Annotated in this window: 23 protein-coding genes (1 of these 23 cut by a window edge); 21 read left to right on the top strand and 2 right to left on the bottom strand. The window is 55.9% G+C overall.

The window, feature by feature from the left end; genetic code table 11:
* Positions 1-293 precede the first annotated feature (293 nt).
* The 10 genes from QEH57_RS21740 to QEH57_RS21695 all read left to right on the top strand — a co-directional run bounded on the left by QEH57_RS21740 (position 294) and on the right by QEH57_RS21695 (position 22368).
* Positions 294-2738, top strand: a complete 2445-nt coding sequence (locus tag QEH57_RS21740; protein ID WP_309008900.1) for a glycoside hydrolase N-terminal domain-containing protein — start codon at positions 294-296, stop codon at positions 2736-2738.
* 569 nt (positions 2739-3307) lie between these two features.
* Positions 3308-6958 carry a hypothetical protein gene (locus QEH57_RS21735; protein WP_309008899.1) on the top strand — a complete coding sequence of 1217 codons (3651 nt, stop codon included), beginning with the start codon at positions 3308-3310 and terminating at the stop codon, positions 6956-6958.
* 231 nt (positions 6959-7189) lie between these two features.
* Positions 7190-8020: a DUF1080 domain-containing protein gene (locus QEH57_RS21730; protein ID WP_309008898.1), complete on the top strand. Its 831-nt coding sequence runs from the start codon at positions 7190-7192 to the stop codon at positions 8018-8020.
* Positions 8021-8132: 112 nt separating this feature from the next.
* Positions 8133-8255, top strand: coding sequence for a hypothetical protein (locus tag QEH57_RS21725; protein ID WP_309008897.1), 123 nt, complete (start codon positions 8133-8135; stop codon positions 8253-8255).
* Positions 8256-8812: 557 nt separating this feature from the next.
* Positions 8813-12460, top strand: a complete 3648-nt coding sequence (locus QEH57_RS21720; protein WP_309008896.1) for a hypothetical protein — start codon at positions 8813-8815, stop codon at positions 12458-12460.
* Positions 12461-12797: 337 nt separating this feature from the next.
* The gene (locus tag QEH57_RS21715; protein ID WP_309008895.1) at positions 12798-14342 is read left to right on the top strand and encodes a sulfatase-like hydrolase/transferase; all 1545 of its coding nucleotides are present in this window, start codon (positions 12798-12800) and stop codon (positions 14340-14342) included.
* Between the two features lie 20 nt (positions 14343-14362).
* A complete protein-coding gene (locus QEH57_RS21710; RefSeq protein WP_309008894.1) occupies positions 14363-16768 on the top strand; it encodes a hypothetical protein in 2406 nt (801 codons plus the stop codon).
* A 111-nt stretch (positions 16769-16879) separates the two neighbouring features.
* Entirely contained in the window at positions 16880-18769 is a 1890-nt protein-coding gene (locus QEH57_RS21705) for a sulfatase (protein WP_309008893.1), read from the top strand.
* A gap of 136 nt (positions 18770-18905) precedes the next feature.
* Positions 18906-20387 carry a glycosyl hydrolase family 28 protein gene (locus QEH57_RS21700; RefSeq protein WP_309008892.1) on the top strand — a complete coding sequence of 494 codons (1482 nt, stop codon included), beginning with the start codon at positions 18906-18908 and terminating at the stop codon, positions 20385-20387.
* A 10-nt stretch (positions 20388-20397) separates the two neighbouring features.
* Positions 20398-22368: a polysaccharide lyase family 8 super-sandwich domain-containing protein gene (locus QEH57_RS21695; RefSeq protein WP_309008891.1), complete on the top strand. Its 1971-nt coding sequence runs from the start codon at positions 20398-20400 to the stop codon at positions 22366-22368.
* Between the two features lie 49 nt (positions 22369-22417).
* Here QEH57_RS21695 and QEH57_RS21690 read toward each other — a convergent pair whose 3' ends face one another.
* A complete protein-coding gene (locus tag QEH57_RS21690; RefSeq protein WP_309008890.1) occupies positions 22418-23080 on the bottom strand; it encodes a response regulator transcription factor in 663 nt (220 codons plus the stop codon).
* 5 nt (positions 23081-23085) lie between these two features.
* Positions 23086-25149: a hypothetical protein gene (locus tag QEH57_RS21685; RefSeq protein WP_309008889.1), complete on the bottom strand. Its 2064-nt coding sequence runs from the start codon at positions 25147-25149 to the stop codon at positions 23086-23088.
* A gap of 279 nt (positions 25150-25428) precedes the next feature.
* Here QEH57_RS21685 and QEH57_RS21680 point away from each other — a divergent pair, with 279 nt between their 5' ends.
* From QEH57_RS21680 to QEH57_RS21630, 11 genes are all read left to right on the top strand, one after another.
* Entirely contained in the window at positions 25429-26946 is a 1518-nt protein-coding gene (locus QEH57_RS21680; RefSeq protein WP_309008888.1) for a glycoside hydrolase family 28 protein, read from the top strand.
* A gap of 70 nt (positions 26947-27016) precedes the next feature.
* On the top strand, positions 27017-29803 hold the full coding sequence (locus QEH57_RS21675) for a GH116 family glycosyl-hydrolase (RefSeq protein WP_309008887.1): 2787 nt from the start codon (positions 27017-27019) through the stop codon (positions 29801-29803).
* 202 nt (positions 29804-30005) lie between these two features.
* A complete protein-coding gene (locus QEH57_RS21670; RefSeq protein ID WP_309008886.1) occupies positions 30006-30860 on the top strand; it encodes an alpha/beta hydrolase in 855 nt (284 codons plus the stop codon).
* Between the two features lie 71 nt (positions 30861-30931).
* Entirely contained in the window at positions 30932-32182 is a 1251-nt protein-coding gene (locus tag QEH57_RS21665) for a sulfatase-like hydrolase/transferase (protein ID WP_309008885.1), read from the top strand.
* A gap of 49 nt (positions 32183-32231) precedes the next feature.
* Entirely contained in the window at positions 32232-33770 is a 1539-nt protein-coding gene (locus tag QEH57_RS21660) for an arylsulfatase (protein WP_309008884.1), read from the top strand.
* A 318-nt stretch (positions 33771-34088) separates the two neighbouring features.
* Positions 34089-36557, top strand: a complete 2469-nt coding sequence (locus QEH57_RS21655) for a sialate O-acetylesterase (RefSeq protein WP_309008883.1) — start codon at positions 34089-34091, stop codon at positions 36555-36557.
* Positions 36547-38025 (top strand): alkaline phosphatase D family protein, encoded by a 1479-nt coding sequence (locus QEH57_RS21650; RefSeq protein WP_309008882.1) that lies wholly within the window; start codon positions 36547-36549, stop codon positions 38023-38025. The genes QEH57_RS21655 and QEH57_RS21650 overlap by 11 nt, the downstream gene beginning before the upstream one ends.
* Before the next feature lie 197 nt (positions 38026-38222).
* Positions 38223-40187 carry an alpha-L-fucosidase gene (locus QEH57_RS21645; RefSeq protein ID WP_309008881.1) on the top strand — a complete coding sequence of 655 codons (1965 nt, stop codon included), beginning with the start codon at positions 38223-38225 and terminating at the stop codon, positions 40185-40187.
* A gap of 6 nt (positions 40188-40193) precedes the next feature.
* Positions 40194-41069 carry a c-type cytochrome gene (locus QEH57_RS21640; protein WP_309008880.1) on the top strand — a complete coding sequence of 292 codons (876 nt, stop codon included), beginning with the start codon at positions 40194-40196 and terminating at the stop codon, positions 41067-41069.
* Position 41070: 1 nt separating this feature from the next.
* On the top strand, positions 41071-42615 hold the full coding sequence (locus QEH57_RS21635; protein WP_309008879.1) for a hypothetical protein: 1545 nt from the start codon (positions 41071-41073) through the stop codon (positions 42613-42615).
* 133 nt (positions 42616-42748) lie between these two features.
* Positions 42749-43440, top strand: the 5' portion of a protein-coding gene (locus QEH57_RS21630; RefSeq protein WP_309008878.1) for a glycosyl hydrolase family 28 protein. 691 nt of this gene lie beyond the right edge of the window; 692 of the gene's 1383 nt are visible here — the first part of the coding sequence; it begins with the start codon at positions 42749-42751; the stop codon falls past the right edge of the window.

Raw genomic sequence — 43440 nt, 5'->3', positions numbered from 1 at the left:
TTTTTCGTTTAGTTAGTCGTACTGTGTGATGAGGGAAACGCGGCGTGCCCGGCGGTCCCGCCCTACCTTATGCGAATGATCAAACGAAAAATGCTATAGTCGCTTTTATAGGGGAGGCGTAGCGACTGCTGCGCCTTCCGTCTATACCGTGTAAACGTATGATGGGCGCCGGAAAGGGCTTGTGGTACTTTGGCGTTCCTATGTTGCGTTCCCCGATTTATATACTCCGTATCGTGTGTTTCGCTTCGGCCTGCTTTTCTTTGGGAAGTTCGGCTGTCGCTTATGAGAGAGGCATGACCATGGTCACGCCGGCCGCCCAGTGGCGGGAGGGCTTGCCGTCTGGAAACGGCGAGGTGGGGGCCTTGGTTTACGGGTCCATTGCCAAGGAGCGGATCCTCTTCAACCACAACAAGCTTTGGTATGGGGGGAAGACTGCGGACATCCCCGACATGAGCGAGGAGCTCGCCGTGGTGCGTCGCTACATGCTGGAAGGGGACTACTTGAAGGCGAACTCCCATTATCGCGAAACGCTTCGGGAAAAGGGCTTCGAGGCGCGGAACGCGGTATATCATCCGGCTTTCGATTTGCTGTTGTCTATGGATAGCGAGCGAATGTTTGCCGACTACGAGCGCAGGCTCGATTTCGAGACGGGAGAAGTTGCCGTGGTTTGGCGGGACGGGGATACGCGTTACCTGCGGCGCCTGTTCGTTTCGGCCGCTGACGACGTGGCTGTATACAGTATTGCCGCGGATCGCTCCGGAGCAGTGAGCGGCGAAATCGCTTTGGATATCCACGACCTGGAGGACGCTATTTTGCAAAACGGGGAGTCCTTCGATCCGGGCTTCCGTTTCAAGACGGCGGCGGAGGGATCGTTTCTGGAGTTTCGAGCAACGGGATCCGACGGGGGCGAGTTTGGCGGGGTGGCTCGCGTGCTGGTGCGCGGCGGCGAGGTCAAGGCGGAGAATCGCCCGCTGCGCGGAGCCGAGCTCTCCTATGCTAATTTGGAAAAGCAGGGCGGACGCATTCGTTTTGAAGATGCCGATTCCGTATTGGTCGTGCTTGGCTTTTTTGCGAACGAGGACGCGGAGGGAGCCATTCCTCGTCTTAAGCGAAGTCTTTTGGAGAAGGGAGAGTCGTACGAGCGACTCCTGTCGGCGCACGTGCGGATTCACCGGGAGAAGTTCAATTCGGTACGGGTCGATCTGAATCGGTCAGGAAAAATGGATACGCCCAATGAGTACTTGTTGCTCGACGCGTACCGCGGGGAAGCTTCCGCGGAGTTGATGCAGAAGTTGTTCGACTATGGGCGTTACCTCTTGGTTTCGAGCAGTCGGGACGGGGGGAATCCTGCCAACTTGCAAGGCATCTGGAATGGCGACTACCGTCCGCCCTGGAGTTCCCTGTATGGAATCAACGAGAACCTGCAGATGAGTTATTGGCAGGCCTTGCCGGGGGATCTGAAAGACTCGATGATGGCGTTCTTCGATTTCTTCGACGCGCACCTGGATGAGTTTCGCTACAATGCGCGGCAGCTGTACGGATGCGACGGGATCTATATTCCGCCCTTTATGTCGCCGGATAGCGGTATCATGCGGCACACCGCTCCGCACGTCATCTACTGGACGGATGCGGCGGGGTGGCTGGCGTCGTTCTATTACGACTACTACTTGTTTACGGGAGACGAAGCGTTCCTGCGCGATCGGGCGGTTCCCTTCATGAAGGAAGTGGCTGCTTTCTACGAGGATTTCATCGTGAAGGACGAGCGCGGGGTGAACCTGTTCTTCCCGTCCCAGTCGCCGGAAAACCAGCCTGCGGACAAGGTGCTTCGGGATCCGCGTACGGGGCGCGAGACCAAGATTAAGGTTCAGATCAATTCGACCATTGCGGTTGCGATTTCGAAGGAGGTCTTGGGGAACTTGATTGCCGCTTGCCAGCATCTGGGGATCGAGGAGCAGGCAGTGCCGCGTTGGAAGACCTTGCTGGCGTCGATGCCGGCTTACGACGTGAACGAGGACGGCGCTTTGAAGGAGTGGCTGCATCCAGATTTCAAGGACAACTACGAGCACCGTCACCAGTCGCATATCTATCCGTTGTTTCCGGGGCAGGAATTATCGCGGGAGGCCACGCCTGAGCTCTATGAAGCGAGCAAGGTTGCGATCGAGAAGCGTTTACGCATCGGGCTCAAGTCGCAGACCGGCTGGTCCTTGGCCCATATGGCTAACGTCTACGCCCGCTTGAGCGATGGAGAGAAGGCCTTCGAGGCGCTGGATATTCTGGCGCGGAGTTGCTTGGGCCAAAATCTGTTTACCTACCACAACGATTGGAGGGATATGGGCGTTACGCTGCCGGTGACTTGGGGGCGCACGGCCCCGTTCCAGATGGATGCAAATTTCGGTATTCCGGCGGCGATTTTGGAAATGCTCTGCGGTGGGAGCGCTAAAATGCTTCGCCTGTTGCCAGCCTTGCCGGAGGCATGGCCGGAAGGGGAGTTTCGCGATGTCCTGACGCGAGCGGGAATTCGAACGTCGGCCCGCTGGGATTGGGAGCGGAGGAGCGTGGAGGTCAGGCTCGTGGCGGAGCGGGATAGCGCGTTCACGCTCAGTTTCCCTGCCGCGGTGGACGAGCTGGTAAGCGAGGCTTCGGACCGCTTCGAGAAATCGAGCTACGGGGAGGCTTACCGCGAGCTGCGGATGGGCAAGGGAGAAGAGCTGAGCTTCAAGGTGATCTTGAGCCGTTAGTCTCCTCGCCGCGTATCACTGGAGCGATCAGCCCTCCGGCGGCGACTCCTTCGGCCGCTTTCGCCTGCAGCATTCCTAGGAGGCGGTGTTTCCCTTCAGTGATTCCCAGCGTCGAAAGAGAGCGATGTTAGGGTAATTGTCTTATTTTGCGGGAAAAAGCGGCAGAGTCATTCAAACGCATGATTGGAGGAAGTCGTGATCTGAGGCAGTATGCGTTCTCGGCAGTTTTTGTTTTTGGGTTTAGACCTTTGGTCGGCCTAGGAAAGCATTGAACTGCTTTCTCTTTAACGACAAATACCCCAACCCTATTCTTCTTACCGCCTACGATATTGCCCCTGCTGTTCGCTTGCATCCTGTATTGGAAAAGGAATGGCCTAGCTGGAAAATTCGAAAGAGTTTCAGCTTTCATCCTTTTATTGCAGCTTGTGTACCCTTGCTATTCCATTGTTTGAAATGCGTTCACTAGCCTGGTTCGGGAGAGGCGAGAGGAGTGGTATCGAACGATTGTGTGAGGATCGGGCGGGTTTTGTTCATAAGTCTATATTACTTATCTTACGAAACGACTAACAATGATACCCATAACAAACTACAAAAAAGGGCTAAACGCCTTATGCGCATCTGCATTTGCAGGTGCTGCTCTAGCAGGCAGCAGCGTCGGCTATTCGCAAGACGACGATGTCGAAGAGGAGGTCTTCGAACTGTCTCCTTTTACGGTGGACGGCAGCCGTGACAACGGATATTACTCGAACGAGACTTTGGCTGGAGGTCGAATGAACTCGAAGTTGTCGGATCTTGCAACGTCGGTTCAAGCTATTACTTCCGACTTCCTGAACGACGTTGGAGCAAACAGTCTCGACGAAGTTCTTATTTATACGACGGGAACCGATGCTATTGGTTCTGGGAGTGACTACCTCGGCGTGACGGAGGGGACGAGCGGTTCTTTGGGATCTGGAGAGACCAGGACGAATCCTAGTTCTATTACGAATGTTCGAGCGCTGGGGCACGCCACTCGCACTGTAGATTACTATCAGAGTGAAATTCCGTTTGATTCGTATATTTCGGGTCGTGTTGACATTAATCGCGGCGCGAATTCTTTTCTTTTCGGCTTAGGGTCACCTGCTGGAATAGTTAATTCGACCACTACTCAGGCGAGCTTCACCGATTCTACGGATATTCGTTTCGAGCTATCGACTGAGAACTTCGAGAACAACGAGTCATGGCGGACCTCTCTGAACGCGAACCGAGTCCTTATTGAAGACAAGTTAGCTATACGCGTAGCCACTCTCTTTGAGGAGGAAGAGTATATCCAGCGCCCTGCTGGAAAGGATACTCAGCGGAATTTTGTAGCTTTTAACTACAAGCCCTTCGCTGAAAAGAACCTAAATGTTCGAGCCAATTTCGAGAAAGGGAATATTGATGCGACGCCGGTGGATCGCCTGGGGCCTGCTGAAAACTTGTCTACTTTCCTGAATGACCCAATCGGGAACGTTTGGCAAAAAACATCGGAGAATCCAACTGGGCGGATGTGGGTCGACGCCTTCCAGGCGATAAGAGACGATGCCCCTAACATGTTGGGGTACAGTGAGGATGGTACAGAGATTCCTTACATTAATAATCCGACGGGCGCTCCGGTGGGGACTGGATGGAACCTTGTTTTTGACGATTCGGTTTCCCCTGAAGGGTATCCAACCTGGGCCTATCAGACCAATATAGCGGGGCAGTATTACACGGGGAATCCGTACCTAGATCCGGATGGAGACGGGAATGGTGGAACTCGCGTGAATAGTACGGTGGCGGTTTACGGTCCGATAAGCTACGGGAATATATTGTCGGAGTACCCGCGATATGCCGATCAAGGTTTGTTGGACTATTCTCTTTTCGATTTTCGAAAGAACTTGATAAGTGGTAATATGGATTACTACGGGCATGATTTCGAAAAGGAGAACTTAGAAATCGAGTTTCTGTCCGATAGTGGTAAATATGGAGTTGTTTTAGGATATAATCATCAAGATTGGGAGAATAACAATTTCATTGGCGCCGGGCGGCCTCGAATCACCTTGGATGTGAATGAAACTCTGCCTGTTGATGGATCTGTGAATCCCAACTTTGGACGCGTGTATATTTACACGTCTACGCCTGAGAAGCGGATCGAAACCATAGAACGGGAGAGCTTTCGCGCTACCGCATTCGCAAAATTCGATTTCGAAGAACGCTTCGATAATGGGCCTCTGCGTTGGCTGGGGCGGCATACGGCGACGGCCATGTTGGATGAGAACGAGATGGACCGGAAGCGACTTGGTTGGGTGATGGGATCTTACGGAGGCGATGTTGAATTTCATACGGATACGCAAACCGATGCCATCGGTAACAGTCGCCGCACCAAAGCCTTCATCTATCTTGGTGAAGCGAACATGGAAGCCTGGACGAACCCAGATTTTCAGCTCTCCGATTTCGATATCGGACGGGTTCCCTCTCATTACAATTTGACGCATTTGCCAGACGGCTACGAAACGACAGTGCGTTATTGGAATGTGGGCGACCCTGCTGTCGAGGCTTCGCGAGACGACCTGACAGGTGGTCAGGAGATACTTGACGACAATGGGGATGTCATCGGGACGGTGGAGCACGAGCATCCTGATACGACCCGTTACACGACTCCGTTTATTCCTCAGAGTGGGCAATTGGAGAATCGAGACGCATCCTCGCGAGCGATCAACTTGCAGAGTTTCTTTCTCGACGAACATTTCGTCGCCAATCTTGGCTATCGCGAGGATGAAGTGTATCGGTTGTGGAACACTTCAGTCCCGAAGTCGGAGGACGGTTCCGCGATTCACGATCCTGCTGTATTCAACTTCGACAATACCGAAAAGGAGCTGATGACAGCCGAAAACTTTGCCTACGGTCTGGTCCTGAAGGTGCCGCAGCGTTGGACTCCTGAAGGCACCTCTGTTTCCTTTCACTATGGAGAGTCGGACAATTTCGAACCTAGCCCTGCTGGATACAATCATTACGGCGAGCTTTTGAACAGTTCATCTGGTAGTTCTCGGGACATTGGAGTGACTGTTAACGTCGGAAGTCGGTTCAATGCCCGTATCAACTATTATGAGGGGTCGGTGAGCGATGCGTATTACGGGCCTGTCGTAGGAGGCTATCGTGTCGCGACATCTCAGACGATGCTGAACTGGTACCGCAACTCTTGGGATGAAATGGAAACCTACGATGCGAATCGGGACTATGTCTTTGACGATATCACGCGAGACGACGGAGTTGACAATTCCGGCAATCCGCAGGGAATCGCTAACAACGGAAAGGATGATCGTACTGAACACATCTATGGTACGGAAAACGTGATCAGCCTCGAGCAGATGCATCAAATCGAGATCGTCGGTCAGGAGTTCGTTACCCCATGGGTTCTAGAGACAACTAAACCGGTTCTCAATACGCGAGAGGATAATAATGGTGGAAATCCTAGCACTTCTGCTGGGCCGGAGTTGTATTCAGTTCTCACTGACACAGCGGATCTCGCAGCGAAAGGATGGGAACTAGAGATGACCTACAACGTAAGCGATAGCCTACGGCTTTCGTTTAATGCTTCTAAGCAGTCTACCGTTCGCTCGAATCTAGCTCCGAACACGACTAAATACTTCGAGGAATATTTAGCGATTTTCGACGAGCATCCTTGGATGGCTAATGTTCGGAATTTTGGCAGGCTCACTACTCCGATCTACGAAGATAAGTGGCATCCGCAAGCTATATGGGGACGGTATATATCTAACCAGTACGGCGGGCAAAATTACTTCTTCAACAAGGCCTTGGAAGGGACGGAGGATCCGTCGGCTCGAAAGTATCGTGCCAATTTGGTTGCTAACTATTCCTTCAGGGACGGTCGGTTTAAAGGGGTCGGAATCGGAGGTGCCTATCGTTATCAGAGCAAAGCGGCTATCGGATACGGGTCTACGGTTGATGAGAACACGGGTACAGTATACCCAGATCCGACGCAGCCGTATTATGATGAAGGCCGGGAGTATTTCGATCTTTGGGTAAGCTATGGTAAGAAGGTCTTCAATGATAAGGTGAGATGGAAGGTTCAGTTGAATGTACGAAATCTCTTTGCCGAAAAGGATCCGATTCCTGTTCAGTTCCAACCGGACGCAAGCGTAGCGAGTACGATGTATCCCTCTCCTCGGGAAATTATGCTCAGAAACTCGTTCAGTTTTTAGGTCGATTGCGATTTTGACCTCATATTCGAGGCCGCTTCCACTGCAGGAAGTGGCCTTTTGGTTTTCGTGACCCGATGCAGTGTGTATGCCGGAAGAGAGATATGAGATGGTGTTCCGTGGTCCTGCTCTTTCCCATGCCATGGACGCTCGAACCTCGTTAACTGGATTTCTGCTGCCTACCCTCTAATTGGATGGTACCTGGTATTAACTTTTGGTGATAGGATGAGATTAATGACGATTAGATTCTTGAGAGAAGGGCTTGGCCGCCTGCTCGTATGGTGTGGCGTAATTGGCTTTGGCAGCCTGATCCCGAATTCTCAAGCGGAGGAGGGCTTCGTGCCTTTGTTCAACGGAGAGAATTTCGACGGACTCTATTTGAAGATTCGTAGCGGTGATGCGGAGATGGCTAAGCGGGTCTTCGCTATCGAAAAGGGCATGATCCATGTCTTCGACGATAGTTTTCCGGCCGAGTACAAGTTGGATACAGGCGAGAACGATACGCACGGGCTATTCTACACCAAGAAGTCTTACAGCAAGTATGTTTTGAGATTTGAATACAAGTGGGGTGAGAGGATCGCTAACAATTTTGGCAGGTGGCAGTACGACGCTGGCGTGTATTATCATGTGACGGACGATACGGTTTGGCCGGTGGGTATCGAGTATCAGATCCGCTATGACCACACCAAGGGGCGTAACCACACGGGAGACTTGATACGGCCGAAGGGAGCCGGCTACCTCTGGTACCCTGCTGAAGACGGAAAAAGCTTTTTGCATCCTCATAAGGGAGGGGAGCCGATGGAGGTAGGAGGCTGGCTGCACTTTGCGAGCCCGACCGAGAACCATCATGCTCTCGACGGTAAGTGGAACCGGTGCGAGATCATCGTCATGGGAGGCGATTACGTGATTCACAAACTCAATGGCGAAGTCGTCAATATGGCGACCTCGGTGCAGCCGAGCGAAGGAATTATCGGCTTTCAGTCGGAGACCGCTGAGATCTTCTATCGAAATATCGAGATCAAAGAGTACGACGAGATCGTGCCGATGGAGACATTCTTGAAGTGACGGTAGGGTTGGATACGCAGTCCGGATTCTGTCGCGGCTCAGTTTGGTGAGGTAGGGGCGAGCCGTTGTGGCGCGGCGGGAGTGCGCGTTCACGCTCAGTTTCGCTGCTGCGGTGAACGAGCTGGTAAGCGAGGCTTCGGACCGCTTCGAGAAATCGAGCTACGGGGAGGCTTACCGCGAGCTGCGGATGCGCAAGGGAGAAGAGCTGAGCTTCAAGGTGATCTTGAGCCCTTAGCCACCTCGCCGCGTATCTCTGGAGCGATCAGCCCTCCGGCGGCGACTCCTTCGGCCCGCTTTCGCCTGCAGCTTTCTTGAAGGGGGGTGTTTCCCTTCAGTGATTCCTAGCGTCGAAAGAGAGCGATGATAGGGTATTCGTCTTATTTTTTTGGAAAAAGCGGTTAAGTCATTCAAACGCATGATAGGAGGAAATCTTGATCTGGGGCAGTATGATGTCTCAGCAGTTTCTGTTTTTAGGGTCGGACCTCTGATCGGCTCGAAGAAGCAGTTCAAACTGCTTTCTCTGTAACGACAAATACCCCAACCTTTTCTTCTTACCGCCTACGATATTCCCCAGCGATTCGAATGCATCCTATATTGGCTATGGATTGAAGCGGCTGACGAGTTCGATCGAGTCACCGTTTTCCCTGTTTGATGTGCCTGGCTATCCCATATTTGGGAGAGCTCCGCTTGTTTGACGAGCAAGAGGCGTGACGAGTCGCGTCGAACGTTTGGTAAGAGTTGGGAGGGCTTTGTCCTAAAGTCTATATCCCTTAGCTCAACAAGCGACTAATAATGATACCCATAACAAACTACAAAAAAGGGCTAAACGCCTTATGCGCATCTGCATTTGCAGGTGCTGCGCTAGCCGGAGGAAATATCGGCTACGCCCAGGACGATGATGGCGAAGAGGAGGTTTTCGAATTGTCTCCCTTCACGGTCGACGGCGCTGATGACGACGGATATCGCGCTAATTCAACCTTGGCAGGTGGGCGCTTGAAGACGCAGCTCTCCGATGTCGCGACGTCCGTGCAAGTCATGACTTCCGAGTTTCTCGAGGATGTCGGGGCGACGGGGATGGATGAAGTCTTGCTGTATGCGACAAATGCCGATGCGGTAGGGCGTGGTAGCGATTATATGGATACGCAGCGAGATGCTCAGCTGGAGATCGGGAACAGCGACTCTCGTCAGGTTCCGATGGGCGGCACGAATATTCGTGGTCTTGGTCGTGCGACGCGTACGGTTGACTACTATGTGACCGAGATCCCCTTTGACTCATACATTTCCGGACGCGTTGATATCAATCGCGGCGCGAACTCCTTCCTTTTCGGCTTGGGCTCTCCGGGCGGTATCGTAAATCGTAGTACGAATACCGCTTCCCTGAGTCGCGACAGCACCAAGTTCGAATTTCAATTGTCGACGGAGAACTTCGAGGACAATCATTCGATGCGTGCATCGATTAACCACAACAAGGTTCTGATCGAGGACCAGTTGGCTGTACGCGTAGCGACTCTTTTCAACGAAGAAGAATACACGCAGAAGCCGGCCATGAAGGATACGCAGCGGAATTTCGTGGCGTTCACCTATAAGCCGTTTTCCGAAAAGAAGATTACCATCAAAGGTAATTTCGAAAATGGAAACATCGTCTCTAATCCGGCTAATCGGCTTGGTCCTCTGGAGAATTTGTCGACTTTCCTGAATGATCCGCGCGATACGCCGATCGTTTGGCCTAAGACGGAGGAGAACCCCACGGGCCGTATGTGGGTCAATGCCATCGAGACCATCAACGCCATGGATGGCGATTCGTTGTCCTGGCACAACTACCTCGGCCTGGATGACAACGGGGTTGGAATTCGTACTTGGGGCAACTCTACAGGCGCTCCTGTCGGTAGAGGCTGGACCCCTGTGTTTGATGGCACTGAAACCGCAGATGGCCATCCGACCTGGGCGTTCGCGCTGCAAACCAGAGGCGAATGGATCAACGGTAATCCTACCTTCGACGCGGACGATGGCTTTGTGAGAGGCAGTCGAAACTCGATCTTCACTGGCCCTCCAGGCTATCGCAATCTTGGCTCGAACGGAGGTTTCGTGAACTGGTCTGACCAAGGCCTGACCAACTACGACGTCTTTGACTGGCGCACGAACCTGATCAGCGGCGGCCTCGACTTCACGAATTTCGATTTCGATCGTTCGAATGTATCCTTCGAAATGTTGTCCGATAGTGGCGACTACGGTATCGAGCTCGGTTTCGATAAGCAGCACTTCGATCGCGAAAGCTATATTTCAATCGGCAACCCACGTCTCACTTTTGACGTGAACGAGACCTTGCCGATGGGGCAGCCCAATCCGAACTTTGGTCGCTTGTATATCTATACGGGCGTCCCGACTCGGACCTATGCTCCTTCCACTCGCGAGACGATGCGCGCGACAGCGTTCGCTAAAGTCGACTTCGAAGAGAAATTCGATAGCCCTTTGGGCAAGCTGCTGGGACGTCATACTCTTACTGGCCTTCTCGATAGCTCGGAGGAGTTTAAGTCGACGATTGGATACACGATGGGCTCTGAAGGAGGGGACGTTGCCTTCCATGTCGATGATACAAACGTGCAGGGCAACAATCGCCGCGCTCGCTCGATCATCTATCTCGGACCGCAGCAGTTGGATGCTTGGAGCGATCCGAATTTCTCCATGGCCGACTTCCAAATGACTTCGGTTCCCGGTAATCTCGCTCTCTCCCGAGCGACTCCGGACCATAAGCTGAAGGCGCTCTTCTGGAACGTCGGCGATCCTGCCACGGATGCTAACTACCGGTCGGTCAGGGGCGACGAGTTCCCGGACGAAACGGAATTCTGGTACGAAATGCGCGCCCAGAACGCGAAGTTGGAGCAGACGAACGTCGATTCTTGGGCGATCAACCTGCAGAGCTTTTTCTTCAACGACTTGCTCGTGGCGAATCTCGGTTGGCGCGACGATGAGGTAGAAAACTACCTCAATTCAAGCCCACCTAAGGACGAGGTGAATGTTTCTCTGGTTTCTCCAGATGTATTCAATCTTGATGACACGGAAGCGCGTACCTCAGGAGGTTCGAACTTCGCCTACGGCCTTGTTTTGAAGGTGCCGAACAATTTTCTGCCGGAAGGCCATACCATGGCGTTGCACTACGGCGACTCGAGCAACTTCACGCCGAGCCCAGACGGTTTCGATATCGATGGTAATCTGACCCCTCCTTCCGACGGTAGCACCAAGGACTACGGCGTCACCTACTCTACGGATCGGTTTAGCATTCGCTTCAACGCCTATAAGGGCAATTCTACGAACCTAGGAAGTGGCGCTGGAGCTGGCGCTGGTTTCGGATACGGAGTTGTCGCCTCGCAGGCGATGATGAATATCTATCGCGATACGCGTCGTGAACTCGATGATTGGGATTGGGATATGGACGGCCAATTCGACGATCCCACTGTTGACGACGGTTTAAACGATGATGGCGAACCTGAGGGCATCGCTGGAGACGGCATCATCGATTCGAAGCAAGGAAACAATCCGATGTCGCTCGCGCAGCTACATCAGCTTCACGCGGCTTGGGGTGAATTGGTTACTCCGTTCATGAAAGAGGTTACTCGCTACTCTTATACTCCATCTTCCGCTCCTGGCGAATCGGATGATTCGTGGGTTCTCGGTTCGGATTTATATTACGTCTTGAAGGATACGATCGATCTCGAGGCGGAGGGCAAGGAGATTGAGTTGACCTTCAACCCGACCAAGAATTGGCGCATCGCGTTCAACGCGACTCAGCAGTCCTCGATTATATCGAACAGCTATGCTCGCATCGGGGAGTTCGGACGTCGCTACGCAGCGGCGCTCGATAAGGTGGACGATACTGTTACGCCTGATGGCGAAGTGATCGAGATCGAGTACTACCGCAACAGCGGCAACTTCCTGGAAGATACGCCGCGTACCGATAAATACGGAACGAATGCATTGTATGGTAAGTACTTTGGCAACTCGTGGGGTGGGCAGCTCTACCTTTATGGCAAGGCCCTTGAAGGAACGGAAGATCCCAAGGTCAGAGAGTACCGGGCGAACTTCATTACGAACTACAAGTTCTCCGATGGTCGTTTCAAGGGATTGAATGTGGGTGGGGCCTATCGCTATCAAAGCGAGGGAGCTCTCGGCTTCGAGTTGATCGAAGATCCTGAAACAGGCACTCCGTATCCGGATCCGGACAAGCCGCACTATGACGATTCGCGAGAGTACTTCGATTTCTGGGCTGGCTACAGTCGCAAGATCTCTGGGGATCGCGTGAATTGGAAGGTGCAGTTGAACGTGCGCAACGCCTTCGCCGATAACGATCCGCTTCCTGCCCAATTCCAGCCGGATGGTTCCGTCGCTCGCGCTTCCGTGCCCGCTCCGCGTCAGATCATTCTGCGAAACACCTTCGAGTTCTAGGCATTCAGGTCGTCCTCGTTTTAGAGGACCACGTGCACTGCCACGCAGTGGGGTCGCTTCTCAGGAAGCGACCCTTTTTGCGGAGGGGGGCTTCCGAAGGCGGCGGATGAGGAATCAGTAAAAACCATCTGTATGCAGGGTAGTCGTCGTTTTCCGTTTCAGGTAGATTGGCGTGTTGGTGAGCTGTAGCCGGCTTGCTTTCGGCCCTTTCGAAGTCGCGAAGCGCTCTCTGTCCTGGTGCGCTTCTCTGAAAGGCTGCTGGAAGTCGGTGCCCGCATTGGTTCAGGCCAGGCATCTGTCAGAACTTTGTTTTTATCCCAACCAGAAGTATTCCCTTATGAGACTGCCTTTTACCCTGTTCGTTGTCTGTATTGCTGCTTGGAGTAGCTTGTCTCGGTCGGTGGGCGCAGGTACCGTTCAGGCTGAAACGAAGCCAAACGTCATCTTCATCAAAACCGATGACCAGCGTTTCGATTCCTTGAGCATGACGGGGCATCCGGTGACGAAGACGCCGCATATCGACCGGCTTGCCGAGGAGGGGGTGTTTTTCCGAAACGCGTTCATCACGAGTCCCATCTGCGGTCCGAGCCGGGCGAACTTCTTGAGCGGCCAGTGGGAGCGCAAGAATCGGAACGGATTTTTCTATGTATCCAAAAATCCGATGCCGCATGCGATTTTCGACAAGAGCTGGATTATGCAGCTAAAAGCGGCGGGGTATTTTACGGGATACATCGGCAAGAATCATGTGACGGTTGGCCCGCAGAAAGAGCGGCTGAGCTACATGAAGGAGAATATCGACTTCTGTTACATGGCGACGGGGCATCTCGGCTTTGATCTGCATCGCAAGAAGGAGTTTTCGAATCTGAAGAATTCCAGCCAAGTGGAAGGGCTTTACGAGGCGACGGAGGCGTTTCTGCGTACCGAGGACGGCAAGGATTACTTTTTCGAGAACGCGGATGCCTCGCTAAAGGATTTTTTGGAGCGTCGTGACGAGAACCGTCCCTTTTGCCTCTCGATCAATTTCAACCTGCCGCACGAAGCGAGTATCGGCGGGATGGGCGGCAAGGAGAGCGATCCGGATATGTATCGCGAGCTCTACAACGAGGTTCGTGATAAGCAGCCGCTACCGATCGACTATCCGAATCCGGTTTCCCTTCCTGAGAACGTATTCAAGCAGGATGAGCTGATGGGGTACTATCAGAATTTGCACGAGAAGAGGCTGGTCGAGAAAATGACGCGTATGTCTCGGGCGGTAACGGCGATTGACAACTTCGTGGGAAAGCTGAGGGAGGACTTGCAGACGCTTGGCGTGGCGGATGATACCATTATTGTCTTCGCATCCGATCATGGCCTGTTGCTGGGAGAACACGGGCTGGGCGGGAAGACGTTCCTTTACGAGGAGTCGATTCGGATCCCGATGATCTTTTACTCGCCTCGTTTCTCGGAGGGAGATCGTGGCCGGGTTGTGGAAGCGCTTGTCGTGGGCCAGGACCTGCCGGCCACGATTTTGGAACTGTGCGGATTGCCGGTTCCGGATACTTACCAAGGCGAAAGTCTGGTGCCGTTGATCGAGGGAAGGAAGATCGAGTGGCGTAAGGAGGTTTTTTGCGAGAACCTCTTTACGGATCAAGGCTATCCGCGCATGGAAGCGGTCAGAGGGGCTGAATATAAATATATTCGGTATTTTTCTAAAGAGAACGATCGAATGGCGTACCTGCCGGATGCCTCGATCGAGGGCGAGAAACCCATTTACGAAGAATTGTTCAATCTCGATGAGGATCCTCACGAGCAGGTGAACCTTGTCGGGAATCCCGAGTATGCCAGTCGATTGGCCTACTATCGTGAACGCTGTCAGGAGTTGGTTACTGAATTGGCTCAATAATCGAATAACTTGTAGTTAAAATGAAAATACGTATCATAGTGAAGTCGTTGCTGTCCGTTTCGCTTTGGGTCGCGAGCATCGTTGGCTTGGAGGCTGCCGCAGTGAAGTTGGACGTCGATTACGAGGACTTTATGCAAAGGCACGATATGGTGTGGGATCGGGTTCCTCCGCGTTGGGAAATGGCTCCGTATTCAGGAAATGGAAATGTGGGGTTCCTTTTCTACCAGGGAGTCGAAGAAAAGAGGAACGTGATTTCTATCCATGCGGGGCGGCATGACTACTACGATCATCGCTTACCGCACGAAGGGCATGAAAATTTATGGATCTACCGGGGTCGTCTGCCTTTGGGGCGTTTCGCGATCGAGTCGAAAGGTGATATTATAGGAGCGGATTTGCGATTGGACCTTTGGAATGCGGAGCTGCGGGGAACGATTGAGACGGAGCGTGGCTCCTATGAGATTCGAGGTTTGTCGCACAGTCTCGAGGACGTTATCTATTTCGAAATCGACGCTAAGGACGGCGAGGGAATCTCTATGCGTTGGATTCCGGCGGAACCGATGCCGCCCGTGCGGGAATCCTTGGATGCGGGTGGTGGTCCGAAGGGTGGAACTTGGGACAGGATGAGGACGGCTCCGTTGCCTATGCCTCCCGCTCCTGAGAAGGGCGAAGCGGATGGATATCGCTTTTGTCGCCAGATACTTCACGACGGTCGCGGCGAAACGACTACGGCCTGGAAGCTTTCCGGAGAGCCTGCTGGGAAGCAGGTTTTCACTGCGAGTATTCATCATAGCTTTCCCGCGCATGATAGTTTGGCGACTGCGGTGAAGAACCTGAGGGCAGCGGGAGCTCTCTTGAAGAAGGGGAGCTTCCGTTCTAGCCATCGTCAGTGGTGGCACGACTACTATCCGCTGAGTTTCGTGACCTTCGACGACCCTCAGAAGGAATCCTTTTATTGGATACAGATGTACAAGTTCGCCTCGGCCACGCGTGGAAACGGGCCGATCATGGATTTGATGGGGCCCTGGTACCACAAAACCTTTTGGCCAATGGTCTGGGGAGACCTGAACGTGCAGCTCCAGTATTGGACCCATCTAACGGCGAATCGTTTAGCGGTGGGGGAGTCGTTGCCTAACAATTTGGACAAGTACATCGGAAACCTAGCCCGCAACGTGCCGGACCATTGGGAGGATAGCGCGAATCTGGCTGCCCTGTTTCCGCAGGACATGATCGCCCATGCCGGAGCAAATGTGCCTGACATGCTGGTTTGGATACTGAACAACTACTGGCTGCACTGCGAGTTTGCGGGGGATAGGGAACGCATGAGGGACAAGCTCTTTCCGCTCCTGAAGATGGCGGTAAACAGCTACCGGCATTACTTGCGAGAGAACCCTGTGGAAGCGGAGGACGGAAAGATCCACATCAAGCGAAGCTGGTCGCCCGAGTATCCCGGCGGGCGCGGTCAGGACATCAACTTCACCATTGGACTGATTCGCTGGAGCTGCCAAACCTTGTTGGATATCGACCAGGAGCACGGTCTCAAGGATCCGCTTGTCCCGGAGTGGCGTCGCATCTTAGACAATCTGGTCGATTTCCAGGTCGATGAAAACGGGTTGAGGATCGGGAAGGATATTCCTTTCGATCATCCGCATCGGCACTACTCCCATTTGTTGCCGTTTTATCCCTTGGCGGTTCTGACGCCGGATACGTCGGCCGGAGCAACTTTGCTTAGGACCACCTTGGATCATTGGTTGGACGTTAGTATCAACCAAAAGAATACAAAAAGCTCAGCCATGCAGGTGACGGGCTACACGGCGACGGGAGCCGCTTCGATGTATGCCATGTTAGGGGACGCGGAGAGGGCTTACTATTATCTCGATTTTTTGATCAAGCATCGAAACGTATCCACCACTACCATGTATGCGGAAGGGAATCCGGTGATCGAGAGCCCGCTTTCGTTTGCAACCAGCGTGCATGACATGCTGCTGCAAAGTTGGGGCGGCACGATCCGCGTCTTTCCCGCAACTCCCTCGAACTGGGGAGATGTAGCCTTTCACCGATACCGTACTCAAGGAGCGTTTTTGGTGAGCGCCAAGCGGGTAGACGGGCGGACCGAGTTTGTGAGTATTGAGAGTTTAATCGGATCTCCGTGTTGGGTGAAAACCGATATCGCGGAGCCGAAAATTTACATCGATGGAGAGTTGGCCAGTCCTGATGACGTTTCGGTCGAGGAAGGCGGCTTGATTCGCATCTCGCTGGCGAAAGGCAGTACGGCGCTTCTCGCCGGCAAGGAGTTGGAGCAAGTGGACCTGAGCATCCAAGCGAGTCAGGTGGAAGGGGAAGACTGCAACCTTTTTGGATACAGCAAGCGAACGGTGCGGCTTCCCGGTCACAAGTTCTACGAAGAGAAGGCGAGGCGACACCCTTAGCGAATCCATCCTTGAGCGACCCTTACCCTCCAAACGAGGGATGGGGTGATTTCGTAGTTCGCGGTAAATTGTCGCGATACCCTTGTTCGTTCGTTACCGATATTGCAGCCAATGAAAATCAAACCCTCCTTTTTTTGCGCCCTGTTGGGCGCTTTGTCATTCGTATCCTCCTCCTGCTCGGTTGAGGACGGCCGTCCGGCGAAGCCGAACGTGGTCCTCATCCTGGTCGACGATCTCGGATGGCAGGACGTAGGTTGCTACGATATCGACGAGCCGACCCCTTACGAGACGCCTCGGCTCGATGCCTTGGCGAAAACGGGAGTGATGTTCTGGCAGGGCTATTCGCCGGCGCCCACCTGCGCTCCGAGTCGGGCAGCCATTTTGAGCGGCGACCATCCGGCGCGGGCCCAGAAGACGCACGTGGTCGGCGGGGCTCCTCCGGTGCCGTACCACAAGACGGGAGCTCGCGTGATATCGCCTTGGTACAGTGGTCGCATGCCCGCGGATGAGCTGACCATTGCTCGCGTGTTGCAACAAAATGGATACACGACGGGGCACGCCGGAAAATGGCACATTGCGATTAGCCACAATGCCTACCCGCAGCCAGAGGATCTCGGCTTCGACTGGACGCGGTCCGATCGCGGAGCGCGTTCCGGAATGAAGGACCGGCTCAAGGATTTCGCGAGCGATCGGGAGGGCGATCCCTATCGACTCGACGAAAACGGATATCCCTTTCATCAGAACAACGAGGACGCCTTGACCTTCCTTCGCGAGCACAAGGCGGATCCCTTCTTTCTGTACTACGCGACCTGGTTGGTGCACGCGCCTATCCATACCCGCTCGAAGGAGTTGTTGGACAAGTACGCTGCCAAGATGGGCGTGGATCCGAGCGTGACGCCTACGAGAGAGCAGGAAGGGCAGATTAACCCGTTTTACGCAGCGATGGTGGCGGAGTTGGACTACTATTTAGGCACGGTCTTCGATTACCTGGACCAGACGGAGGATCCACGTTGGCCGGGGCACAAGCTGAGCGAGAACACCTATTTGATATTCACTTCCGACAACGGAGGCATGGAGGGCGGACCGAAGGAGCGGTACACCGATAACTACCCTTTGGATCGCGGAAAGATTTCCGCTATGGAAGGCGGCGTACGGGTGCCTTTGATCGTAAGGGGGCCGGGAATCCCTGAAGGCGTTCAAACTGACGTGATGGCGAACGGGCTCGATTTCTATCCGACGATCTTGGCGATGACGGGAGTAGAGAAGCCAGTGGGAAAGAGCCTGGACGGCTGCGATATTTTGCCGCTTTTGACGGAGGACCCGCAGGATGCTCGCTTAGTGCGCGAAGCGGATGGATCGGTTCGCGATACGATGATGTGGCATTTTCCCCATGGGGGCGGCGCGATGGAAGCGGCGATCCGAGTGGGGGACTATAAGTTGGTGAGAAATTTCGACCATGTCGCCAATCCGGGCACGGAGGAGCTGGAGCTCTATCGCCTGTATCGGACCGATGGCGGGACCGCGAACCGGGCCGATATCGAGGAAGCTCGGAATCTGGCAGCCCTCATGCCGGAGAGGGCCCAGCGAATGGATGCGAAGCTTAGCGAGATGTTGACCGAAATGAAGGCGAGCTTGCCGTACTTCAATCCGGCCTACCGAGGAGAGCTGCCGGGCAAGGAGGCGATCTGCGAGGTCGTGGGGCACGAAATGAAGGGGAGAAAGGTCGAGGTTTCGTTTGCGGAAAGGGGCGCGAAGGTCGTGCGGGCCGATTTGATTTATACCCTCAATGGCTTGGAGCGCTACGAAGAATGGTTTCGCACGCCGGCTAAGGTTCACGCTGGGGGTAAAGTCTCGGCAACGCTGCCGCAAGGTACGACACACTTTTACCTGAATCTGATCGATGAGAACAATTTCCTGGTTAGCTACCCGGATGCGGAGCAAAAGGCAGTGAAAGGGGGCAAGCAGAAGACCTATACCTACACTGCCCTTGCCGCGGAGTAGCTGGGCGGGCTTTTCGGGGCGAAGAGGCTAGCTGCTTGAGCTGCGTGAGCTGCTCGCGGGGGCGCTCACCAATGTAACCCGAGAAGGGCTCCCGCTTTGGGCGGGGCTTTGGTTTCATGGGGCTTTGGCCACCCCTATGAAAACGTTGCTTACCCTCGTAGTTGCCTTAGCGGGCCTTTCTGTTCTTTGCGCTCAAGAGCGAGTGAAGGTTTATCCTGCCCCGGACGGGATCGAGCTTTCGCAGGTTTTCGCCGTCCAAGTGGCCGGAGAGGAGGTGCCGGTCTACAAGGCCAAGATTCCTCCGGCGGGGCCGATCCCTCGCCTGACTCGGGACCCGAGCGCCTTTGCGTTCGCGTCGTTCGCGTCCTTTGATTTGCAGGGCAAGGTGGAGGTGAAGATCGAGTGTTCGGAGCCGGTAAGCTCGATCAAGGTTTTGCCGACGTCCTATGGGATCGTGCCGAAGGTGCATGGAAAGACAGTGGCGCTTTCGATCGATGGGCCGAGGCAGGTGACGGTGGAGATCAATGGAGATTGGCACGAGTCGCTGCACATTTTTGCCAATCCGATGGAGGAGAACGTTCCCGATCCGGATGACCCGAACGTGATCTACTTCGGTCCGGGCGTGCACGAACTGACGCACCTTGCGGTAGGGGACGACACGACGGTCTACGTCGCGGGCGGGGCCTACATTCGCGGGGGCATGGACGCGAGCGAGGAGGAAGGGCAGGTGGGCCTGAGGACCATGTACCTCCCCACCTTTATGCTGAGCGGCAAGAACATAGAGTTTCGCGGTCGGGGCATCATCGAGCAGGGGGCTATCCCGCGGCCGAAGCGGCGCTATTCGCTCTATGTCGGCGATTCGGAAAACGTGACGATCGAAGGCGTTACCTTTCTGGACCCGAGCCGTTGGACGGTTCCGATCAAGCGCTCGAAGGACATCCATGTGGACAATATCAAGATCATCGGCTGGCGCGGGAATTCGGATGGGGTGGATATTTCCAGCAGCCAGGATGTGCTCGTCGAAAACTGCTTCTTGAGAACGCTGGACGATTTGGTGGTGGTCAAGTCGCGCACGGGACAGGGCGAGTCGAAGAACATTCACGTGCGCAACTGCGTGCTTTGGAACGAGCTGGCCCACGCGCTGAGCATCGGTGCGGAAGTGCGTGAGGATGTGAGCAATGTGTTGTTCGAGGATTGCGACGTGATCCACGACGTCGGGCGGGAAACGGCCTTGCGGGTTTATCATTGCGACGACGCGACGATCAGCGATGTCACGTTTCGAAACATCCGCATCGAGGAGGCGCGTCGTTTGATCTCGTGTTGGATTGGCACGACGCGTTGGACGAAAACGCCGGAGCGTGGGAATATTCGCAACGTGCTGTTCCAGAATATCACGGCGACTTCGGCTCCTATCGATCCTACCTTGGAAGGTTTTCAGGACGGTACGGATTGGAAACCGTATGTGATCAAGGATCATGCCAGCATCGAGCTGGTCGGGTTCGATTCGGAGCACACCGTGGAAGGAGTCGTATTCGATAACGTGATACTCGACGGACGTAAGGTGGAAGCGGGCAATGTCATGATGAACGAGTTTGTAGAAGATGTGCGTTTCAAGTAGAGGTGGTTCTATGAAATGCGTTTTGCTCGTTCTCGTGGGCGCTTCCCTTGTCGCTTCGGTGGTGGGAGCTGGGGAGCAGCTTATCCGAAGGCAGTTCGTGGAGTATTTTGGGCAGGCGGCGTTGGCCGAGCCTGCTTTGGAGGAGTACTTGGCAAGTATTGGAGAAATGGGTACGTGGCCGGACATCGACTACGCGAGCCAACGACGCGGGGAGTGGCCGACGCGGACGCACCTGGATCGCTTGAAGGACATGGCGGCCGCTTTTTCGGATCGGGAATCGCCCTGGTTCGGGGACGAGGCGATGAAGCGGGCGGTGTTGAGCGGCTTGGATCATTGGATACGCAACGACTACCAAAACCCGAACTGGTACAATGGGCGCATCGGGGTGCCCTACCGCTTGGGAAGCGCTCTGTTGCTCATGGGGGATGCGGTCCCGCAGGAGATGCTGGAGGCGGCGCGGCGGATTTTGTATCGCAGCGAATTGGGGCTGACTGGGCAGAACAAAGTTTGGTGCGCGGGGATCGGAATCATGAAGGGCGTGCTCTACGGCGATCGGGAATTGCTGGATCGAGCCGTGGCGGAGGTTTGGTCGGAGTTGAGGGTATCGACGGGAGAGGGAATCCAGCCGGACTGGAGCTTTCATCAGCACGGGCCTCAGCAGCAGTTTGGGAATTACGGGGATTCGTTTGGCGTCGACATGGTGCAGTGGGCATCGGTGCTGCGCGGAACGGAATTCGCCCTGGCTGGCGAATCGCTGGAGGTGCTGCGGAACTACCTGCTGGAGGGGCCGTCGTGGATCTTGTGGAAGGGCAGGATGGATCTCAGCGGTTGCGGGCGCCATCTGGACGAGGGAAGCCAGCTGGCCAAGGCTCGCTCGATCCGGCGGCAGCTGGAGCGGATGAAGGCGATCGATCCGGATTTCAGGGATGGCTACCAGTTGCGTATCGATTCGATGGAGCGGCGCGGGAGCGGCTTCGTGGGCTTCAATCCGTTTTGGCGATCGGAAATGGCAGTGCAGCGTCGGCCCGATTGGTATGCTTCGGTGAAGCTGTCGTCGACGCGAGTGATCGGTTCGGAGTCTTGCAACGAGGAGAACATGCTGGGCTTGCATCTCGGCGACGGGGTGCTGCTGACCTACGTCGATGGAGACGAGTACGAGGACTTGGTTCCGCTTTGGGACTGGAGGCGGCTTCCAGGGACCAGCTGCGATCAAGGCTTGGTGGACCTGACGCCTGCCACTTTGGACGGCTTTGGCGGCTCCGATTTTTCAGGGGTGCTGGGAGCTGGCGAAACGGGGATGGCGGCGATGGTCTACAAGCGCGGAGGGTTGGAGGCGCGGAAGGCGTGGTTCTTTTTGGGTGATCGTATCTTTTGTTTGGGGGCGGGGATTCGCGGGGAAACGATCGGGCCGGTGTTTACTTCGGTCGAGCAATCGCGTCGCAGCGGAGCTGTGAAGCAAGAGGGGCGCTGGGTATGGCACAATGGGATTGGCTACGAGTTTCTTGACGGGGAGCCCGAAGTCTTGTCGGAGCGAGTGCAGGGCAATTGGAAGGAAAGCTTTCCGACGCGTGGGGATCGGCCGGAATCCGGCGACGTATTCAGTATTTGGATAGACCATGGAAAGTCGCCTCATGGCGGTAGCTACGCGTATCGCGTTTATCCGGAGCTTTCGCTCGAGAGCGCCCAAGCGTTGGGCGCGGCGGGGACGAGCCGCGTGCTGGCCAATTCCCCGGAGGTGCAGGCGGTCGAGCACGAGGGGTCGCTTTACGCGGTGTTCTACGAAGCGGGAGGGATCGAGACCCGAAGCTGGGGAGAGGTCGCGGCGGATGGCCCTTGTCTCCTCGTTTTCGAAGGAGGGCGGCTGCTGGTTTCCGATCCGACCCATTCGCTTCAGGCCTTGACGGTGCAGGTGGAGGGAAAGGCGTACCGAGCGAACTTGCCGCCGGGAGCGGAACGCGGACGTCAGGTCGAGGCAAGGTAAAGGAAGAGGCGGTGGCGCGATCGGCTGGGCGAGGGCGCTGCTGGCGGCGTTACTTGACGGGGAGGATGCCGGCTTGGAATGCGGTGGAGATGGCGGCGGGGGCGTTTTGCACTTCCAGCTTTTCGTAGATGTGGCTGACGTGGGTGGAGACGGTGGCGTTGCTGATGCCGAGCTTTTCGGAAATCTGCTTTTTGAGCAGCCCTTTGCTGAGGAGCTCGAGCACCTCGATTTCTCGTTTGGTTAAGGTGTTTTCGATGCTGAGCTTCGGCGGCTGCGTGCGGAAGCTTTCGAGGATGTAGGTGGCCATCTTGGGGTCGATGGAGGCGCCGCCGTCGGTCACGGTTTGGATGGCGCTGGTGATCTGCGAAAGGCTGGACGATTTGAGGAGGTAGCCGGAGGCTCCCGATTTGATCGCTTTCATGATGTCCGCCTGTTGGTCGGATTGGGTGAGCACGATGATCTTCGTTTTCGGCGAGTATTCCTTGATCCAGCGAATGGCCTCGAGGCCGGAGATGCCCGGCAGGTTCAGGTCGAGCAGGAGGACGTCGGGCCCGGGGTGCTTGGCTGGATCTTGCAGGGCTTGGAGAGCTGCTTCCGCAGTGCTGTAGGTGTTTTTCAATTCGATGCGTTCTTCGGTCTCGAGGGCGAGCTCGATGCCTTCGCGATAGTCGGGATGGTCTTCGACCATCATTACTTTGATTGTATCTGTCATAGCGTTTACTTTTTCAGGAAGCGGAAGAGTCCTAGGCGGTAGTTCAGGCGTACGAGAGTGCCGCCTTCGGGGGCGAGTTCGGTGGTTGTCTTTGCTCCGAGCAGCTTGGCGCGGCGTTTCAGGGAGTTGGGGCTGTCGTTGATGAGGGAGTTGGGAATGCCTCTTCCGTTGTCTAGGATGCTCAGCGTAATTTGCTTGTCGGTGGCCACGAGGCGAATTTCGCAGAAGGTGGCGTCGGCGTGGCGGCTGGTGTTGACGAGGGCTTCCTTGTAGAAGAGCAGCAAGTCGGTGCGTTCCTTGGGCTTGAGGGCGGCGAGGTGCTTCTCGCCCTCGATCTTTATCTCGTAGCGGATCTCGGTGAGGATGCGACGGGCGGTACGCTCCATGTCGTCGGGGAGGCTGCCGTAGAGGCCTTTGGCTTCTTGGAGGTTGATGCAGTGCCGCACGGCGGTCCCGGTGCGCTCGGTGAGTCGGCGGTTGCGTTCGAGCACCGTTTGCAGGCGCTCCGGATCGTGGAGCGACTTGAGGGCGACGTCGCCGAGCAGTCCGATGGTGTGGATGTTCGCTCCGAGCTCGTCGTGCAGGTCGGCCGCGAAGCGTTCGCGGATGCTGGCAATCTCGCGCATGCGCAGCATGCGGTCGACGAGGATGGTGATGATGATGCCGACGGTGAGGGCTGCGGCGAGCCAGCCCATGCGCTTCAGGTTGCGGCTTTGGGCGGCGTAGTGCTCGTTGAGTTTGGCGAGGATGAGCGGGCGTTCGGTTTCGAGGTCGTGTCGCTTGGCCAGCTGTTCCATCCATTCGCGAACGGGCAGGATCTCGCCGTAGAAGTTTCGTCCATCGGTGAGGGAGAGCAGGCTTCGTTCTCGCGGGATCCGGTTGAAGTTTGCGGTGGTCGTCTTTCCGACGGCTACGTTTTTCCCTTGGGAGAAGACCTCGATTTCGGCGAGGGCGATCTGCGGGCCTTCGCCAAGGTGGTCTTTGCCGAGGTAGGGCTTGAGAGCGACGAGGCGCACGTAGCGGGCCACTTTTTCGGGAAATCGCCACATGATGATGGGGCCTACGTCGTAGATGGAGTTCATCTTGTATTCGAAAAGTGGAGTCGCGTCGGAGAAATCCGCGTGCGTGGCGCCTTCGGCGAGCCAGTGGCGGGCGATACCGTAGTCGTCCGGCAGGGCTTGGGGGATGGTGTCGCTCAGGTCGGGACCGTGCAGGTGTATACGGTTTATGGGTACGGTTTCGCCGAGGTCGATGGTGAGGATGGGGGTTGGGGTGATGCCGGTGAAGGTGGTGAATGCGAGGCTCTGTTCGACTTGGGGACCGTCCATGACGTAGGGAACGAAGCCGTCGACGAGGTACTCCCTGCTGCGCGAGGAGGTGAGAGCTTGGGAGAGGGTCGGCGTGATGACGGGCTGGTGCAGGGCTACGTTTTCTTCTCCGCTGAAGACCAGAAACTCCGAGAGCTGAAGGATGTAGAGTCCGTCCCAAATCCTGGGAGAAAGCACGCTCGCTTCCAGGCGTACCCAAGAGGCCTCGATGGGGTCGATGGGGACGAGCAGGGGAGCGATGCGCGGCAGCCTAGAGTCGGAGGCTTGAAAGGTGGCGATGACTTGGCCGTGGCTGTCGGGGGCGATGCCCGCTTTGATCTGGAACTCGATAGGGAAGCCGTCCGCATGCAGGCCGCTCTTCTTGCCGCGCCAGATGGTGGGAACGAGGACGATCTGGTCGATGGTGGCGACGTCTTGCAGGTCGATTTGGATCCATTCGGGCGATTCCGCTTCGGTATGGGCTTTGGAGCGGTAGCCGACAGGGCCGACTCCGGAGCGCAGGCTGTATTCCGCGAGCTGCCCGAGCTCCTCGTCGATTTGCTTGATCCTGAGTTCTAGGTCCGCGGCGGAGGCTCCGTGGGCCGGTTGGGCTTCGGCGCCGAGGAAGAGCAGGCCGAGCAGGGCTAGGAGGGGCCGCAGGCGTCGTAGCGGTGACGACGGTTGCCGCTTGCTTCGAAATTGTTGGATGGGCTTCGAGTGGCATGGGCGATGGGGGTCGGGCGGACGTGGAAATGGGTGCATGAAAAAATGGAAAGCCTCTTTTTTTGGGGGGGATGGTCGGGCACCCTTTTTGTTGGTCGGCGAACGACGGGAAGTTTACTGGGATTTGAGGTTCTAGGAATCGTATATATGTATGATGCAGCCTGGGGCTGCTGGGGCGCTTTGTGGAGGGAAAAAGCGAGACGGTCGCGTTCTAAAGGGTCGAGGTTCCCGGCTTTTCGTTGGAAGCCTCCTACAAACGTACGATGCGCGTTTTCGAAAGATTCGCTAGAGTGATCGTTTTACCGACCCCTGTGCCTTATGAAAACCCCACTCCGTAGGACCCTTGTCCTAATTCTCGCTGCGTTGGCGGCGACCACAGCCGCCTGGCGAGCCCATGCTTGGCCCGAGCTCTACTTGGGCGAGGATTCTGCCGTGGAGGAACGCCGCTTTAAGGTGCAGGACTTCGGGGCGGTCGGGGACGGCATCGCGATGGATACCCGAGCCCTGCAAGGGGCGATCGACGCCTGCCACGCCCAAGGCGGCGGAGTGGTGTGGGTGCCGGCCGGCGATTACCAGATCGGCACCATCGTTTTGAAGAGCAACGTTACGCTCTCGCTCGACTACGGGGCGACTTTGCTGGGGAGCAAGGACTTGGCGGACTATCCCACCGAGGGCTTGGACAATCCGCGCGAAGGGGGGCCGCACACCTTGATCTATGCGAACGGGGCGAAAAACGTGCGGATCGAAGGCTTGGGCGTAATCGACGGGAGGGGAAGCTACGAGGTGTTTCCCCGCTCGGCCAAAAACTCCCAGAAGCGCCTGACCCGTCCGCGCCTCCTGCGCATGGTGGACTGCGAGAATATAACGTTTTCGGGCGTTACCTATAAGCGTCCCGCCTTTTGGGGAATCCATTTGGTCGACTGCAAGGACGTTGTCTTCACGGGCGTCACGGTTCGCTTTCGCAACAATAACTACAACAACGACGGCCTGGATATCGATGGCTGCGAAAACGTGCTCATCGAAAACTGCGATATCGATGCGGGTGACGATGCGATCTGCTTGAAGAGCTCGAAGTATCCTTGCCGCAATATAATCGTTCGGGGCTGCCGCGTTTCGAGCAGCACTTCCCCGTTGAAGTTTGGAACTTCTTCGAGCGGTGGCTTCATAGACGTGAAGGTGACGAACTGCTATTTCTACGATAGCCCGATGGGGGCGATCAAGCTGCAGCTCGTCGATGGCGGCCGTCTCGAAAATGTGGATATATCGCGGATCACGATGAAGAACGTGGGCAATCCCATCTTCATTCGCCTTGGGAACCGGGGCCGCATCTACTCGGGCGAGCTTTCCGGTGGAAAGCAGGGCGCGGACGTTGACCCGGAGGGGGCTCCGGTGGGTATCCTCAGGAATATTCGTATCCGCGATTTGGTTGCGGAGGTTACCATCGAAGATCGCGTGAAGGCGGCCTCCGCCCCTTACAAGGGGATCAAGGTGGATACCACTCAGGGCGTTACGGATGGCGAAAAGGCTCGCTCGGGACCGATTATGATCACGGGCATCCCCGGCCACTACGTTGAGGACGTTCTCTTGGAGAACATCAAGATTTCCTATCCGGGCCATGGGACCGAGGAGGATGCCCGCCGAGAGGTGCCGGAGGACATCGCCCGCTATCCGGAGCAATTCTTCTTTGGGGTTCTGCCGGCTTGGGGCGCCTATGTGCGGCACGCCCGGAATATCGAGTTTCGAAACGTCGAATTGGTTCTCAGGGGGCCGGACGCCCGCGAGCGGATCGTACTTGAGGATGTGGAAGGATTTCGCGAGCAACCTATGAGTCACTGACCCGAACGGGTGGAAGGAGTTGTTCCTTCCGTGCCCGGCGCGAGATGAAGTCTAAGCTTGTTCTTAAAAAATGAATACGAATAGAAGCGCCTGCCAAGGTGAAGGCGATGTCCGGTCTACCCCGCTTCAGCGTCGTGATTTTATCAAGGCGACGGGCCTTGCCGTAGGGGCGCTCTGGGCCGGGCGACTGCCGGTAATGGCTGGCCCCTTCAGCCAGGATGATTTGGCCGGACATCTCGTCCCGGTCGACAAGAAGTTTTCGCGGCAATGGCTCGACGCGCTGACCTGCCGCGGCGAGGCGGAAGTCTTTTCGGGCGAACAGCTAAGGTATATCGGAATGCCGGTGGGCGGCATCGGTTGCGGGCAACTCTATTTGGGGGGAGATGGGCGTCTCTGGCACTGGGATATTTTCAAGTCCAACTATCATCGCGAGAAGCATGAGATGCGCATGGATGCGATGACGATGGGAGGACACTACACGAAGCCGGTCTCGATGGGAGAAGTGTATAGCGACCAAAACGGGGCCAAGGTGCAGCAAGGCTTCGCGATTCGCGCGAAGTCGGACGATAGAGTTTTGGAGCGCAGTCTCGATCAAATCGGGTTTCCCGAGGTGACCTTCCGCGGGGAATATCCGGTAGGGCGGGTGAGCTATGAGGATTCCGCGTTTCCGGCGAAGGTGCAGCTGGAGGCGTTCAGTCCGTTTATCCCGCTCAATGCGAAGGATTCGGCGCTGCCTGCGACCGTGATGCGTTTCACGGTGACGAACCGCACGGAGCGGAATTGCCAAATCGAACTTGCTGGCTGGCTGCAGAATGCGGTTTGTCCCTACCTCGCGGATACATCTCTTGGCCGACGCGTGAATCGCTTGGGCGCGAGTGCGAGCCGTAGTTCAATTCTTAGTACGATCGATGGAGGGGACGCTATCGCTGCGGAGCATGGATACGGTTCGAGCGCCCTGACGGTACTTCAGGGTGAAGGAGTGCGTATTCGCAGCGCAGTTACGCTGAAGCGACCTGAGACCATATTCTCGGAACTTGAGATCGGTACGGAGGAGTCGGCAGCGAAGCCTTTGGACCAAGCGCTAGTCGGAGGTCTCGGCGCGTACTTTGAGCTCGAACCGGGGGCTTCGAAAGTCGTCACCTTTCTGGTCAGCTGGTATTTCCCTCGCCATCAGAAGTATGATCGCAGCCCGGACCTGTTTACGGGCCGGCATTACGGTCCTTGGTTTCATTCGGCTGGGGAGGTCGCGGACTATGTGGTGGAAAAGGCCGAGTCGTTGATCGATGGAACGCTGCTTTGGAACAAGACTTGGTACGATAGTACCTTGCCTCACTGGTTGCTCGATCGGAGCATGATTTCCTTGGGATGCGTGGCTACCCAGACGTTTCACTGGTTCGACAACGACCGTCCGTGGGCCTGGGAAGGGGTGGATTGTTGTGAGGGCAGTTGCACCCACGTTTTCCACTATGCGCAGGGCTTGAGCCGAATCTTCCCGGAACTGGAGCGAAAGGGGCGGGAGATCGTCGACTATGGGATTGCTTTCAACGAGGAGTCGGCGGGGGTCGGTTATCGCGGAGATGCTCGTGGGCTCGTGGCGGACGATGGTCAAGCGGGCACGATCCTACGTGTCTATAGAGAGCATCAGATGTCGGCGGACGGTGCCTTCTTGAAGCGTATCTGGCCGAAAGTGAAACGATCGATTGCCTACCTGATGGCCAAGGATCCGGATGCCGACGGCATTCTGACCGAACCGCAGGCCCATACGCTGGATGCGACCTGGACCGGTAAGATCGCTTGGATTAGCAGCATGTACCTGGCGGCCTTGGCAGCGGGGGAAGCGATGGCGAGGGAACTGGGCGACGAAGGCTTTGCCGAGAGCTGCCGCGGCATTCTAGACCGTGGCTACAAGAGTATCGTCGATGAGCTATTCGACGGGGAATACTTCATTCACAAGCCCGATGAGTCCGCTCCCGCCCATCTCAACACCAATCGGGGCTGCCATATCGACCAGCTGCTCGGACAGTCCTGGATCCATCAAGTCGGACTGGGGCGGGTCGTTCCGAAAAAGGAAACCGTTTCGGCGCTTGAAAGCCTTTGGAAATACAACTTTGCGCCGGACGCGGGCGCCTACGCGATCAGGCACCGCGAGATCGAGCAGGCCTTTCGCTGGTATGCGATGGAAGGTGAGGCTGGACTGCTGATGACTACTTGGCCGAAGGGAGGCGCGAAGGAGGCTATTCCCGGAGATAAGCTTCGCCCTGCGAAGAACCCGGAGCTCTGGACGGGGCCGGGCGGATACTTCAACGAATGCATGAACGGTTTCGAGTATCAAGTTGCTGGGCACATGGTATCGGAGGGCGAGGCGGACGGTTCACTTGTCGAGAAAGGATTGGCGATCATGAAGGCGGTGCACGACCGCTACGGAGCCGCCAAGAGGAATCCCTACAACGAGATCGAATGCTCTGACCACTACATCCGCTCCATGGCTTCCTATGGAGTATTCCTTGCTGCTTGCGGCTTTGCCTACCATGGCCCAGAGGGACGGATCGGATTCGCCCCCAAAGTCCATCCGGAGGACTTCAGGGCGCCTTTCACGGCCGCGGAAGGCTGGGGGACCTTTAGCCAGCGAATTAGCGCTGGCTCGATGCGCGCTAGCCTGAGGATCCGTTGGGGTAGTCTTTCCTTGAATACGATAAGTTTGAAGCCGATCGGATTCAGGCCGAGGCAGGTTGAGGTCACTTATCGAGGTCAAGCGCTTGCGGCGGGCGTGTCATGGGGCGAGGATCGGACGGTTGTTCGATTGGGAGAAAGGCTTAAACTGGAGACGGGTATGTCGGTTACGGTGAAGCTTTCGTAGCGATGACGCGGGATCATTATGGCTAAGATCTTTCACTGTATCGTTTCTTGCGGGCTGCTGGCCGCGCCTTTCGCTTTCGCTGCCGCACAGGGAAAAACAGACATTCTCTTCCTAAACGAAGACGAAACGAAGATCTTCGAACTCTCCGCAGTAAAGTCTGAGCGTTTCGATATGTTGCTTGGGATCAGATAATACTATTTAAATGAAATATATATACGTTGCCTTGCTTTTCCTGAATTCTGTGTTGCCTGCGATGGCTGCAGAGGAGGTGGTTGAGGGAGACCATCCTGTGATCCGATTGTGGCCGATCTCTCTGATCGGTGGCGAACAGAACCGGCTCAACGAGGAGGTGACCAATCGGGGGAAAATCCGGTATCACAATATTAAGGATCCGAACTTAACGGTTTTTCCCGTTCAAAGTACAGAGCCGACGCCAGCGGTGCTCTATTGTCCAGGAGGAGGTTACGTGCATTTGACTCCCCGGTCGCCGATAATCAAATGGCTGAACGATCAAGGGATTACCGTATTCATGCTAAAGTATACCGTTCCGGACGACCGCGAAGCGGCATTTAGGGATGTGCAGCGGGCGATGCGGGTGGTCCGCCGCGATGCGGCGAAATGGAATGTCGATTCGAGTCAGTTCGGCGTTCTTGGCAGTTCTGCCGGAGGACATTTGGTTGCCCGTCTTAGCCAGAACTACTTGGCGCCCGCCTATGACGCCATTGATGATGCAGATCAATTAAGTTGCGAACCCGCGTTTGTCATCATCGCCTCTGGAGCGTATTTCGCGACTGAGAATGGCGGGACTGATTTGACTGAAGAGTTCCCTATGAGAAGCAAAGTCGCTCCCACATTTCTGGTCTATGCTGAAGACGATGAGAATTTCGTGAAAGGAGGTATCGCCTATGAAAAGGCTCTTAGGGCGGCAGGTGGAAGCGCTCGAATATTGCTTTCAGAAAGCGGCGGTCACGGCCTGAACGGTGTAGATTGGTATCCGGAGTGTGGTGAGTGGCTTAAGAACCTAGGATTGAACTTAAAACAGAGAGCGCCGGTTTGAAGACTCGTAAATTTTATAGAAAGGCAGCGTTGATCTTCGTTGTGCTTGCCTTGGCCAATTCTATGCTTGGCGTGGCGAAGAAGAATATCGTCCTTATCATGGCGGACGACATCGCCTATGATAATAACTTCGGAGCCTACGGCGCTCGTGAGTCATGGACTCCGCGACTGGACCAATTGGCGAAGGAAGGGATCACGTTCGACCACGCCTATTCGACTCCGAAATGTACGCCGAGCCGAGTTAAGATTATGACGGGGCGCAGTGGTATCCGCAACTACATTGGTTTTGGCAAGCTGGCGGCTTCGGAGGTCACATTTGCCCATATGCTCAAGAAAGCGGGATACAAAACGCACGTGGCAGGCAAGTGGCAGCTGGATGACAAAGGGGGGACGGCGACGAACGCGGCTGGCTTCGACACGTGGTTCCTGTGGAATACTAAACTCGGACGAGGGAGTCGGTATTGGGAGCCGGATTTCGACGTGAACGGAAAGCGTGTCGTGTATGGAAAGGATGACTACGGACCGGATCTCTGTGTCGATTCGATCTTGGAATTTATAGGGAACAATAAGGGTGAGCCTTTCTTTGCTTACTATCCGATGTTGCTCGCGCATGGTCCGTTCGAAACCACTCCTGACAGCGAAGCCCGCGACCGGAAAAATCCTCAAAAGAATTTCGAGGACATGGTCAAGTACATGGACAAGTGCGTAGGAAGGATTGTCGATGGGCTTCAGGAGATGGGGCTCGCTGAGAACACGGTGCTTCTTTTTTGTACCGATAATGGGACGAACCGAGTCCTGACCTATGAATCGTTTGGCGAGGTCGTGGACGGGAAGAAAGGCGTTCCGCACGATCGCGGGACTCACTCGCCGCTGATCGTCTACGCCCCAGATACTGTCCCAGCGGGGGCACGTTGCGCGGATATCATCGACTTTTCCGACGTGCTGCCGACCTTGGCGGAAATTGGCAATGCGAAGCTGCCCGATGTCGAACTTGATGGCCGCAGTTTTTGGCCGCAATGCGTGGGCAAGGAAGGCAATCCGCGCGAATGGATTTTTCAATACTACTGGCCGAAGGAATGGAGCTGGATCCCTGCGGAGTTAGGCGAGAAGGAACTGATTTGGGTGCATAACCAAAGCTACAAGCTGCATGGGAATGGCCTCTTTTACGATATCGTGAACGACCGCGAAGAGTTGAATCCCATCCCGTTGGAGAGGATGACGAGCGAACAAAGAGATTTGTACGAGAAGTTCAAAGAAGCGATCAAAACGATGCCGGAGACCAATCTAGAGTATCAGAAAAATGGGGGCAGGGGAGCTTCGTAGTTGTCTGAATCTCGATGGTCTTCAGGCCTTCGCTAAGGGAGAAATTACCATGAAAACGATCAATCAATGGCTTTTCGTCGCAGGCGTTCTATCAACGGCACTTGCGGATATAGATGCGACTGAAGCTCCGCAATGCAGGCCCAACATCCTCTTTATCATGGCGGACGATATGGGGTGGTCGGATATCGGCTGCTATGGCGGGGAAATAGAAACTCCCAATCTGGACGGCTTGGCGGAGAACGGGGTGCGGTTCCGTCGCTTCTATAACAACGCAAAGTGCGGAGCCAGTCGAGTGAGCCTTATGATGGGAGATTCGAATTTCGCTGCCTCTCAAAACAGCTACGACAATCCGACTCTTGGGCAGGTCTTAAAAGAGGCGGGGTACCACACTTTTGCCTCCGGAAAGCATCACTCCACCGTCAGTCTCTTTGATCGGGGATTCGACCGCTACTACGGGCTTCGAGACGGCATGAGCAATCACTTCAATCCTGGGCTGCAACGGGAAGGTGAACCGGTTCCCGGCCGGAAGGGAAGAACCCGCTATTGGGCCGATGACGAACTAACCTTCGACACGCGTGACCCGAATTACCAGCATTACTTTCCCAAAGGATTCTATTCTACGGATGCCTTTACCGACAAGGCATTGGAGTATCTGGACGAGTGGGAGGACGCGAGTACGGGCCGTCCCTTCTTTCTCTACCTTGCCTACACGGCTCCTCACGATCCATTGCAGGCCTGGCCCGAAGATATCGCTAAGTACAAAGGTGTCTACGATTCTGGATACGAGGCTATCCGCCGGGCTCGGTACGAAAAGCAGCAGGAGATTGGGTTGTTAGATTCCAAGCGATTTCCGCTTTCGCCAGCTACGCACGCTGATTGGGCTCAGATGGACGCGGAGCAGCGGGCAGGGCAGGCGAAGGTCATGGAGACCCATGCCGCAATGATCGACTGTGTCGATCAGCGTATCGGAGACGTGCTGCAGAAGCTCAAAGCCCTCGGGGCTTATGAGAACACCTTGATCTTCTTCTGCTCCGATAACGGCGCCGAGAAGATCGGGTCGGGCGCGAGGCCGAAGAGGATAGGCGCCCTGGACAGCTATTTTGCGCTCGGCGCGGACTGGAGCAACGTTGCCAATACTCCCTTTCGCATGCACAAGCTCAGCTCCTATAATGGAGGCTCCCGCACGCCGATGATCCTTCACTGGCCTAAGGGCATCAGGAACCCCGGTCGGTTTTCCGATAAGTTTGCCCATTTGTCGGATGTAATGCCGACGCTTCTTGAGCTTGCAGGAGCCGAATATCCGGAAACGTTTAAGGGGGTATCTGGACGAATCTTACGTGGCGACAGCTTTGTTGACGTGATGAAAGACGAGCCGATCGAGCGTCAGGAAGCGGTCTACATGAACCGAGGTGGGCAGGCTTTTATCATCGTTGATGGATACAAGCTGGTGACAGAGGACGGGGAGGTCTGGAGACTGTATAATCTAAACGAAGACGAGACGGAAATCGTCGACCTTTCCGCAGCGGAGCCTGAGCGTTTCGATAGGCTGCGTGCGCAATACAAGGCATGGAGGAACTCTCTAAAGTAGCATGACGAGAACGTTGCGTAATGGAATTGGGATAAGGGTCCTTCGAGAAATCGATGCGACCTCTAAGGTATGAAGAAGCAAATAGTCAGAAAAAGCCACTTGGCGAGTGGCGGTCCTTTTATGCAATTAATCAGGCTTGGGGCTGGGTGGCTTTACGGTGTCGGCTTAGGCTTGCGATGCGTAGTCGCGTCTTTTTCGGGGATCGGTCTGTTCCTAAAGTTCTCCTGCATTGCGGCTCTCGCTGTATCCAGCTTTGCGGCACGTGGAAAAGGCGTCGAGGTTGAGAAACATTTGTTCATTCTGTCAGGCCAGTCGAATATGCAGGGGCTAGATCCGAATCTTTCCTTTACCCCGGCGGTAGAGGCTGCGTTTGGCAAAGGGAACGTTACCGTGGTGAAGGATGCTTTGGGCGGGCAGCCTATTCGACGTTGGTTCAAGAAATGGAAGCCCGCCGTGGGCTATGATCCAGCAGAGACAGGTTATCCTTTCTATAAAGGCGGACAAAAGCCCGGGGACCTGTACGATAGGCTGATGGCCGCGGTTGAAGCGGAAACGAAGGGGGACTACTATACGACGGTAACGTTTGTCTGGATGCAAGGAGAGCGAGACGCCAAGGAGAGTCACGGCGAGGTCTACGCTACGAGTCTGAAGGGATTGATTGACCAGCTCTCGCAGGATCTGGAGCGAGAGGATATCAATGTCGTCATCGGCCGCTTAAGCGATTTCGACATGGCCAACGAGAAGTACCCGCATTGGACACGAATTCGCGACGTCCAAGTGGAAGTGGCCTCGGCGGATCCGCGAATCGAATGGGTTGATACGGACGATTTGAACGATGGAAAGAACGGGAAGGGAAAGGATATCGAGGATGACCTTCACTATTCGGTGGATGGTTATCGGCTGCTCGGCAGTCGTTTTGCCGAGAAGGCGATTGGTTTGATCAAGAGTAGGGACAAGTCGAAGCTGGGGGCAGGACAGGTGATGTCTCCAGCGGAAATTTGGGAAGGCTACGATCCGCGGGAAGAGCCGCTGGATGAGGAGATTCTGGATACGTGGGAGGCGGACGGCGTCACCTACAAGGAGGTCTATTTCAACGGGGAGCGATTCGACGGAAAGCAGGTCCGGATCTACGGCATTTATGCCGCACCCGCGAAAGGCGAGAACCTCCCCGCGCTGCTGCATATCCACGGTGGCGGCCAGACGGTAAACGAAGATTGGCTGAAGGAGTTTTCCGGTCGTGGCTATGCGATCCTGACGATCAACTGGGGAGGGAAGTGGACGAATCGCGAGAAGGTGACGCAATGGCACGAGGTTTCCAACGGCAACCATCGGGAGCGAGTCGGCAGGCAGGTTACGGAGCCGTCGCCGAGGAGCGATGCCTACTACCTCTGGACCCAAGCGTCGATGCGGGCCCTGACCTATCTCGAAAGCCAAGCCGAAGTGGACCCGAGCAGGATGGGCGCTTTTGGAATTTCGATGGGCGGCACGATCATGTGGAATTTGGCTTTCGATTCGCGGATCAAAGCCGGCTGCGCCATCTACGGAGCGGGGTGGAACACCTATTCGCACAAGGACCCGAAATACGCGATCGATCATCCTGGATACACGCCAACGCAGAACGAGCTTCGATGGCGGGCCTCGCTCGCGCCGGAGGCCTCGGCTCCCCACGTACGCTTCCCCATGCTTTTTCTTAGCTCCTCCAACGACCGGCACGGCTATATGGATCGGGCCGAAGATTCGTTGGCGCTGATGCCAGCAGATGTGCCGAGAGCTTGGTCGCTGACACCGCGCTTCCGTCATCATATCGGAGCTGACTTTATTCATACCCTTCCGGCTTGGATGGACGTCCATTTGAAGGGCGAGGGAAGTTGGCCCGAAAATCCGGACGCGAAAATGAGCGTAGGAGCGGATGGGGGCCCGATCTTTGTCCTAAAGCCGGACCGCGGGCGAGAGGTGAAGAAAGTAGAGGTCTTCTATTCCTTGGAAACGCCCTTTGCCGTTAATCGTCACTGGCGCCATGCGAAGTCGAGTGAACGAGGCGATGCTTATGTGGCGGCCACTCCAGTGATGAATGCAGGCGAATACCTCTTTGCTTTCGCCAACGTCACTTACCGATCGGGCCTGGTAGTTAGCAGTCCACTACAGGCGGTGATTCCAGAAACAATCGGAGCAGTTGCGACTATCCGGAAACCGTCCCGTGTCTTTTATGACGGCGCGGAGGGAGTCGGGGACTGGACCCACGCTTCCACAGGCACCGACCCGATCCCGGCGCGGGCTAAGCATCGCCTTTTCGCAGCCGTTGGTCCCGGCGGGTTGCCTGCCCTGGCAGTCGACCGAGTGGGACCCATGAGCTACGCTCCCAGCGATCCGGAGTTTCGGGCGCCGAAGGGGGCTGCCTTGCAGTTCGATATCAAGACGGAGCAGGGGGAGGCATTCGCTTTGAAGTTGCACAAGAATTACTGGGTCTCGGATTTTGAAACCTATTCCTGCGAAGTGGAACTGGAGGGGAGCGACGAGTGGCAAACCGTGAGGCTTGCGGGAGATCGCTTTTTGGAGGAAAAGACAGGCCTGCCGCTTGGCGACACGATCAACGAAGTGGGCGTGCTGGAGTTTTCCATGCCCAAGGGAACGGCGTGGAAGGATTCGAATGCGCTGTTCCGAAATTTTCGCTGGATCGGCGGGGAATACGTCCCGCAGGTCCATGCTTATCGTAATGAAAATGACAATACAGGAGGGCTGATCACAAGCAGTGATGACGCCGCAAAGTTACAAGACCATGAACCCTAAGAATATACTGCCACGAAGAAAATTTATAACCCTTACCGCCTGCGGAATCGGGGGCGCCGTGATGGCGAGAGCAGCCGTGCCGTCGGCTCAGGACCCACGCTTCGTTTCGTTGAAGGAGGCGCATCAGGGGACCTTGGAAATCGATCTGCGGATCATGAACCAGTTTAAGGAGCAGCCCCGCTCGGTACAGGATTTCTATGCGGCTGGGCGGGCGGCCCTGACGGGGCCCGATCCGGAGGCGGCGATTGCGGAGGTTTGCCGCGCTGCAGGCCGCAGGACGATCGGAGGTCCGATGTTGGGCGACCTGACTGCGACGGGTGTTGCGGTTTGGATGCATCTGCCTGAGGCGGATAAGGTCGACGTAGTGGTGACCCGCAAGGGACGCAGCGCGTCGAAGGTCTTCAAGTCGGCTGCTGCGGAGCGGATCCAGTCGGTGCGTTGCGAGGGGCTTTTGCCGAATACCCGCTATGCTTACGTGGTGCGAGACTCGAAGGGGCGGGAGCTCGGGAGCGGCAGCTTTGCGACGGCCCCGGCGGAGCTGTCCGAGGATCCTTTCCAGATCGCCTTCGGTACCTGCTTCCACAAAGTGGGCTTGCATCGGCCGGAGCTGATGAAGCTGGTGCAGGAGCGGGGCAGCAAGGCGATGCTTGTGCTGGGCGACTCGGCGGTCGATGACCGCAAGTGCGACTGGGGATTGATCAATGCCGACTACCTGCTGCGCAACCTTTCCCCGGTGTGGCAGCAGCTCGCGGCGAACGTTCCGGTATTTACCTCGTGGGACGACCATGACTATTGGCATGACGATTCAAGCGGGACCTTCTCTCGCGGACAGTCGATCGACGTGGACGGATTGCGTAAGATCTGGAAGAGGCAATGGAATAATCCGGACCGGGAAGCTCGACGCAAGGGGGTCTACTTCAAGACGCGCATGGGGCCGGTGGACTTTATCTGTCTCGATACGCGCTCCTGCAGGTTATATGAGGAGCGCGGGAAGTTGAATTCCTATTTGGGCGCGGAGCAGATGGCTTGGGCAAAGCAGCAGATCGAGGAATCGACCGCGCCCTTTATATTGCTCAGCAGCGGAACGATGTGGAGCGACTATATTTCAAACGGGAAAGACAGCTGGGGTACCTGGGATACGGAAGGGCGCGAAGAGATCTTCCAGGTCATCGACGCCAAGAAAGGATCGAAGGTGGTCCTGCTTTCCGGCGACCGTCACGGCGCCCGCGGCTTTGCGATTCCCCGGCCGGGAGGCAAGAAGATCTATGAGTTCGAGGTGGCGACCCTAGGCGGCGTGCCGGGGCCCGAAGCCTTCGGGGAAGACAGGTCGGCTCAGTTGTTTGGCCTGCCCAGCAGGTCCTGGGCTTTCAGCGAGTTTGCATTCCGCGAAGTTGGGGGCGTACCTCAGGCGACTTTCCGCTTGGTGAACGAGCGGGGCGAGGTGCTGGAAACGATCGCGCTGGAATGAGCCGCGGAACCGTGGCCATGGATCCCGTGGATCATATTAAAAGGGGGTATCCTTTTTTAGGGCGAGGCGCTAGTATCTTAGGCTAAGTAAGCGTTCGCGTCGTCCGCGATCGTCCTGTCCCGCCCCCATTCCAATAACCCCAAGCAAGTCCGCTGCGTGAGAGCGGGATTGATAGAACTGTATTTAGAACGACAAGTATGAGAAAGACTATAAAGCTAGCTATCGCTGTCGGCGTCCTCTTGGGGGCGGCGGTTCGAGCGAATGCGATCGAGGTTTACAGCCGCGGTCCGTTGTTGAACGACGCGGAGCGCGAGGAGGAATTTATGGACTGGGGGCTCGGCATGTTCGTGCATTGGTCGATGGATTCGCAGTTAGGGTCGGTTATCAGCCACTCCATGGTAGGCGCGTCGGAGGCGTACCTTGACCGTTACGTCAACGAGTTGCCCAAGACCTTCAATCCGAGGAACTACAACCCGGACGAGTGGATGGAGATCGCGAAGCTCGCTGGAGTGAAGTATATGGTTTTTACCACGAAGCATCACAACGGATACTGTATGTGGGATACGGATACGACGGATTTCAATATCATGAACTCGCCGTACGGTAAGGATATCGTGAAGGACTACGTGGAAGCCTGTCGCCGGCACGGGTTAAAGGTTGGCTTCTACTTTTCGCCGGAAGACTTCATTTTTCAGCATCGAAACGGCGTGGACGTGCGCCGCGCGACGGGGCATATGGGTGACGAAGGTGGCTATCCCGAACTCGGAGACTACAACAAGAAGCAGCTCGACGAGCTCTTGGGCAATTATGGGGAAATTGACGTGATCTTCTTCGATGGTCGGGGCATGGAGGAGCTGACTCAGTACGTGCACAAGAAGCAGCCCCGCTGTTTGGTAACCCGAGGTGAGATGGAAACACCCGAGCAGCGGCTTCCGAAGGAGCCTTTGGCGGGACCTTGGGAATCCTGTTTTACCTTGGGCAACCAATGGCAATACAAGCCGACGAACGAAAGCTACAAGTCAGGGACCGATCTCATTAATATGTTGGTCGAAACCCGAGCCAAAGGCGGGAACTTGCTGATCAACGTCGGTCCCGATCCGCTGGGAACGATCCCCTTCGAGCAAGAGCGACGCTTCCGCGAGTTGGCTCTGTGGATGTTCGTAAACGATGAGGCGATACATGATATACGTCCTTGTCCAGTTATCGGGGAGGAGGGCGTCTATTATACGCAGTCCAAGGACGGGAAGTCGGTTTATGCGATTATGACGGGTTTCACCGGGGATAAGCGCTGGGGCTACGGCGAGCGTAAGACCGTGCTCTTGCAGGAGCTTCGGGCCACGGCGGATACGACGATTTCGGTTCTCGGGCAGAACAGCAAGTTTCTGGAGTATCGGAAGGAGGTAGACCCGCGTTCCGAATTCAGGCAGAGCGATCAGGGGCTTGAGATTTCAGTCATGCGGGCGCAGCGGCTTTATAACAACAAGCGCTGGCCGAACGCGATCGTCGTGAAGCTGGAGAATGTCGAATTCGTAAACGCCTCGGAAAACGGATCAGGCTGGGTGGACCTGCTGGAGGGGAGCAGCTTGTCGCAGTGGAAGGGCGGGACCGGAGCTCCGACTCATTCCGCTACCCGGATTGGCGATCTTTGGGAATTGAAGGATGGCGTGCTGCACTTGGACCGTGAGAAGAAGGGGCGGGGCGGTTATCTGGTTACGAAGAAGTCCTACTACGACTTCGAGCTGCGGTTCGAGTTCATGATCAGCTACGATGGGAACAGTGGGGTCAAGTATCGCATCAACGAGAAAGGCCTTGGCCTGGAGTATCAGATAATTGATGACGAGGTTTACCGGGATAACAAGAACCCTACGCACCGGACCGCTTCGATGTACGAACTCGCAGCGGCGCCGGATTCGAAAACCTTGCACCCGGCTGGCAAGGCTTGGAATACGGGACGCATCGTTGCCAAGGGAAACCGTTTGGAGCATTGGCTCAACGGGGAGAAGGTGGTGAGCATGGAGTTCGGTTCCGAGGACTGGAAGGAGCGCTTCGCGAAGAGCAAGTATCGCGATATTCCCGGTTTCGCGGAAGGGGCGGGCCCCATTCTCCTGCAGGACCACCAGGATTCGGTGTCCTATCGGAACCTTAAAATTAGAGAGCTTTAACTTGTAATGAAAAGATGGATATCGAAACGAAACCTTCGCCTGGGAGGACTGTTCTCCTGCGTTGCGACGATTGCTGGCTTGGCGCCGTTGAATGGCGAAGAGCTCGCGGCCCCGCCTGCCTTTCAGACGAATTGCCAGGCTTGCCACGAACTGGACCGAGCCTTGGTGGGGCCTTCCTTGGTCGAGATCTCTGAACTGTATACCGAGCAGAGTCGGGCCGATTTCATCCAGTGGTGCCTGGAGCCCGGCAGGAAGCGGGAGTTTATGCCGCAGATGCCGTCCATGGTGCATATTCCCGAGAAGGAGCTGTCGGAGATTTTCGACTACATCAAGAAAGTCTCGGTTGGAGTGAAGCGGGTAAGGACGCCGAGCGCGGATCCGCTAGCCGCCCATCCCAGCATGGTTCGGCGTCCGCGGGTGGAACGCACCTTTTTGCCGCAGACGGGACCGGCGTCCGTTTTGATCGCTTTGCCGACTTCGAAGAAACTGAACGTGGTTTGGGATACCGATAAATGTCGGCTGCGCTACATTTCGCAGGGGGAGACCGATCGCTGGCCCTATTTGCGAAGCAACGGAAACGCTTTGGCCAAGGTGGGCGATATTGTCTACGAAGAGGCTCAGCCGCTTTTCGGAAACGAAGCCGTTTTCTTTAAGGGCTATGAAATGGATCGGAATGGGTATCCAGTGTTCATATACGAAGTTGGTAAAACGACGGTACGGGAGGCGATCTATACTGAGGGAGATGCCGTTGTCAGGCGGTTTCGTGCAAGCCCGAGATTGCCTGAGTATGTCCTTAGGAATTCCGACCAGGGAGAGATGGAAACGAAGAGCGAACTCGAAGGCGAAACGCTCACGATCACGCACAACCCCAAAAAGAAATAACATGAATTTGAAGCGAATAGCAGGAACGGCTGCGGTTTGGGGAATTGTTTTCTCCGGCCAGGTCCAAGCCGCGTTTACCTGGGAAGATTACTACGAAATCGAGACCATCGACATGCCGGAGGGTGTGGATCCGCAAATCGGAGGGATTGACTCGAATGCGTCTGGCCAACTGGTGGTGTGCTTTCATCGGGGCGAGGTCATGGTCTACGACGAAGCGAGCCAGGAGTGGTCGACCTTTGCCAGGGGCTTGCACGAGCCTTTGGGGGTCTTCGTGGAAGAGGCGGGAACGATCCTCGTGGTGCAGCGATCGGAGCTGACCCGTTTGCACGACCGGGATGGCGATGGAGTCGCTGATTTCTACGAGCTCGTCTCCAACGATTGGGGGATGACGGGGAACTACCATGAGTTCGCTTTCGGTCCGGTTAAGGATTCCCAAGGAAACGTTTTCCTGAGCCTCGGTACGGCCTCGCACCTCGCCGGTATCCGCGACGAGATCCGTGGGGAATGGAACGATGCGGGCGGGCTGACCATGCGGGATTTCCGCTTGCAGGAAGGCGATCCGGATTGGAAGGAGAAGAAGGAGAACCTACCGCGAATGTATGCCCGCGTCCCGTATCGGGGCTGCGTCTTGAAAATCGAACCCGGTAGCCGAAAGGCGGAGGTATTCGCCACCGGACTACGAACCCCAAACGGTTTATTCGTAGATGCGAAAGACCAGCTTTGGGTTTCGGACAATCAAGGCGATTGGGTTGGCGCGTCCAAGCTGCATCTCATCCGAGAGGGAGGGTTCTACGGCCATGCCGCGTCCTTGCTCTGGAGCGATAATCCTCCGGATGCGATCCCGGCGAACCTGCCCGTCGAGACGCTGGAATCTCTCCGGACCAAAGCAGCGGCTCTCATGCCGCAGGGCGACTGCGCGAATTCGCCGACGCAGATCCTTGAGTTTCGGAACAGCTTTGGGGCTAGCCGTAGCGGGGGCGCGTCGGGGCAACTGATCTTGGGCGACATGAACCATTCTCGACTTATCCACTATTATCCGGATGAGGTGGGCGGACAGTTGCAGGGAACCAGTACCCACTTGCTCGATACGCAAAACCTAGGCATGGGAAACAACCGCTTGCTGTACTCGAAGGATGGCCGGACGCTCTATCTTGGAAAAACGCATCTGAGCTGGCCCGGGCGGGAGGGAATGAAGCGAGTCACTTACAATGGGAAGCCCTACTTGCAGGTCGATTCGGTGCGGCTGACGCCTAGCGGATTCGAGTTCACCTTTAACGATACGATTGCCGCTCCCACGAGTGTGGAGGATTATGAAGTCGAGGCTTATCGGATCGCGTATCACAGCAGCTACGGCTCCAAGAAGTACGAGCTGGAGACGGTTCCCTGTTCTCGCATATCGGTGGAAGGCAAGGTGCTGCGCTTAGAGCTTAAGGAGAAGCCTGTGGCGAACCGCGTTTACGATATACGTTTGCCGCAAGAGATCAGCTCCTCGCTTAGCGCTATTTCGTCGCACCGTTTCTGGTACACGGCTCACGAAGTGTATTGATAGGACTGTTACACGCGGGCTTTCGACCAGCTAGAGCGATCGGCGTTGGTCGTGCAAACGGATGATGTCGAGGCGCGAAGGCTTTTGTTATGCTACGAAGCTTTCGATTGCAGGTATCACCTTTTATCCCGTCATGAAACTTCCCCTTCTAAGGTCCTTCTTCTTTTTACTCTTCGCGCTCGCCGTCGCGCAGGTATGCGTGCGCGCTGCCGCGGAGATCGTTGTCTCGCCGGGCCGCTTAGGCTTGGTGGGGGATGGCCGGGCCTTGGAGACGAAGGCCTTCCAATCGCTTATCGATCGGGCCGAGCCGGGAAGCGTGATCAAGGTTGTGGCGGGTCGCTATGTGGTGGGAACTTTGAAGCTGAAAAGCGACCTAGAGCTGCATTTGGGCGAGGGGACGGAGTTGCTCGGTAGCAAGTCTATTGACGACTATGCGCGAGACGTTTATCCCGCGATCGAGGCTCCAGCCTTCGACGAATGTCTTATTTTCGCTGAGAACGCTAGCAACGTGAAGCTAAGCGGCAAGGGGGGCATCGATGGACGCGGCCATCGCGAGACATTTCCGGTGAAGCTCGAAGACGGTTCGTTGGGGGACCGTCCGATGCTTATTCGCTTCGTGAATTGCCAGAATGTGACCTTCGAGGGGATCACGCTAAAGAACGCGGCCTCGTGGTGCACGCACATGATCGATTGCGACAACTTGATTTTTCGCGGGATTACGATCGATAGCCATGTGAATACGAATAACGACGGCTTGGATTTGGACGGCTGCAAGAACGTGTTGATCGAGGACTGCAACATCGTGACGGGCGACGATTCCATTTG

This window comes from Pelagicoccus sp. SDUM812005, from assembly GCF_031127875.1.
GTDB lineage: Bacteria > Verrucomicrobiota > Verrucomicrobiia > Opitutales > Opitutaceae > Pelagicoccus.
The sequence above is the reverse complement of the archived record's forward strand: the minus strand, read 5'-3'. Positions and strand labels throughout refer to the sequence as shown.

Excerpts from the sequence above, each read along its gene's own strand:
- QEH57_RS21740 (WP_309008900.1), top strand. The coding sequence starts at position 294 with ATGACCATGGTCACGCCGGCCGCCCAGTGGCGGGAGGGCTTGCCGTCT.
- QEH57_RS21735 (WP_309008899.1), top strand. The coding sequence starts at position 3,308 with ATGATACCCATAACAAACTACAAAAAAGGGCTAAACGCCTTATGCGCA.
- QEH57_RS21730 (WP_309008898.1), top strand. The coding sequence starts at position 7,190 with ATGACGATTAGATTCTTGAGAGAAGGGCTTGGCCGCCTGCTCGTATGG.
- QEH57_RS21720 (WP_309008896.1), top strand. The coding sequence starts at position 8,813 with ATGATACCCATAACAAACTACAAAAAAGGGCTAAACGCCTTATGCGCA.
- QEH57_RS21715 (WP_309008895.1), top strand. The coding sequence starts at position 12,798 with ATGAGACTGCCTTTTACCCTGTTCGTTGTCTGTATTGCTGCTTGGAGT.
- QEH57_RS21710 (WP_309008894.1), top strand. The coding sequence starts at position 14,363 with ATGAAAATACGTATCATAGTGAAGTCGTTGCTGTCCGTTTCGCTTTGG.
- QEH57_RS21705 (WP_309008893.1), top strand. The coding sequence starts at position 16,880 with ATGAAAATCAAACCCTCCTTTTTTTGCGCCCTGTTGGGCGCTTTGTCA.
- QEH57_RS21700 (WP_309008892.1), top strand. The coding sequence starts at position 18,906 with ATGAAAACGTTGCTTACCCTCGTAGTTGCCTTAGCGGGCCTTTCTGTT.
- QEH57_RS21695 (WP_309008891.1), top strand. The coding sequence starts at position 20,398 with ATGAAATGCGTTTTGCTCGTTCTCGTGGGCGCTTCCCTTGTCGCTTCG.
- QEH57_RS21690 (WP_309008890.1), bottom strand. The coding sequence starts at position 23,080 with ATGACAGATACAATCAAAGTAATGATGGTCGAAGACCATCCCGACTAT.
- QEH57_RS21685 (WP_309008889.1), bottom strand. The coding sequence starts at position 25,149 with ATGCACCCATTTCCACGTCCGCCCGACCCCCATCGCCCATGCCACTCG.
- QEH57_RS21680 (WP_309008888.1), top strand. The coding sequence starts at position 25,429 with ATGAAAACCCCACTCCGTAGGACCCTTGTCCTAATTCTCGCTGCGTTG.
- QEH57_RS21675 (WP_309008887.1), top strand. The coding sequence starts at position 27,017 with ATGAATACGAATAGAAGCGCCTGCCAAGGTGAAGGCGATGTCCGGTCT.
- QEH57_RS21670 (WP_309008886.1), top strand. The coding sequence starts at position 30,006 with ATGAAATATATATACGTTGCCTTGCTTTTCCTGAATTCTGTGTTGCCT.
- QEH57_RS21660 (WP_309008884.1), top strand. The coding sequence starts at position 32,232 with ATGAAAACGATCAATCAATGGCTTTTCGTCGCAGGCGTTCTATCAACG.
- QEH57_RS21655 (WP_309008883.1), top strand. The coding sequence starts at position 34,089 with ATGCAGGGGCTAGATCCGAATCTTTCCTTTACCCCGGCGGTAGAGGCT.
- QEH57_RS21650 (WP_309008882.1), top strand. The coding sequence starts at position 36,547 with ATGAACCCTAAGAATATACTGCCACGAAGAAAATTTATAACCCTTACC.
- QEH57_RS21645 (WP_309008881.1), top strand. The coding sequence starts at position 38,223 with ATGAGAAAGACTATAAAGCTAGCTATCGCTGTCGGCGTCCTCTTGGGG.
- QEH57_RS21640 (WP_309008880.1), top strand. The coding sequence starts at position 40,194 with ATGAAAAGATGGATATCGAAACGAAACCTTCGCCTGGGAGGACTGTTC.
- QEH57_RS21635 (WP_309008879.1), top strand. The coding sequence starts at position 41,071 with ATGAATTTGAAGCGAATAGCAGGAACGGCTGCGGTTTGGGGAATTGTT.